A 55,542-nucleotide genomic window follows, 5' to 3' on the forward strand; every position below is an offset into this window, starting at 1 on the left:
ATCACCTCGCGCGCGCTCGTCGAACGCAACGAGACCACGATGCGGTTGATCCGGCACCACGAGTCGGAGACACCGCGATCCATCCAGCTGTACGGCGTCGATCCGAAGACCATCGCCGAGGCCGTGCGCATCATCGTCGCCGAAGACCACGCCGACCACATCGACCTCAACTTCGGGTGCCCGGTGCCGAAGGTCACGCGCCGGGGCGGGGGAGCTGCCCTTCCCTGGAAGTCGAAGCTGTTCGCCGACATCGTCGACCAGGCTGTCAAGGCCGCGGGCGACGTGCCGCTCACGGTGAAGATGCGCAAGGGCATCGACCGCGACCACCTGACCTTCCTCGAGGCGGGGCGTGCTGCTGAAGACGCCGGTGCGGCTGCCGTCGCCCTGCATGCGCGCACCGCGAGCGAGTTCTACTCCGGGTTCGCCGACTGGAACGCCATCGGTGAGCTCAAGCAGGCGGTCACGAGCATCCCGGTGCTCGGCAACGGCGACATCTGGTCCGCCGACGACGCGGTGCGCATGATGGCCGAGACCGACTGCGACGGCGTCGTGGTCGGACGTGGCTGCCTTGGGCGCCCGTGGTTGTTCGGCGAGCTCGCCACGGCTTTCGGTGGCGAGGGCAAGACGGTCGATGCGACCCTCGGGTTCGTGGCCGACGCATTCCGCCGGCACGCCGAACTCCTCGTCGAATTCTTCGAGGACGAAGACCGTGGCTGCCGCGATGTGCGCAAGCACGTGTCGTGGTACTTCAAGGGCTATCCCGTCGGCGGAGACATTCGCACCGGGCTCGCAACCTCGTCGAGTCTGGCGGAGATCGACGACTTCCTCGGAAGACTGGATCGCACCGCCCCCTATCCCGGTGCGGATGCCGAAGGGCAGCGTGGTCGATCGGGTCACCCCAAACGAACGGCACTGCCCGACAAATGGCTGGAATCGCGGGAGCTCGCATCGTCGGCTTCGGAGATGATGCGTGGAGCGGAGATCGAGAACAGTGGTGGTTGACCCTCAGATCGGACTGCGCGCCGACGGTTACGACGCGCGAGACGCCGAGCGCTTCTTCGCCGAGACCCATCGCTCCGAACGCAACGACTTCGCTCGTGACCGAGCGCGTGTGCTGCATTCCGCGGCGCTTCGGCGGCTCGCAGCGAAGACACAGGTGCTGAGCCCGGCGAGCACGGCAGACTTCGCACGCAACCGGCTCACGCATTCGCTCGAGGTCGCACAGGTCGGGCGCGAGCTCGCCGTCGCGCTCGGCGTCTCTGCCGATGTCGTCGACACCGCCTGCCTCAGCCATGACCTGGGGCATCCGCCGTTCGGCCATAACGGCGAGCGCGCGCTCAACGAATGGGCCGAGCACATCGGCGGCTTCGAGGGGAACGCCCAGTCGCTGCGCATCCTCTCCCGACTCGAGGCGAAGGTGCTCGACGACCATGACCGCTCGGTCGGGCTGAATCTGACCCGTGCCAGCCTCGACGCGACGTGCAAGTACCCGTGGACGGTCGACAGTCCGGTGCCGGATCCCGGTGGGCGTCTGAAGTTCGGGGTGTACCCGGAGGACGAGGCCGTCTTCCGTTGGATGCGCGAGGGTGCTCCAGGGCGCCTGCGCTGCATCGAGGCCGAGATCATGGATCTCTCCGATGACATCGCCTACTCGGTGCACGACTTCGAGGACGCGATCGTCAACGGCTACGTCGATGTCGCGCAACTCGCCGACCCGCACGCGCACGACGCACTCGTCGGACGGATCCAGCAGTGGGTGGGTTACGACTTCACCCGAGACGAACTGGCCGATGCTCTCTACCGCCTGTCGTCGCAGCCGATGTGGCTCGCATCCTTCGACCGTTCGAGGCAGGCTCTCGCCCGGCTCAAGAACCTCACGAGCGACCTGATCGGTCGCTTCGCCCGCGCTGCCGTCTCCGCCACCACCGACGCATACGGGACGACGGCGCTGGTGCGCTACAACGCCCATGTCGTCGTGCCGCGCGTGATCGAGGTCGAGATCGCCGTGCTCAAGGGGATCATGGGTCAGGCGATCGTGACGATCGAGGCGCGCAAGGGCGTGTACAAAGAGCAGCGGCGAGTGCTGAAGAGGCTAGGCGATGCCCTCTGGTCGACCGATGCCCTGTGGTCGGCGGGATCCGATGTGCTCGAGCCCGCATTCGCAGCGGACTTCATCGCAGCCGAAGACGACGCCGAGCGGGCCAGGGTCGTCGTCGACCAGATCGCGAGCCTCACGGATCAGAGCGCGATCGACTGGCACAACCGGCTGGTGGGGGAGATCGATCCCGCCGAGGTCGGCATCTGGACGCCCCGTCATGCCCGTCCCGGCGCCGGCGCGCACGCCGAAAGGCGGCCTGTCGCCGAAGGGGCGCGCTGATGCCGAGGATCCTGCAGGCCGACGTCGACGAGGTCAAGGCGCGCACGAACATCGCCGACATCGTCGGTGAGCGCGTCGCACTCAAGTCGGCGGGCGTCGGATCGCTCAAGGGATTGTGTCCCTTCCACGACGAGAAGAGCCCGAGCTTCCATGTGCGCCAGCAGGTGGGGTATTACCACTGCTTCGGCTGCGGAGAGTCAGGGGACGTCTACTCCTTCCTGCGCGAGATGGACCATGTCAGCTTCACTGAGGCGGTAGAACGTCTCGCCGGTCGCATCGGCTACACGCTGCACTACGAAGACGGGGGAGCGGCGCCCGAGACCAGCGGTCGCAGCCGGCTCTACGCGGCGAACACCGCTGCGGCAGAGTTCTTCCGCGCACAGCTACTCACGGCTGATGCCGAGGCTGGTCGACGCTTCCTCGGTGAACGTGGCTTCGACGCCGGTGCGGCAGCGCATTTCGGTGTCGGCTTCGCGCCGCGGGGCTGGGACGGCATGCTCAAGGCGCTCACCGCGCAGGGGTTCACCCGCGAGGAGCTCAGCAACGCCGGTCTGGTCTCGACCGGGCAGCGCGGTGTCTATGACCGGTTCCGCGGGCGCCTGGTGTGGCCGATCCGCGATGTGTCCGGGCAGACCATCGGCTTCGGTGCGCGCAAGCTCTTCGACGACGACAACGGTCCGAAGTACCTGAACACGCCGGAGACGCCGATCTACAAGAAGGCCCAGGTGCTCTACGGGCTCGACCTCGCCAAGCGCGACATCGCGCGCGGAGACCCTCGCCGGGTCGTCGTCGTCGAGGGGTACACCGACGTGATGGCCTGCCACCTCGCCGGCCTCACCACGGCGATAGCGACCTGTGGCACGGCCTTCGGGACCGAGCACATCAAGGTGCTGCGCCGGGTGATGGGTGATGACAACGCATCGGGCGAGGTCGTCTTCACGTTCGACGGTGACGAGGCGGGCCAGAAGGCGGCGCTGCGTGCCTTCACGGAAGACGACAGGTTCAACGCGCAGACATTCGTCGCGGTCGCCCCCGATGGACTCGATCCGTGCGACATGCGCCTCCAGCGCGGAGATGCGGCCGTGCGTGGGCTGATGGACACCAAGCAGCCGATGTTCGAGTTCGCGATCGACCGCAAGCTCGGGGGCTTCGACCTCTCGACCGTCGAAGGGCGGGTCGGTGCCCTCCGTGCGGCGGCTCCCATCGTGGCGGAGATCCGCGACCAGCTTCTGCGGCCGGGGTACGAGCGCGTCCTGGCACGCCGGCTCGGGATGGACCCGACCGAGGTGCGCAGCGAGGTCGAGCGTGCGGCCCGTGGCGGATACGCGCCGCAGCCCGTGCGTCGAGAGGCCCCGCAGATCGACCCGGAGACGGGGGCGCCGGTGGTCGCGCCTGTCACGCTGGCAAGCCTCCCGCGCACCCCTGATGTGGCTGTCGAGCGCGATGCGCTGATGGGCGCTCTGCAATACGGGCATCAGGTGGATCAGCCGCTCCTGAATCGTGCGTTGGGCACCCCCTTCCGGACCCCGGGTCTGGACGCTGTGCGTGAAGCGATCGCAGCGGCCCCCGATCGCACGAGGGCCGGGTGGGTGACAGAAGCTGTGAACAGCGTCCGTGAGCCGTATCGCTCGCTCGCAGGGGAGTTGCTGATGACGCCGTTCCCTGCACGCGACGAAGAGCGAGCGGTCGCCACCGTGGCAGACCTCACCCGCCGACTCGTCCTGCGCCAGCTCGAGCACGAGAAGCAAGAGCTCCTCGGTGCCGTGCAGCGCGTGCCGGCAGACTCCGACGGCGGTCGTGCCCTGCGGATGCGTCTGCGCGATATCGACGCGGAACGCCAACGCTTCGCCGAGTCGTAACCCCGACCGGGATCGTGCAGAGGGCAGGATGGATACATGTCCCGTCGGCCCGAATCCACGAACGCGATCGATTGCTCTGATCTGGTGATCGACCGCATCGGCCATGGGGTACCCAAGCGCGCGGTCGACGGCGTCACCTTCTCGCTCGCACCTGGCGGGCTGATCTGCGTGGCCGGACCAACGGGTTCCGGGAAGTCCACGCTGGTCGCCGCCCTTGCCGGTTCCACGGATCCCTCGGTGAAGGTCGTCGGGGGAAGAGCCCAAGTGTGCGGCGTCGATGTGCGCCGACCGGGACGGAAACACCGGATCCTCACCTACCGCACCGGGTTCGTGCCGCAGGGTGCAGGGGCCGATCTCCCGCCGCGCCTGACCGTGAACGAGGTCATCGCCGAACCGATCCTGATGCGCGAGCGGCGGGTGAACACGAAAGCGCTGTCGATCCGGGTGGCGACGCTGCTCGATGAGCTCCATCTCCCGCTCGGCACGGCCGCGAAGTTCCCCTACGAACTCAGCGCCGGCATGCGCCAGCGGGTGGCGATCGCTCGCTCGTTCATTCTGGAGCCGAAGGTACTCATCGCCGACGAGATACTGGCGAACCTCGACCTGGAGGTTCGGCCCGTGGTCTTCGACGCGATCACCCGTCGTCGCAAGGAGCAGTCGATGGCGGCGCTCCTCGTCACCAACGACGCCGACTTCATCCGCGAGCTGAACGCCGAGACGCTCATGCTCCGAAGCGGACACGTCGTCGCCCGCGGAGTGGGCAAGGACCTGCTGTGGGTGCCCAACGCGGAGTCGGATTCACGCCGCTGACCCCGACACGCCCGGCATCCGCGAAGGGCGCCCCGGTGTCGTGAACACCTCTGGGAGTTTGCTAAGCTTGTCGAGTTGCCCGCTCAGCGGTGCACATTCCTCGGTAGCTCAATTGGCAGAGCAGCCGGCTGTTAACCGGCAGGTTCTTGGTTCGAGTCCAAGCCGGGGAGCCAATAGAAGGCGTCACATCCCAAATGTTTCTCGGGATGTGACGCCTTCTCCCATGTGCGGCCGAATCCGCGTGCGTGGCTCGCGTCGCGCGTCAGACCGCTGACCCGGATGCACGAAGAAGGGCCCCACCGATGTCGGCGAGGCCCTTCTCGGTTCGGCAATCGGTCAGCGTGCGGCACCGGCAAGCGAACCGGTGGTCTGTCCGGCCGGATCCATGATGATGCACTGGATCACGCGGTCGTTGTTCTGCTCCCATGAGTCCTTGGTGGGAACGAGCGTCGTGACTTCGAGCAGCGAGTCCTGGAAGCCGACGCCGACGAACGTGGTGAACGCGTCGCCGACGCACTCCTGGGTTGCGGTGTCGATGTCGGCGTCGGAGAATTCGCCGTCCGGCATCGTGATCTCGTAGTAGATCTCCTGGTCGTGCGGGTCGCTGCACGGGAGGATGTTGGCATCGGTGAGCGTGCCGGAACCGGTGTCGAGCATGCAGTCGCCGAGCTTGACCGAGAAGACACCGACGTTCGCGCTTTCGGTGACCTGGCCACTCTCCTCGTCGCGGTTGGCATCGCCGGAACCGCTGCCGAGAATGCCGTTGATCACGCTGCAGCCGCTCAGCGCGACCGAGAGCGCCACTGCGGAACCTGCGAGCATCAGAGCACGTCGAGTGCGCATCTTCATCATGATTTGTTTCCCCTCCGAAGCGTGGTGCGGAGGCATGCGAAAACCCCCCGCCGCGAATACGCTATCCGTCGGCGAGTCTGTGACGCAACTCGAAGGATGCTATGGAGCTGCTGGGAGTGGCTCAGCCCTCGAAGTCGTCCACGCCAGGCATCCAGCTTGCGCCAGGGCGTCCCCACCCGCGCTTGCGCGTGATCTTCTGCACGGTCTTCCAGTCGCCGTCGGAAAGGCGATCGACATAGAGGATGCCGTCGAGGTGGTCGAACTCATGCTGCATGATGCGCGCGCGCCACCCGTCGACATCGATCGAGACCGGCAGTCCATCCAGATCGGTCGCTGTCACGTGGACACGGTCCGAACGGCGCAGTGCGAAACGTTCGCCGGGGAAGGAGAGGCAGCCCTCCGACTCCAGTTCCGGGTCCGGTTCGCCCGGCTCGAGCGGCACCATCCAGAGCACCGGGTTTATGAGCACGCCGCGCCAAGGCTGATCGTCGTCATCGGTGTACGAGTAGGTGTAGATCCGCAGAGGCACGCCGACCTGAGGAGCGGCGAGTCCGACGCCGGGCGCGGTGTCCATCGTCTCGAACATGTCGGCGACGAGGGTGCGGACATCGTCCGTGATCTCTTCGACGGGAGATGCGGGGGAGTGCAGAACGGGGTCGCCAATGATGCGAATCGGAAGTACAGCCACGTCACAACCCTAGTCGGCGCGGCTCTGCAGGTAGGGTCGTACTGTGACTGCTGGGGTATGGATGAGTGCGGTGGACGATGTCGGCGATCAGCTCGTCGGCGCGTTCCAGAACCCCGGCTTGCTGCTGGGCATTCCGCTCGCTCTCGCAGGTGCGGTCTTCATGTCGCTCGGAGCGCAGTACCAGCATCGCGGTGTCGAGAAGGTCGAGCGTCTCAGCGGTTCCGACGGTGCTTCGGGTCTCACGCTCGACCAGATCAAGCGACTGCTGACCCGTCCGTCCTGGCTCATCGGAACCCTCATGCTCGGGCTCGCCGTGGTCTGTCAGCTCGCCGCGCTCGTGAAGGCACCCCTGATCGTCGTACAGCCGCTCGGAGCGATCGCGCTCGTGATCACGACGCTCCTGAATGCGCGGGTGTCCGGCCACGCACCCACCAAGCAGTCGCTCACGGCGATAGCCTGCTGCGTCGGCGGCATCTTCCTCTTCGTGTTCTTCGCCGCGATCTACGCCACCGAACAGGAAGTGACCGACCGCGAACTGTTCGTGATCCTCGCGCTCCTGCTGGTCGTCATCATCATCCTCGGCGGATGCTGGCTGATTCTGCGGCACCGCATGCGCGCGTTGTTCTATGTGATCGGCGCCGGCGTGCTCTACGGGTTCGTCGCCACCCTCGCGAAGGTCGTCATCAAGCGCATCGAGGCGGGGCAGTTCGAGTGGATCACGGCGATCTGCGTCGTCGCCCTCCTCGCCGCTGCCGCGGTGGGCGGTTACTTCGTCCAGACCGCGTACAGCTCGGGGCCTCCCGACCTCGTGATCGCCGGGCTCACCGTCGTCGACCCGCTCGTCGCCGTCGTGATCGGCATGGTCATCCTCGGTGAGGCCGCGGCCGCTCCGCCGTGGGTCATGGTGATCTTCGCGATCGCCGGAGCCATCGCGGTGTGGGGAGTCGTCGGTCTCGCGAGGTACCATCCGCAGGTACTCAGCGACAGTCAGGACCTGGGGATCGTTCGCGGAAGCGATGCATCGTCGTCTGCCGGCGCCGAGGCCGACGGCTCCGGCGACGGAACCGACAAGCCGACTTCCTGACAGAGGCGCTCGTCTGGACCGGCGCGATGGCGACGGTCGGACTTGCGCGAGCTCAGTACGCCTGATCTATCAGGTCGGCCGACACCTCGGAGGCTGCTGCCTCATCGACGAAGAACACCGTGCGCTTGCGGCCCTTCGCGCCGGCGGCAGGCACACTCGTGTAACTCGCTCCGGCGAGAGCGAGGCCAAGGGCCGAAGCCTTGTCGGCACCCGTCATCACGAGCCAGACCCGCTTCGAAGAATTGAGCACCGGGCGCGTCAGCGTGACACGCTCGGGCGGTGGCTTCGGCGATTCGCGGACCGCGAGGACCGCGGCATCCGTCACCGTGACCTCTTCACGATCCGGGAAGAGGGAAGCGATGTGTCCATCAGGTCCGACGCCGAGGAAGCACACGGCGAACGAAGGCCAGGGGTGCTCCTCGTTTCCGAAACGGGCGAGCTCGGCAGCGTACGCCGAGGCTGATTCGTCGAGCGTCAGCCCGCTGTCGGGGCCGGAGACCTCGTGCACGTTCTCCGCCGGGACCGGGATGTGATCCAGCAGCGCCTGCCGGGACTGCAGCGAGTTGCGGTCCACGTCGTCGCGCGGCACGAATCGCTCGTCGCCCCACCAGAAGTGCACGAGGGCCCAGTCGATCTCGGACGCCCGAGGATGCTCGGCCGCCGCACGCAGCACCGCGCCGCCCATCGAACCGCCGGTGAGGGCGATGTGCGCGATCCGACCGTTGCGAGTACGTGCGCGCACGCGCGTCAGGAAACGGTCAGCCACACGGGCGGCGAGGGCGGCAGGTGTGGCTTCCACCACGACCCGCTTCTCTGCGGACGATGTCGTCATCGACGTCACTCTCCAGTCTCGGGCGGACCCAGCTTCTCCCAGCCCTCGGTGATCACTCGACCGTACAGGACGTCGGGGTCGAGTCGGCGCAGCTCCTCAGCGAGGCACTCGCGAAGAGTGCGCCGGGGCAGGTGCAGGTCGTGGTTCGGCTGGCCGGGCTGGGTGAGCACGGCGACGCCGGGCGTCGGACGCTCCAGCAGGATGTCACCGGACTCACGAGTCAGACGCACCGACTTGATGCCCTCTTCCCAGTGCTCGGGGTCTTCGTACCTCCAGCGCACCGGCACCTCCAGCGCCATCTGCAGCCAGGCCGCCAGCAGCGCGGTGGACGGTGACGCCGCAGCACCGCGCACCTCGACACCGGTGATCGGCTCGTACGGCGGCTGGTCGAGGACGGCGGCGAGCTGCTCCCGCCAGTGCGTCAGACGCGTCCACGCCAGGTCCGTGTCTCCGGGGGCGTGGGTCTCGCCGAGAAGGGCGAGACGATCACGCACATCGGTCGCCGTGGCCGCATCGGTGATGCGCCGCTGGGCGATCTTGCCGAGCGGCGACTGGGCAGGGGCCACGGGAGCGGCTTCGGGCCACCAGGCGACGACCGGAGCATCCGGCAGGAGGAGCCCGGTGATCAGACTCTCCTCGTTGCTGGCGGCATCGCCGAAGGCGCGAAGGACGACGACCTCGCTGGCGCCGGCGTCGCCACCGACGCGGATCTGCGCGTCGAGGCGGGACTCGCCGTCGCCTGTCGTGATCACGATGACGCGCATCGGGTGCTCGCGCGATGCATCATTGGCAGCGTCGATCGCAGCTTCGGCGACGCCGTTGCGTGCCGAGATCACGAGCGTGAGCACGCGGCCGAGTGCGACCGCGCCGCCCTCTTCGCGCACCTTGACGAGCTGCTTGGCGACCTGACTGACCGTCGTGTCGGGAAGGTCGATGATCACGGGCGTCTCCAGACTCGTCCGTCGCGGGCCAAGAGGTCATCGGCGGATGCCGGACCCCACGAACCGGGTGCGTACTGCTCCACTGGACCACCGACGGCCGCCCAGTACTTCTCCACCGGGTCGAGGATCTTCCAGGAGAGCTCGACCTCCTCGTGACGCGGGAACAGCGGCGGGTCGCCGAGGAGCACGTCGAGGATCAGACGCTCGTAGGCCTCAGGGCTCGCCTCGGTGAAGGCGTGACCGTATCCGAAGTCCATCGTGACGTCACGGACGTTGCTGCCGCTGCCCGGCACCTTCGAGCCGAAGCGGATCGTGACGCCCTCGTCCGGCTGGACGCGGATGACGAGTGCATTCTGGCCGAGCTCCGAGGCGTTCCCGCGACCGAAGAGGTGCTGGGGAGCGCGCTTGAAGACCACGGCGATCTCCGTCACGCGGCGTCCGAGACGCTTGCCTGTGCGCAGGTAGAACGGCACGTCCGCCCAGCGGCGCGTGTCGATCTCGAGTTTGATCGCAGCGTAGGTCTCGGTGGTCGACTCGGGGTTCATCCCCTCCTCGTCGAGGAAGCCGGTGACCTTCTCGCCGCCCTGCCATCCACCCGCATACTGACCGCGCGCGGTGGCGAGTGAGAGGTCGTCCGGAACGTGCACCGCCGCGAGGACCTTCTCCTTCTCTGCGCGCAGGTGCTCCGCCGAGAGGCTGATCGGCTCTTCCATCGCGGTGAGTGCGAGCAGTTGCAGCAGGTGGTTCTGGATCACGTCGCGCGCCGCACCGATGCCGTCGTAGTAGCCCGCGCGCCCACCCACACCGATGTCCTCGGCCATGGTGATCTGCACGTGGTCGACGTAGTTGCGGTTCCAGATCGGTTCGTACAGCTCGTTGGCGAAGCGCAGAGCCAGGATGTTCTGGACCGTCTCCTTGCCGAGGTAGTGATCGATGCGGAAGATCGAGTCGGCCGGGAAGGCGACCTCGAGCGCGGCGTTGAGTGCCCGCGCGGATTCGAGGTCGTGCCCGAACGGCTTCTCGATCACGACGCGACGCCAGCGCTCGTCATCGTCGCTGTTCTCGCCGACGAGGCCGGAGTCCTTCAGCTGCTTGGCCACCAGCGGGAAGTCCTTCGGCGGGATCGACAGGTAGAACGCGTGGTTGCCCATGGTGCCGCGTTCGATGTCGAGCTTCTCGATGGTCTCGCGGAGCTTGCGGAACGAGTCGGGATTGTCGAACTCGCCGGAGACGAAGCGGATGCCCTGCAGCAGCTGGGTCCACGTCTCCTCGCGGAACGGCGTACGAGCGTGTTCCTTGACAGCGTCGTAGACCACCTGTGCGAAGTCCTGGTCTTCCCAGTCCCGGCGGGCGAACCCGACCAGGGCGAACCCCGGTGGGAGCAGGCCACGGTTTGCGAGGTCGTAGACCGCGGGCATCAGCTTCTTGCGTGACAGGTCTCCGGTGACGCCGAAGATCACGAGGGCGCTGGGCCCGGCGATCCGGTTGAGACGGCGGTCATCGGGGTCACGCAGCGGGTTGTGCCCGCGCGAGATGGGAACAGACATCAGTGGGGGATTCTCCTGCTGTTACTTCTGTGCGGCTTCGAAGAGAGCGAGCACGTCGTCCGAGGACTCGGTGATCGTCAGCGTGACGACGGGGCGGCCGTGCTCGGCGAGCACAGCGGCGTCACCCGCGGCCTGAGCCTGGATGAGCTGCCCGAAGGTGAAGGGACGGTCCGGGATCTCGAGGTCGACCTCGGTGCGCTCCAGGATCTGCAGGAACACGCCCTGCGCGGGGCCGCCCTTGTGGTACTGGCCGGTCGAGTGCAGGAACCGTGGTCCCCATCCGAACGTGGTCGGACGACCCGAGTCCGCCGCGACGAGTTCGCGCAGGCCCTGGAGCTGCGGCACCTCGAGCCGGTTGACATATGCCTGGATCGACACATAGCCGTCTGCAGGGAGCTGCGCCCAGAGTGCATCGAGCACGCCTTCGACGTTGCCCGAGGCGGCCAGTGCCGGATCCGACACGCGCACCTCGACTCCGTTCTCGACGAAGGCCGGAGCGGTCGGCTCCGGGCGGGCGTCGAGGAGTCCGCGGGCGGCGATCTTCGCCGACTCGACGTCGGGCTGATCGAACGGGTTGATGCGGAGCAGATGACCGGCGATCGCCGTGGCGTACTCCCACACGATGAGCTGGGCGCCGAGCGTGCCGCTGACGAGAATCTCGCCCTCATGACGCTCGTGCAGGTGGAACTCGTTCGCGTCGTCGACCAGACGGACGATCTGCAGGTCGGCCGGCACAGGGTCGAGCTCGGGGGAGACCGGGAGCAGCACGACCGGGAGGATTCCGGTGCCGTCCTTGCCGGTGGATTCGGCGATGAGCTGCTCGATCCAGTCGGGGAGACCCTTGATGTGCGTCCCGTCGGTGATCAGGCCCAGCTTGTCGCGCCGCGGGTTCGTCGCGGCGATGGCCGCACCCAGACGGAGGGCCGGGTTCTCAGCCGAGTCGATGGCGACCTCGAGCGACGAGGCCTCTGCCTCGTTCAGCAGTTCATCGATGTCGACGCCGGCGAGGCCTGAAGGCACCAGACCGAAGGCGGTGAGGGCCGAGTAGCGCCCTCCGACGTTGGGGTCGGCGTTGAAGACGCGGTATCCCGCCTCACGAGCCGAGACGTCGAGCGGGGAGCCCGGGTCGGTGACGACCACGATGCGCTCGACCGGGTCGATTCCGAGGTCACGGAACGCGGCCTCGAACGTGCGGCGCTGGGAGTCGGTTTCGACGGTGGATCCCGACTTCGACGACACGACCAGGACGGTGTCGGTGAGGCCCTCGTCGAGCGCTGCGAGCACCTGGCCGGGAGCGGTCGAGTCGAGGATCGTCAACGGCACCCCGGCGGTCTGTGCGATCACCTCGGGAGCGAGCGAGGAGCCGCCCATTCCCGCGAGCACGACGCGTGTGACGCCCTTGGCGTTCAGATCGGCACGCAGCGCGACGATCTCGGCGACCAGCGGACGGGAAACCGACACGGCTTCGACCCATCCGAGCCGGACGGTGGCCTCAGCCTCGGCTGCGGGACCCCAGAGGGTCGCGTCCCCACCGGTGATACGCGAGGCGATCAGGTCGTGGACGAGACTGGGCACCGTCTCGTCGATCGCGGCGCGGGCCGCTCCGGAGGTGTGGATCGAGAAGGTCATCGCTGCGACTCCAGACCTTCGGCGACCTGGCTCAGCAGGTCGTGCCACGAATCGATGAACTTCGCGACGCCCTCGTCCTCCAGAACCTGGGTGACGTCGGCGAAGTCGATGCCGACCTCGGCGATGCCGGCGAAGACGGCCCGGGCCTCTTCGTAGCCGCCCGTGATGGTGTCGCCGGTGACGACGCCATGGTCGAAGGTCGCCTCGAGGGTCTTCTCGGGCATCGTGTTGACGACGCCCTGGGCCACGAGCTCGGTGACGTACAGGGTGTCGGGGAGCGCGGGGTCCTTGACACCGGTCGAAGCCCACAGCGGGCGCTGGGGGTTCGCTCCGGAGCCGATCAGCGCCTTGGCACGGTCTCCGGCGAACGTCTGCTCGAACAGCTCGTAGGCGAGGCGTGCGTTGGCCAGGCCAGCTTTGCTCTTGAGCGCCTCGGCGACATCCGTGCCGATCGCGGTGAGGCGCTTGTCGGTCTCGGTGTCGACGCGAGAAACGAAGAACGAGGCGACGGAGTGGATGGTCGACAGGTCGATACCCGCGGCCTTCGCCGTCTCGAGACCGGTGAGGTACGCCTCGATGACCTCGGCGTAGCGCTCCAGGCTGAAGATCAGCGTGACGTTGACACTGATGCCGGCCCCGATCGCCTCGGCGATGGCCGGAAGGCCGGCCTTCGTCGCGGGAATCTTCACGAGGAGGTTCGGGCGGTCGACCTTGGCCCACAGCTCCTTGGCCTGAGCCACGGTGCCGGCGGTGTCATGCGCCAGGTCGGGGGAGACCTCGATCGAGACACGACCGTCGACGTGGTTCGAGGCTTCCCAGACGGGACGGAACACGTCGAGTGCTGCGGCGACGTCCTGCGTGGTGGCGGCGAATACCGCTTCCTCGGCGGTCGCACCGGAGGCGGCGAGCTCGGTCACCTGAGCGTCGTACGACGTGTCGTTCTTGTCGGTGATCGCGTTCGCGAAGATCGTCGGGTTGGTCGTGACACCCACGACGTTGCGCGACGAGATCAGGTCGGCGAGGTTGCCGGACGAGATCCGTGTGCGGGAGAGGTCGTCGAGCCAGATGCTGACGCCGGCGGCGGCGAGCTGTTCGGTAGGGGTGCTCATGCGTTCTCCTTGGTGCTGTTGGCCGCGATTGTCTCGCGGGCGGCCGCGATGACGGCCTCGGTGGTGATGCCGAACTTCTCGAAGAGGGTCTTGTAGTCGGCGGAGGCGCCGAAGTGGTCGATGCCGACCGAGCGGCCGCGGTCGCCCACGATGCCACGCCAGGTGAGTACGGAACCGGCCTCGACCGATACGCGGGCGGTGACGGATGCCGGCAGCACGCTCTCGCGGTACGCCGTGTCCTGCTCGTCGAACCACTCCAGCGAAGGGGCAGAGACGACACGGACGTTCACACCCTCGGCGGCCAGCGTCTCGCGGGCGTTGACTGCGAGCTGCACTTCGGAACCGGTGGCGATGATGATGACGTCCGGCGAGCCGCTCGGTGCCTCGGCGAGCACGTACGCACCCTTGGCCGCGTTGTCCGCCGAAGCGAAGACGTCACCAGAGGCTGCACCTTCGCCACGCTCGAACACCGGGATGTTCTGGCGGGTCAGAGCGATACCCGTCGGGCCCTCGTGGCGGCGGAGGATCTCGAGCCAGGTCGCGGCCGTCTCGTTCGCGTCGGCAGGGCGCACGACCGAGAAGTTCGGGATCGCGCGAAGCGTCGCGAGCTGCTCGATCGGCTGGTGGGTCGGGCCGTCCTCGCCGAGGGCGACCGAGTCGTGCGTCCAGACGAAGATGCTCGGCACGTTCATGAGCGCGGCGAGACGCACTGACGGGCGCATGTAGTCGCTGAAGATGAGGAAGGTTCCGCCGAACGCGCGGGTGGGTCCGTGCAGCACGATGCCGTTGATGATCGCGCCCATGGCGTGCTCGCGGATGCCGAAGTGCAGCACCCGGCCGTAGGGGTTGCCCGACCACTCGTGGGTCGACCACTCGGCGGGGATGAACGACGGCGCACCCTTGATGGTGGTGAGGTTCGACTCGGCGAGGTCTGCAGAACCGCCCCACAGTTCCGGCAGTTCCGCAGCGAGGGCGTTGATGACCTGGCCGGATGCGGCACGGGTCGACACCTCCTTGCCGGACTCGAAGACCGGAAGTGCGCTCGTGATGTCGGAGGGGAGCTCCTGCGCCTCGAGGCGGTCGAGCAGAGCCTTCTTCTCGGGGTTCGCTGCGGCCCAGGCGTCGAACGACTTCTGCCAGGTGGCGCGAACCTCGGCGGCGCGTGCGGCGAGGCCGCGGGTGTGCGCGATGACGTCGTCGGCGACCACGAAGCTCTGCTCCGGGTCGAAGCCGAGGACCTTCTTCGTCGCGGCCAGCTCGTCGGCGCCGAGGGCTGAGCCGTGGATCTTGCCGGAGTTCTGCTTGCCAGGCGACGGCCAGCCGATGATGGTCTTGAGGATGATGAGCGACGGCTTAGAGGTCTCGCCCTGAGCTGCCTCGATCGCGGCGTTCAGCTCGGCGACGTCTTCGACGTACTCGCCGGTCTTCTTCCAGTCGACGACCTGTACCTGCCAGCCGTACGACTCGTAGCGCTTCGCGACGTCTTCGGTGAAGGCGACGTTCGTGTCGTCCTCGATCGAGATCTGGTTCGAGTCGTAGATCGCGATCAGGTTTCCGAGCTGCTGGTGGCCGGCAAGCGACGAAGCCTCGCTGGTCACGCCCTCCTGGAGGTCGCCGTCGCCGGCGATCACGTACACGAAGTGGTCGAACGGGCTGGTGCCCGCTGCGGCCTCGGGATCGAAGAGGCCACGCTCGTACCGTGCCGCGTAGGCGAAGCCCACCGCCGACGCGAGACCCTGGCCAAGGGGGCCGGTCGTGATCTCGACGCCCTTGGTGTGGCCGTACTCCGGGTGGCCGGGCGTGAGCGAGCCCCAGGTGCGCAGCGCCTTGAGATCGTCGAGCTCGAGACCGAAGCCGCCGAGGTAGAGCTCGACGTACTGGGTGAGGGAGGAGTGCCCGACCGACAGGATGAATCGGTCCCGTCCGAGCCAGTCGGTGTCGGTGGGGTCGTGCCGCAGCACTCGCTGGTAGAGGACGTACGCGGCAGGAGCGAGGCTCATTGCCGTGCCGGGGTGACCGTTACCGACCTTCTCCACGGCGTCAGCCGCCAGGATTCGAGCGGTGTCCACCGCGCGCCGATCGATCTCATCCCACTGCAATTCCGACACGTTCATGCCCTTTCCGACAGTTTCGAGGGCGCCCGTATTCCCTGGCGCATCCGCATCATCACGGAGAGTGTGCACATCGCCGGGCGCGCGAGTGGTTTCAGCATAGCGGTGACGGGAGTTGCGCTACGCGGGCCCGCGAGCCGGAAGAGGTCATCCCGTGTCATACACTGGAGAGGTTGTCCGGTCACACGTGCGGAGGAGGCGATCGAGATCTCGACGATGTCTGATCAGACCGTGAGGAAGTCGTCCATCGGTCGCACGGTGAAGGCTTACGTCACACTCACCAAGCCGCGCGTGCTCGAGCTGCTGCTCGTCTCCACGGTTCCCGTGATGTTCCTGGCGCAGGGTGGGCTGCCCAACCTCTGGCTGGTGCTCGCGACCGTCATCGGCGGTTCCTTGAGTGCCGGTTCCGCCGCCTCGTTCAACATGTACCTCGATCGCGACATCGACGCGCACATGCACCGCACCGAGAATCGGCCGCTGGTCACCGGCGAGGTCAGCCCCGGCGGTGCGCTGATCTTCTCGTGGACGCTCGCCGTCGTCTCGACGGTCTGGCTGCTGGCCACGACCAACTGGCTCACAGCCGCGCTGTCGGCGGCGGCGATCTTCTTCTACGTCGTGATCTACACGATGATCCTCAAGCGCCGCACCGAGCAGAACATCATCTGGGGCGGCATCGCGGGTTGTTTCCCGGTGCTCATCGGCTGGTCCGCCGTCACCGGGTCGCTCGGCTGGCCGGCCTTCATCCTCTTCCTCCTCGTGTTCCTCTGGACGCCGCCGCACTACTGGCCGCTGTCGATGAAGTACCGGGACGACTACGAAGACGTCGACGTTCCGATGCTGGGCGTCACTCGCAACGCTTCGCAGGTCGGCCTCCAGGTGATCCTCTACGCCTGGGCGACCGTGGCCTGCTCGCTCCTGCTGGTGCCGATCGCGAACATGGGGCTCGTGTACACGGTCTCCGCCGCGGTGTTCGGCGGTTGGTTCATCTACGAGTCGCACCGCCTGTACAACCGGGCGGTGCACGGAACCGAGCCGCGCCCGATGCGTGTGTTCCACGCCTCGATCACCTACCTGACGTTGATCTTCGTCGCGGTCGCGGTCGACCCGCTGCTTCCGTTCTGAAAACGACGGAGCGGCGCCGATTTCTCGACGCCGCTCCGGCTCACGCATTTGTTCAGTTGCGTGTGATCGTGGGTGCCGTCTCGTCCGTTTCGGCGGCGACGCCCTTTGTGTCGGCAGCGGCGTTCGTGACAGCGGTGTTCGTGGCGGCGTCGACGTCGGCGTCGGCGGCAACGTCCGATGCCTGTGCGGTCCCGACCGGCACCTGGTTCTCTTCGGCTTCGACCGTCCAGTCGATCGCCTCGACGACAGCCGGGGCGGGTGTGGGAACGAGGGCGCGTGCAGCGACGAGCGCCAGCGACAACAGAACGCCGATGATTCCGGCAGTGAGCACGCCGGTACCCACGACGATGATCGACGGGCCGACGTACACGTCGACTCCGGTGGCTGTCTGATCGAGGATCTTCGCCGACATCGAGCCGATCTGACCGGAGACGAGCCAGCCGCCGACTGCCGTGGCGGCGAGGGAGACGACGAGGAGGAGCCAGAATCCGATGCTTCGTGAGAGTGACTTGTTCATGTCGCCCACCTTCTCGGACGCTCTGATGAGTCCGCGATGCGCGAGCTATGGATCGACTGTGTGACCTTAGTCGTCTGTGCCGACCGGGCGCTTCAGATGCAGCACCACGACCGTGTACGTGGCCGCCGAGAGCGAGGCCAGAACCATGTGGATGCCGACGAGCAACGGGGGGAGCCCCTCGCGGGCCTGCCAGATGCCGACACCGACCTGCACCAGGATCGCGAGCACCAGGACGAGCAGCCAGCGCCGCGGTTCCAGGCGGAGAACCCAGGCCGAGATCGTCAGGAAGAGGACGAGCGCGGCGAGGATGTAGCCCGGCCAGGAATGCACGTGCGCGAGCACCGTCGCGTCGAAGCCGTGGCGCAGCACGTCGGCGTCGCCGGAGTGCGGTCCTGATCCGGTGGTCAGCACGCCGAACACGATCGTCACTGCGAGCGCGAGTCCGGTCACGTGGGTGACGGCAGCGAACCATGCGGGAACGGCGCGTTCACGCGGTCCGGGCGTTGCTTTCAGCCGCACGAGGAAGGCAGCAGTGATGCAGACGAGCAGCAACGACGATGTGTAGTGGAACCCCACGATGAAGGGGTTCAGGCCGGTCAGCACCGTGATGCCACCGACGAGCGCCTGCGCGACCACACCGATGAGCGTGAGCCAGGCGAGCAGCACCAGGTCGCGCCGGTCCGGCGAGGTTCGAACGGAGTGCACGGCCGCCGCGATGACTGCGATCAGGAGCACGCCGGAGGCGATGGGGAAGGCGGGGACGTGGAAAGGCGCCGCGATCGCATACGCGACGCCGGCTGCGACGATGCCGCCGGCGGCGAACCAGAGCGCGTTGACCAGTCCGCGCTTGCCGCTGAACAGGTGTAGGACCAGGAGCACGACAGCCAGGGCGATGATGCCGACCACGCCCGTCATCAGACGGTTACCGAACTCGATGATCCCGTGGATGCCCTGCACCTCGAGGATCGGCACCAGGGAGTCCGGTGTGCACAGCGGCCAGTCCGAGCATCCGAGTCCGGACCCGGTGAGGCGCACAGCGCCGCCGGTGCCGATGATGATGGTCTCGCTGATGAACGACAACCACGCGAAGATCGTCAACGCGCGCGCCCACACCGCGGAACGAGGGGCAACCGTTCGCGTCGTAGAGGAGGCGGGGATCATCGTCTCGGGCATAAGTCCTCCGGACCGCGCACGACGTGGCGGGCATGGCCCGTCTGTCAGGCGGAACCTGTAGAATCGGATTGTTGCGATGAGCGCTGACAGCGCTGAAGCATCGTCAACAGTTTAGGCGCGATGGAAGCGCCGGTGATGAGGGCCCACCAACGGCACCCGCTCCCGCAGACTCGACGGGGATCAGGTGTGTCGGGGCGGATGACACCGTTTGGGACCTGTGAGGAGAGTGTTGGATGTCGGATGTACTGATCGACCGCCCGGAGCTTGATGGTCTGGGGGTGTACGAGTTCGGCTGGCACGATGAAGATGCCGCTGGTGCCCTCGCGAAACGCGGTATCTCTGAAGAGGTCGTCCGCGGAATCTCGGCGCTCAAGAACGAACCCGAATGGATGCTGAAGACCCGTCTCAAGGGATACCAGCTCTTCGGGCGCAAGCCGATGCCGACCTGGGGTGCAGACCTCAGCGAGATCGACTTCGACAACATCAAATACTTCGTCCGCTCCACCGAGAAGCAGGCGCAGACGTGGGAAGACCTTCCCGCTGAGATCCGCGAGACCTACGAGCGCCTCGGCATCCCCGAGGCAGAGCGTCAGCGGCTCGTGGCCGGCGTCGCGGCTCAGTACGAGTCCGAGGTCGTCTACCACCAGATCCGTGAAGATCTGGAGCAGCAGGGTGTCATCTTCATGGACACCGACACGGCGCTCCGCGAGCACCCCGAGTTCTTCGAGGAGTACTTCGGCTCGGTCATCCCCGCCGGCGACAACAAGTTCGCGGCGCTGAACACGGCCGTATGGTCGGGCGGCTCGTTCGTCTACGTCCCCAAGGGCGTGCACGTCGAGATCCCGCTGCAGGCGTACTTCCGCATCAACACCGAGAACATGGGTCAGTTCGAGCGGACGCTGATCATCGCCGACGAGGACAGCTACGTCCACTACATCGAGGGCTGCACCGCCCCGATCTACAAGTCGGACTCCCTGCACTCGGCAGTCGTCGAGATCATCGTGAAGAAGAACGCCCGCGTTCGGTACACGACGATCCAGAACTGGTCGAACAACGTCTACAACCTGGTCACCAAACGCGCCGTGGCATACGAGGGCGCGACCATGGAGTGGGTCGACGGCAACATCGGCTCCAAGGTGACGATGAAGTACCCGTCCATCTACCTGATGGGCGAGCACGCCAAGGGCGAGACGCTCTCCGTCGCCTTCGCCGGCCCCGGTCAGCACCAGGACGCCGGCGCCAAGATGATCCACATGGCGCCCTACACGCAGTCGTCGATCGTCTCGAAGTCGATCGCTCGCGGTGGCGGACGCGCCGGCTACCGCGGTGAGGTGCGAGTGGACGCCGCGGCGCACCACTCCGCCAACACCGTGCGCTGTGATGCACTGCTGGTCGACACCAAGTCCCGCTCCGACACCTACCCGGCGATCGACATCCGCGTCGACGACGTGCAGCTCGGGCACGAGGCCACGGTCTCGAAGGTGAGCGAGGAGCAGCTGTTCTACCTGCAGTCCCGTGGCATGCCCGAGGACGAGGCGATGGCGATGATCGTGCGCGGCTTCATCGAGCCGATCGCCCGTGAGCTCCCGATGGAATACGCGATGGAACTGAACAAGCTCATCGAGATGGGCATGGAAGGATCGGTCGGCTAGTGACCGCCGCTACGACAGCGCCTGCCGAGGCGCAGAACAGCAACGCGCCCGCGGGCGCACACATCGACCCGGCGGCGCAGGTCGCCGCCGCGGGGTTCGTCCCCGTCCAGACCCGCTCGGAGCGACCGCACTCCTTCGAGCCCGCCGACTTCGGTGCCCCCACGGGGCGCGAGGTCAACTGGAAGCACACGCCGGTCGCTCAGCTCACCTCGCTGTTCGAGGTGGCGTCGCCGAACGACGGCGTCAGCTACACGTACAGCGCGGGGGAGCAGTACATCGCCGAGCCGCTCGCCGTCGGTGCGGCCCCCCGTGGCGAGATCTTCCTCGCGGAAGACGTGACGGCGGCCGTTGCATGGCAGGGAAGCGCCGAGGCGCTCCATGTGCGCATCCCGCGTGAAGAAGAGGTCGCCGAGCCGGTCTTCATCTCCATCGCGGGTCTCGGTGCGGATCGCCGTGCCGACGCCCACATCGTGATCGAAGCTCTCGAGCACAGCTCCGCGACCGTCGTGCTCCAGCACACGGGTTCCGCACAGTACGCGCAGAACGTCGAGATCATCGTGCGTGACGGTGCCAAGCTCACGGTCATCAGCCTGCAGCAGTGGGCGGATGACGCGGTGCATGCGGCCGCTCACCAGGCACGGGTCGGCGCGGACGCGACTCTCAAGCACTTCGTGGTCAGCTTCGGCGGTGGCGTCGTTCGTGTGAACCCGAACGTCGAGCTCGCGGGAGCAGGTTCCGAGGGCTATCTGTACGGGTTGTCCTATGCAGACGCAGGGCAGCACCTCGAGAGTCAGGTCTACCTGCACCACAAGGGACCGCACACCAAGGGCGACGTCCTCTACAAGGGTGCGCTGCAGGGACAGGGCGCGCACAGCGTCTGGATCGGCGACGTGCTCATCGGCGCCGACGCGACCGGCACCGACTCCTACGAGGCGAACCGCAACCTGGTGCTCACTGAAGGCGCACGCGCCGACTCGATCCCGAACCTCGAGATCGAGACCGGCGACATCCTCGGCGCAGGGCACGCGAGTGCCACCGGTCGTTTCGACGACGAGCAGTTGTTCTACCTGCAGGCGCGCGGCATCACCGAGGAAGAGGCTCGACGACTCGTCGTGCTCGGATTCCTCACCGACATCGTGCAGCGCCTCGGCATCCCCGCCCTCGAGACCGAGCTGCTGTCGGCGATCGAGACGGAGCTCGCCGAGGTGAGTGCATGACCGCCGAGCGCGTCTGCGGAGTCGCCGATCTCGAGCAGGACATGCCGTTGCGTGTCGAGCCGAGCGGCGTGCCCATCACGGTGATCAAAGACGGTGAAGGCGTCATCCACGCCATCGGCGACACCTGCACCCACGGCGAAATCTCGCTGTCCGAGGGCTTCGTGGAAGGCGACACGGTGGAGTGCTGGGCACACGGCTCCGCCTTCTCGCTGCTCACCGGCAAGCCCCAGAATCTCCCCGCATATGAGCCCGTCCCTGTCTACGTCGTCCAGATCGACGGCGATGACGTGCTCATTGATCCGACTGTGATTAAGGAAGTCTGAAGAATGTCTGTTCTCGAGATCCGCGACCTGCATGTGACGGTCGAGACCGAGGCGGGGACCACCCCGATCCTCAACGGAATCAACCTCACCATGAACACCGGTGAGACCCACGCCATCATGGGCCCGAACGGGTCGGGCAAGTCGACGCTGGCCTACACGATCGCAGGTCACCCCAAGTACACGGTGGTCTCCGGTTCCATCACGTTCGACGGCCAGGACGTCCTGGCGATGAGCGTCGACGAGCGTGCTCGCGCGGGCCTCTTCCTCGCGATGCAGTACCCGGTCGAGATCCCGGGTGTCACCGTGACGAACTTCCTCCGAACGGCCAAGACGGCACTCGACGGCGAAGCGCCGGCGATCCGCGGCTGGACCAAGGACGTCAAGTCGGCCATGTCGAACCTGCGCATGGACCCGAAGTTCGCGCAGCGCAACGTCAACGAGGGATTCTCCGGCGGCGAGAAGAAGCGCCACGAGATCCTCCAGCTCGAGGTGCTGAAGCCGAAGTTCGCCATCCTCGACGAGACCGACTCCGGTCTCGACGTCGATGCGCTGAAGATCGTCTCCGAGGGTGTCAACCGCGCGAAGGAGTCCACGGGACTCGGTGTGCTGCTGATCACGCACTACACGCGCATCCTCCGCTACATCCGCCCCGACTTCGTCCACGTCGTCGTCGCGGGCAAGATCGTCGAAGAAGGCGGCCCGGAGCTCGCAGACCGGCTGGAGAACGAGGGATACGACCGTTTCCTCGACCCTGCAGCTCCTATCGAGGCGTAGGCTGATCGCATGACAGCGACCCTGACTGACGAGAAGTACGACGCGGTCACTGAGGCTCTCAAAGACGTCATGGACCCCGAGCTCGGGATCAATGTCGTCGACCTCGGCCTCATCTACGACCTCGCGTGGGATGACGAGAACGATGCTCTCGTCATCCACATGACGTTGACCAGTGCCGGCTGCCCGCTCACCGATGTTCTCGAGGACCAGACCGCTCAGGCTCTGGACAGCGTCGTCGATCGATTCCGCATCAACTGGGTCTGGATGCCGCCGTGGGGTCCGGAGAAGATCTCGGACGATGGGCGCGACATGATGCGCGCCCTCGGCTTCGCGATCTGACCCGCACGGAGACCCGCCGCTAGGCGGTTTCGACGCGCGCGTCGAATCAGATGACACGACGATGTCGCGTGTCGGAACCTCGGGAGAACGAATGCTTCAGGTGAAAGCTCTGCCTCTGGCGGAGCTCCGTGAGCGCAGCAGCGAGAAGTGGCGGGAGTACCCTGCAGACGTTCTGCCGCTGTTCGTCGCCGAGACCGATTTTCCGTTGGCGCCGGCCATCTCGACGGCGCTGCAGCGCGCCGTCGAGATCGGTGACACCGGGTACGTCGCGTCGCGGACACCTCTCGCGGAGTCGTTCGCAGCGTTCGCCGTCCGCCGCTACGGGTGGGAACCCGACCCCGCGCGCATGCGCAGCACCGCAGACGTGAGTATGGGGATCGTCGAGATCCTCCGTCGTGTCACGCAGCCGGGCGAACGGGTCGTCGTGACGCCGCCCGTCTATCCGCCCTTCTACGACCTGGTGGCCGAAGCCGGCGCCGAGGTCGAACGAGTGCCTCTTCGCGACACCGGAACCGGATGGCAGCTCGACCTCGACGGTATCCGCGCCGCCTTCGAGGACGGCGCGACCGCGATTCTGCTCTGCAACCCGCACAACCCGACGGGCACGGTGCACGACAGGGAAAGCCTCTCTGCACTCGCGGAGCTGGCTGACGAGTTCGGTGTCGCGGTCGTCTCCGACGAGATCCACGCGCCGCTCGCGCAGCCGGGCACCGGTTTCACCCCGTTCCTCGCAGTGAGCGACGCGGCACAGCGGGTGGGCTATGCGGTGGTCAGCGCCAGCAAGGCGTTCAACCTCGCAGGGCTGAAGTGCGCCCTCATGGTCGCTGCCGACGAGGAGACGAGTGCCGTCCTGCGTGGACTCCCCGTCGAGGTCGAGTGGCGTACCGGACAGTTCGGTCTGCTCGCCGCGGTCGCCGCGTTCTCGGAGGAGAGCGACCTCTGGCTCGACGGGCTGCTGCGTACTCTCGACGAGAACCGCGTGCTCTTGGAAGATCTCCTCGCTGCACGGCTTCCTGGCGCGCGCTATCGCATTCCCGACGCCGGGTACCTCGCGTGGATCGATCTCTCGGCGCTGGAGTGGGGCGAGAATCCGGCCCGACGCATCCTGAAGGACGCAAGAGTCGCCCTCCATTTCGGGCCGGCCTTCGGTGCAGAGGGTGCTGGCCACGTGCGACTGAACTTCGGAACGAGTCCGGAGATCCTCACTGAGGCCATCGAGCGCATCGCGACGCTCGTGGGCCGATGACCGCCCCGGTCGACGCCGCCACCATCTGGGATCGCCAGCGCATCTGGGTGACTCTCGGTGCGGTCGCCCTCATCTTCCTCGCGGCGATCGAAGCGCTGGCGGTCACGACGGTCATGCCCATCGTCAGTGAGGCGCTCAACGGCGAGGCCCTGTTCGCCGTTGCGTTCGCCGGCACCCTCGCGACCAGCGTGATCGGAATGGTGGCGACCGGAGCGTGGTCGGACGCTCGCGGACCTCGAGGCGCACTGTACGTCGCGGTCACACTCTTCATCATCGGTCTGCTGATCTCGGGTTTCGCGGTGACGATGCACCAGTTCCTCATCGGCCGTCTGGTGCAGGGGCTCGGAACAGGTGGGCAGACCGTCGCACTGTACGTGGTCGTCGCGAGGCTGTACCCGCCGCATCTGCACGGGCGGATCTTCGCGGCTTTCGCAGCCGCTTGGGTCGTACCCTCGATGGTCGGGCCGTTCCTCGCCGGAGCGGTGGCGGAGTACCTCGATTGGCGTTGGGCGTTCCTGGGTGTCGCCGTGCTCACTGCTGCGGCGTTCCTGATGATCGCCGTCCGACTCCGCGGTGTCGATCTGGGGAGAGGGGAACCGCAGGATCGGCGAGCGCTCATCGTTCGACTGGTGCTCGCCGTCGTCGTCGCCGTGCTCGCCGTCGTGATCGGCTTCTCGGCGGATATGGACCCCGGTATCGGGTGGCCGGTGGCGCTCGGGGCCGTACTGGCGATCGGATTCGCCGTCCTTCCGTTGCTGCCGCGGCGCACGCTTCGGGCGGGGCCGGGGCTGCCAAGCGTCGTGCTGATGCGAGGCATCGTGGCGGGGGCATTCTTCGCCACAGAGGCCTACATCCCGTATCTGCTGATGAGGAAGTTCGATTTCAGCGCGACCTGGGCCGGGATCGCCCTGATGCTCGCCGCCCTGGCCTGGGCGGGGGCATCGGCCCTGCAGGGGCGATACGGCGAGCGGTTGGGAAATCACCGGATCACGGTGATCAGTCTCGGCTCGCTCTTGATCGCGATGCTGTGCGTGCTCGCCGCCGCGGTGTTCGATGTCTCGGCTGCCGTCGTCGTGCTGGGTTGGGCGTTCGCCGGAGGCGGGATGGGGCTGCTCTACCCGCGCCTGACCGTGCTGACGCTGGCCTACTCGAACGTCACCAACCAGGGTTTCAACTCATCCGCGCTGTCGATCTCCGACGCCACCGGGTCGGCCGTCGCGATCGCATTGGCCGGGCTCGGTGTCGCCTCCCTCGGCGGTGAGGCGGGAGCGTTCGGCGCGGTGTTCGCGTTCTGCATCGCGCTCGTCGTGCTTGCTGTGGTTCCCGGCCTCAGGCTCGGGCATGCGGCGGAGTCACCGGCGCACTGAGTTCTCCGGCGAGGGCCGTGATCCCGAGATCGAACACGCGATCGAGTCCGGCGGTGACGTCGACCTCTCCCGCGTCGGGGAGGGCTCCATAGCTGTCAGCGTGCATGCGCTGCTGAACGAGCGTGGCGTGTCCGAGCACGAAGTGCAGGATCGCCGCGCCTCGGTCTTCAGGGGCGGTAGCACCTTGCGCGCGCAGTGCCTCGGTCAGTGCGCTCTGGGCCTGTGAGGAGCCGAGCTGGAGGGCATAGGTGCTGAGGACCAGCTCTGCGCCGTCGCGGTAGGCGAAGAGCGCGTCGCGAATACCGCGTGCGGTCGCCAGCACGTCAGCGCTGCCGCGGGGGATCGATGCCGTGATCCGATCGGCGAGCTCGGCGAGCAGCTCCTGCTTGCTCGCGAAGTGCCAGTACAACGCGCTCGGCTGTACATCCAATCCTGCGGCGATGCGCCGCATCGAGAGGTCTGCGAGCCCGACTTCGTCGAGCAGGGCGAGTGCGCTCCTGGCGACGCTGTCGCGATCGTGTCGGGCCGGATTGGGCTCTGGGCTCATCCTCCCATTATAGTGAACGACGTTCAGGTGAACACTGTTCAGGTCATGATGCACGAGAGGGAGTCGCGGTGCCGAGTTCCGCAGAGGTCACTCTCACCCCGATCGTCTTGGACGCGGTGTCTGTGCAGTTCGACGGCCGTCCGGTGCTTCATGACGTCTCGGTCGCGATCACGGCGCAGACCATCGCCGTCATCGGCGCGAACGGCTCGGGGAAGTCGACGTTCGCGCGACTCCTGAACGGCCTCGTCGCTCCCAGCAGTGGCACGGTGTCTGTGCACGGACTCGACACCGTGCGTGAACGCGCAGCCGTCCGCAAGCGTGTGGGCTTCGTGTTCACCAACCCTGATGCGCAGATCCTCATGCCGACGCCCGCCGAAGACCTCGCGTTGTCGTTGCGAGGGCAGCCGAAGGCGGAAGTGGCGGCTCGCGTTCGGGAGACCCTCGATCTGCATGGGCTCGACGACCACGCCGACATCCCTGCGTCGAGCCTGTCCGGGGGCCAGAAGCAGATGCTCGCGCTGGCTTCCGTGCTGATCGCCGCACCACGACTGATCGTCGCCGACGAGCCGACGACGCTCCTCGATCTGCGCAACTCCCGCCGGATCGGAGATCTGCTGCTCGCGCAGACCGCCCAGGTCGTGGTGGTGACGCACGACCTCGAACTGGCCGCACGGTGCGAGACGGCAGTGTTGTTCGACGAGGGGCGGATCGCCGCCTGCGGGCCCCCCGCGGCGGTCATCGAGACCTATCGACAGGCGTGCGCATGATCGCGCTGTATCGACCGGGAACCGGAATCCTGCACCGCGCCCCCGCCTGGGCCAAGCTCGCCGCCCTGGCGGTCGCAGCGCTCGTCCTCTCCGTCTACCCGCATGACTCGGTGAGTATCGCCGTATCGCTCCTCGTGGTCCTGGCGCTGTACGCAGTCGCTGGACTGCCCTTCCGGGTGCTGTTCGCGGAGATCTGGCGTCTGCGCTGGATCGTCCTCATCCTTGCCGGAGCCCTCGTGATCTTCGTGTCGCCGGTCGCCGCGTGGATCAGTACGGGGCGAGTCGTGGCGGTGCTCCTGCTGGCCGGACTGCTGACGCTCACGACCCGGATGTCTGACCTCCTCGAGGTGCTGCACTGGCTTCTGCAGCCCATTCGTCGGTTCGGGAAGGATCCGGAAGCGATCGCACTGACGTTGTCGTTGACCCTCACGACCATTCCGGTGATCGCGGGGTTCGCCGAACGCGTGCGGGAAGCGGAGCAGGCTCGAGACGTACGGCTGGGCGTTCGCACCGTGGTGCCGTTGCTGGTGCTCGCCCTGCGGCACGCGGATGAGGTCGGCGATGCGCTGGCGGCGCGTGGCGTCGGCTGAGTCTCAGACGGCGGCGAGCACTCCCGCGCCCTGAAGCGGTCGAGGTGCCGTCCGGGAAGCGAGTCGCAGCGCACCCGCGATCAACGCGATCGCGATGAGTGCGGTGGCGACCGAGGTGCCGGCAGCCAGGAGCAGCACGATGCCGATCAGGCCGCTCAGAGTCCCGATGGCGAGTTGCAGAGCCGATGCCGTCGCCGGTGGCGCGGGCTGCGACTCGAACCGGCTGAACAGGACCGCGACGAGGGCCGTGAGTGCGAGCGCGGTCGCGAGCCAGAGCGGCCGGCCCGCCCACCACTCGGTGCTGTCGAGTGCAGGCAGCATCGTGCCGGTCGCGAGGGCATAGATCGCGGTGGCCCCCGCCATCAGGAGCAGTACAGGCATGTGCCAGAGATAGATCGTCATGGCCCGCACGGTCACGAAACCGGTGAACGCGGCTACCTGAGGCCGGCGACTGAACCGTTCGAGACGGTCGCGATTCAGTGAGATCAGGCTGGTGTGCGCGATGCCGACGAGCAGGAGGGCTGCGGTGGGCGGGTTGATGTTCGCGATGAGGTCGGGGGAGTACATCGCGGCCAGGAAGGTCGTGACGAGGAGGACCAGGGCCCCGATGCCCGCGATCACACGGACGCGGACGCTCAGCGCATCGATGCGTCCGTCGGCGAGGAAGAAGCCGAGCTGCTGCAGCGTCATCCACACGAAGGCGAGGTTCAGGAAGCCGAGTGCTTCGACGCCGGATGCGGCGCGCAGGACATCGACGGCGATCGAGGCGATGGCGAGAGCGCCGATCGTGCGAAACGGTGCGCGCTCGTGGGCGGCGGCGAGGAGGGGGAGCAGCGCCTGGCACAGCAGGAAGACACCCAGGAACCACAGCGGTTGTCCGTACCGGAATCCCGCGGTGGCGATGAGGTCGGCAGGCACTCCGAAGACGGTGAGCAGCGCGAGTGCGAGGCCGATGACGGCGATCGTGTAGATGGCGGGACGCAGCAGTCGGTGCACACGCCCTGCGATGAATCCGACGGACGTACCGCCGCGCTGCCGCATCCGTCGATAGGCCAGTAGCCCCGAGAACCCGCCGATCACGAAGAACAGCGGCATCACCTGCAGGAGCCAGCTGAGTGGGGCGATCCATCCGGTTCCGTCGCTGGCGTTGTCGAATACGGGCGCCGAATCAGTGACCGTGACGCCGACCATGATCGAGTGCAGGAGCACGACGCCGAGCACGCAGAGCGCGCGGACGAAGTCGATCCCGGTGTCGCGGGATGCGCGCGGGGGAGCAGTGGTGATGACGGCGCGCGGTGCCTGGACGATGGCCATGATTCCTCCTCGGGAGCGGTGTCCCAGGAGACTATGGACGCGGTGCCGGTGGGGGCATCACCCTCGGGTGCCGTTACGACCCCCTACGACGGGGTGAGTCAGGAGGATGGCTCCACGAGTCCGGTGTCGTAGGCGAGGATCACGGCGTGCACGCGGTCGCGCAGGTTCAGCTTCGCGAGCACCTTGCCCACGTGCGTCTTGACCGTCTGCTCCGCGATGAAGAGGTCGGCGGCGATCTCAGTATTGGAGCGCCCCTTGCCGATGAGTCCCAGCACCTCGCGTTCGCGATCGGTGAGCTCGGCGAGTGAGGTCGCGGATCGGGGTGAACGTGGCCGCCGCCCGGCGAACTGCTCGATCATGCGTCGCGTCACACTCGGCGCGAGCAGAGCATCTCCGCCGGCGACAACGCGCACTGCGTGCACGAGCTCTTCGGGCAGCGCATCCTTCAGCAGGAATCCGCTGGCACCCGCCTCGAGTGCGTCGTACACGTAGTCGTCGATGTCGAAAGTCGTGAGCATCAGGATCCGTGGCACATGCGCGGCAGGGTAGGAGGGACCGAGGATGCGTCGAGTCGCCTCGATACCGTCGAGCTCGGGCATCCGCACGTCCATCAGGATCACATCGGGATCGAGACGCGCCGCCAAGGTGACGGCTTCGGTGCCGTTCGCGGCTTGCCCGACCACTCGGATGCCGTCGTGGGCATCGAGGAGGGCAGCGAACCCGGCACGGACCATGGCCTGGTCATCGGCGATGAGCACGCTGATCGTCATGGATTCTCCTTGTCGAGCGAAGGGACAGCAGTCGTGGCAGTCGAGTCGCCATCGAGGGGGAGCACGACGATGACATCCCATCCGCCACCCGCTGCAGGTCCTGCGGACAGGCTCCCGCCGAGGATCTCGGCCCGTTCACGCATGCCACGGAGTCCGTAGCCGCCTCCGTGCCCTTCGGGGCTGCGTGGTGGGGCGGCGTTGTGCACCAGGATGCGGATGCTGCGGGCTTCGGCATGCAACCGCACGGCGATCCGTGCACCCGGCGCGTGTCGAACGGCGTTGCTCAAAGCCTCCTGGACGATGCGGAAGGCGGCGATCTGCACGGCGGGGGTGGCAGCGACCGCGGCCTCTCCGCCTTCGAGTGCCAGCCCGACCTCGACTCCGGCGCGGCGGATGCTGTCCACGAGGGTCGGAATGTCGTCGATACCCTGCTGCGGTGCGAGTTCGGCGTTCTGGTCTTCCGTGCGGAGCACGCCGAGCATGCGTCGCATCTCGGTGAGCGAGCTTCGGGCGGTTGCCGCGATGTCGTCGAACTCGGCGGTCGCGGCGTCGTCGAGGTCGGGGATCCGGTACTTCGCGGTCGAGGCCTGCACCTGGATCACCGACATGCTGTGCGCGACGACGTCGTGAAGCTCTCTGGCTATCCTCGTGCGCTCCTCCACGAGCGCGCGTCTGGCCTCTTCAAGCGCACTGTGCTCCTTCTCGCGGGTCAGCTCGGCTGCGACCCGGACCCGGCCGGCGACCAGCGCCGCGATGAGGAACATGGCGGAGGCGACGGCCGTCGTCACGATGAGGTCGGCCGTCGCGCTGGCAGACGACTCCGGCAGCGCGACCATGTCGGGCCGGAGCACGGGGGCGAGAAGTGAGGCGATCACGCCGAGGATCAGGGTGTAGGCGCCCAGCCGTGCACCGTGGAGGAACGTGACGACGCCGACGAAGAGGACGAAGACGAGAAGGGCAGGGACGGCCCAGGGCCACGGCGATCGGATGGCGAGTTCCGACGCGACGGTCAGCGGCATCGTGAGCGCCGCTGCGGTGAAGAGCACGATGGCCCAGCGTGGGCGGGAGATCGCGAGCACCGGCGAGACGCACAGTGCGGCTCCGAGAATGAACGACAGCGGCAGCGGCGTGCCGTACAGCACCGTCTGCAGCGAAACGATGAGAGCGTACAGCGCAACGACCGCCGCGTACAGCGCTACGAGGGCTGCGGTGCGGCGGCTGATCCGTTGGCGGCGCGGTGTGCGCTCTCGGCGGCGGGCCATGACCCTCATCCTGCCAGCTGCGGGGCGGGCTCACGGCGGCGACGGGCCGCGGCGATCCGGTCGATCACGACGCCGATGATGAGCGCTACGACGATTCCGAGCCCGGCGCTGAGCAGGGGCTGGTCCTTGATCCAGGCGCCGGCGAGCAGCCCGATAGCGAGGCTGAACACGCTCCAGCTGAGCCCGGCGATCAGGCTCAGCGGGAGGAACCGGCGCCAGGGGAAGTCGAGCGCGCCGGCTGACATGTTGACGGCGACGCGTCCGACCGGGATGTATCTGGCGCCGAGGATGAGCGTGGCACTGCGCCGATCGAGTGCGCGTTGGGCGTGAGCGAACGCCGCCGCTACTCTCGGCCGACGCATCCACGCGAACCGGGTCGTGCCGAGCCCTCTGCCGATCAGGAAGGCGATGTTGTCTCCGATCGCCGCCCCGATCGCGGCGACGACTCCGAGCAAGACCAGGTTCCCCTCACCGGTGGACGCGGCGACGGCTGCGGCCGCGACGAGGACCGTCTCGCTGGGAACCGGCGGGAAGAAGCCGTCGATGATGGTGACGGCGAACAGGACCAGATACAGCCAGGGCGAGGCGATCGCCTGCATGATGAGCTCGTTGAGGATGTCCACTCCCGCACGCTATGCAAGGGGTGCGGGTGGGGGCATCCCTCTGGGGTATCGGACGCGTCACTCTCCGGACTGATCTTGCTGGAAGCGACTCCCGGCCACGCGGCTTATACTGGGAGGCTGGCCGATCGGCCGAACAACCTCCCTGAAAGAACGGACGTCCGCTGTGCTCGCCGTGCACGACCTCGAGATCCGCGTTGGTGCGCGCCTGCTGATGGAGAACGTCTCGTTCCGCGTCGCCGACGGAGACAAGATCGGACTCGTCGGCCGCAACGGGGCCGGGAAGACCACACTCACGAAGGTGCTCGCGGGCGACGAGCTGCCCTCCGGGGGTAACGTGACCCGTTCGGGTGAGCTCGGCTACCTGCCGCAGGACCCTCGCTCCGGGAACCCGGAAGACCTCGCCCGCACCCGCATCCTCGACGCGCGCGGGCTCGGACAGCTGAACCTCGGGATGACCGAGGCGTCGCTCGCGATGGGATCGGAAGACCCGGCCGTCGCCGAGAAGGCGATGAAGCGCTATGCAGCACTGACCGAGAAGTTCGAGGCTCAGGGTGGTTACGCGGCTGAAGCTCAAGCGGCATCGATCGCGCACAACCTCTCCCTTCCCGACCGGATCCTCGACCAGCCGCTCTCCACGCTCTCGGGTGGCCAGCGTCGCCGTATCGAGCTCGCCCGCATCCTCTTCTCGGACGCACAGACGATGATCCTCGATGAGCCCACCAACCACCTCGATGCGGACAGCGTCGTGTGGCTGCGCGAGTTCCTCAAGGGGTACAAGGGTGGACTGATCGTGATCAGCCACGATGTCGAACTCGTCGGCGAGACGGTCAACCGGGTGTTCTACCTGGACGCGAACCGCCAGGTGATCGACACCTACAACATGAACTGGAAGAACTACCTGCGCCAGCGCGTCGCCGACGAGGAGCGTCGCAAGAAAGAGCGAGCCAACGTCGAGAAGAAGGCGACGACGCTGCAGCTGCAGGCGGCGCGCTTCGGCGCAAAGGCTTCGAAGGCCGCCGCCGCCCACCAGATGGTCGCCCGTGCCGAGAAGATGCTCGCCGGCCTCGATGACGTGCGCCAGGAAGATCGCGTGGCGAAGCTGCGATTCCCGAAGCCGGCCGCGTGCGGCAAGACCCCGCTCATGGCGACGGGCCTGTCGAAGTCCTACGGTTCGCTGGAGATCTTCACCGACGTCGACCTCGCGATCGATCGCGGTTCGAAGGTCGTCATCCTCGGCCTCAACGGTGCCGGAAAGACCACTCTCCTGCGGATGCTCGCCGGCGTCGACAAGCCCGACACCGGACAGCTCGAGCCAGGGCACGGGCTCAAGGTCGGTTACTACGCCCAGGAGCACGAGAACCTCGACGTCAACCGCTCGGTGCTCGAGAACATGGTCTCCGCCGCGCCGCACATCACCGAGACCGAGGCGCGTAAGGTCCTGGGTTCGTTCCTCTTCACGGGAGACGACGTCCTCAAGCCTGCGGGCGTTCTGTCCGGTGGGGAGAAGACGCGACTGTCACTCGCGACGCTCGTCGTCTCGTCGGCGAACCTGCTGCTCCTCGATGAGCCCACCAACAACCTCGACCCCGCGTCGCGCGAGGAGATCCTCGGTGCACTTGCGCACTACGAGGGCGCTGTCGTCCTCGTCTCGCACGACCCCGGTGCCGTGCAGTCGCTCAACCCCGAGCGCGTGCTGATCCTCCCGGACGGGGTCGAGGACATCTGGAGCCAGGAGTACCAGGACCTCATCGAGCTCGCCTGACCTACGGAGACGTCGTTCCGAGTCGTGGTCGGGCGCACATCGGCCGCGCGTACTCTCTCTTCGTCAGAGCGGGGTTCATGATTGTGCGCGACGACGGAGCGTCGATCACGAGCTGAATGATCGATCGTCGACGAACTCAGCGCACGTCGAGCAGCTCGTCCTCGACATCGGCGTCGTGGTCTTTGCGCCGGGACTTCTTCACCGGGGCAGGAATGCCCTCGACCTCTTCGCGGTGCTTCACGATCTCGGTGCGGATGATGTATCCGATGAAGATGAAACCCATCAGGGCGAACAGGATCCACTGGATCGCGTAGGAGAGGTGCGGACCCGGGTCATCGGTGGGGGAGTCGAAGCCGCCCAGCGTGCCTGACCCCGCCGGATCTTCGCTGATGACGCGCCCGTAGGCGCCGGTGATCACATCGCCCTCGACCAGCTTCGCAATCGTGGGCAGGTTGATGGTCGGCACCTGTCCCTCCGGTGCGCCACGACCTGAAGCCGGAACCTGCTCACCGGGACGCAACCGCACGGTGACCTCGACCTCGCCCTTCGGCGGCGCCGGAACCGCGTCCGGGGCATCGCCATCACCGGGCGGAACCCAGCCGCGATCGACGATGAACACGCGTCCATCGACATCGCGGAACGGAACCAGCACCTCGAACGCGCTCGTTCCGCCATGCGGGCGGTTCCTCACCAGGAGCTGCTGGTCGGCCAGATACTCGCCCTGCAGAAGCACCGGGTGCCACTCGTCGCCCGGATCGAGGACGCCGTCATCGCCGATGAGGTCCGCGAGCGGCACGGGGGTGGCATCGTAGTTCTGCTCCACGAGCTCGATCTGCGCCGCGCGGGTCTCGTTCCTCTCGAACTGCCAGTTCGAGAGGAAGACGCACGCGACCGCGAAGCCGATCGCGATGAGCACATAGACAGCCCATCGGGTCCATCGTCGGCTCATGCGGGAACACCGTCGCGCACGCTCACGGGGAAGTCACGAGCCGCGAGATAGTCGTGGAGGAAGTCGACGTGTTCATCGCAGGCCAGCCAGATCTTCTCGCGATCGGCGGCATGGATGCGGGGATTGCGCCACACCACCTGCTTGGTAGCCGCGCTCCGGCAGCCGGCACGCGAGCATTCATGATCTGTCATGCGTCTTTCGGGCCTTCGTGAATCGTGAACACCGGAGGTGTGGTCGTGTCGCTTTCGATCGGAGCCGGCCTCGGGGCGTCGAGTTCCTGCACCGGGGACTCCGCGGTGGTGTCGGTGCTGTCGCTTCCCGCGTTCGCGAAGACGACGGCGATGTACGGCAGCACGGCAGCCGAGATCCCGAAGACCCAGGTGTACCACCCATAAGGCTGCACCAGCACCATGAGCGCGAAGCACACGACGCGGATCGACATCGTCAGGACATAGCGGCGCACACGATGGTCTGCCTCATCCCGCGGAGACCGCGGCAGTGAGGTGACGGCCGGGACTTCACGCGCGTTCTTCACGATGCCTCAAGCCTACGCCGGTGCGGACCTCCCGGCGTGCCCGTTCGGTGGCGGTCAGCTCGAGAAGAGGTACGGAAGACTGAACGCTCCGACGAACAGGAAGCTGATGATGGTGCTGACGAGCACGAAGGCGCCGACCGCGACCACCAGATAGCCGAGGATCAGGCCGGCGATCGCCATGCCCCGGCCGCCGAGCGCCGGGTCGCGCTTGGTCTGGCCGAGCGCCATGTGACCGGTGATGACGGCGGTTATCGATGCCAGCACGGGGATGATCGCCCAGAACAGGACGATTCCGGCGATACCGCACACCAAGGCGGTGATGGCGAGTCCGCTCGTGGGGCGCGGCGTCGTCGAAGGGTAGCCCGGTGCGGCGTATGGCGCGTAGCCGGACTGTGCTGGTGGCGTGCCGTACTGCGCTGGTGGCGTGCCGTAACCCGGGTGCGCCGGCGGCGGGGCATAGCCGGGCTGCGGTGCAGCGGCAGGCGGGAGCCCATAGGCCGGCTGACCTGGCTGAGCGTAGGTGGGCGGTGCACCGGGATAGCTCTGAGTGGGCTGCGGGCCGGGCGGCACCGGGTAGGCCGCAAGCGCGGGTGCGGCAGCCTGCGTTGCAGGAGGTGGCGGCGGTGGCGGCGTGAGCGGCGACGCGTCACCTGAGGGAGGAACCTGGTTTTCGCTCACGATGCAGCCTTTCGTCTCGCTCAGGCTTTCAGCAGCGTTCGAGTCTGTCAAACGCAGGAAGCCAGCCGGCCCGGGCATCGTCGGTAGGATCGATGACGGCTCGGAAACCCCAGGCCACCGGCCCAGATCAGGAGTACCCCCAATGAGTGCTGACCGCGTCGTCCTCGTCACCGGCGGAAACCGCGGCATCGGCCGCGCGATCGCGGAGCGATTCGTACGCGATGGCTACCGAGTGGCGGTCACTGCTCGCAGCGGTGAGGGCCCCGAAGGCACGCTGACGGTTCGCGCGGATGTGACGGATGCCGTGGCGCTCGATGCCGCGTTCACCGAGGTGGAACAGCAGCTCGGACCGGTCGAGATCGTCGTCGCGAACGCCGGGATCACGAAGGACACGCTCCTCATGCGCATGAGTGAAGACGACTTCGACAGCGTGGTCGCCACGAACCTGGGCGGTACGTTCCGCGTCGTCAAGCGCGCATCGAAGGGCATGCTGCGCGCGCGCTTCGGGCGCATCATCCTGATCTCGAGCGTCGTGGGTCTCTACGGCTCCGCGGGCCAGGCGAACTACTCGGCATCCAAGAGCGCTCTCGTGGGATTCGCCCGTTCGATCACCCGTGAGCTCGGAGCCCGTGGGATCACGGCCAACGTCGTGGCTCCAGGATTCATCGAGACCGACATGACGGCGGAGCTCCCCGAGGAGACACAGAAGCAGTACAAGGCGAGCATCCCCGCGGCACGATTCGCCACGCCCGATGAGGTCGCAGGTGTGGTCACCTGGCTCGCAGGCGACGACGCCGGCTACATCTCGGGTGCGGTCATCCCGGTCGACGGTGGCCTCGGGATGGGGCACTGACCCCGGCTCTCGACTTTCAGCGAGCGATCGCGGAGTTGAGGAGCTCGCCCAGTCTTTCCGGGACGGAGAACTGCGGCCAGTGGCCGGAGCCGATTCTGATGACCTCAGCATCGTCGATTGCCCGGTACTCGTCGGCGTAGGACCCCCACTGATCGATCATCGCTTCGAACGCGGGCTGGTCGAGGCCGCCCATCAGCAGGGTTACGGGTACCCGATATCTGGCGGGGTTGTCGAGCACGATGCCGTCGGTCGGCACTCGTGGAGGAACGCTGCGAGTGTGCGGCGCCGTGCGTGCCCGCGTGGCATCGTCGAGATCGCTCACGTCTTCGTTGGGGAAGAAGCCCCAGCCGGGGAAGGGCACGACCCCGTCGATGATCTCGAATTCGCTGATCCCGCTCCCGGGCGGCGGCGGAACGGTATCGACGAAGACGACGCGGTTCACGCGATCGGGGCGTGCGTCGGCGACACCCCACGCGACGTTCCCGCCACCGCTGTGGCCGACCACCACGACGTCGCCCGGCACCGCGTCGACGGTTGTCACCGCGGCAGCGATCCATTGCGCGATGCCGATCTCGGAAGAGGTCGACGCCGGTTCGTCGAGGCCGGGGAGCGTCAGGGCGTGCACGCGATGGCCAGCTTGTTCGAGCGCCGGCGTCACGTCGTCCCAGCTGGAGGCATCGAGCCAGAGTCCCGGTATGAGGATGATGTCCATGAGCCGACGCTAGCGGCCGGCACGGACGTTCTCCATGGGGATACGCCTACGGCAGCAGCGCGACGACCTCAGACAGGTCTTGCGGACCGATCACGAGACTGGCCGCCTCGCGCACCGCGGGCTTCGCATTGAAAGCGAGCCCGAGGCCCGCGACCGCCATCATCTGCAGGTCGTTCGCGCCGTCGCCGATCGCGATGGTCGCGTGGGGTGCGACACGGAGTTCCTCTGCCCATTGCTGGAGCGAAAACGCCTTCGCGGCTCCATCCACGATGTCGCCGTCGACTCGTCCGGAGAGGAACCCGTCAGCAGTCGAGAGACGGTTCGCTCGCCAGCGATCGACACCGAGAGCGGGTGCGACGTCGTCGAGGATCTCGTGGAAGCCGCCGGAGACGACGCCAACCACACCACCGCGGTCGTGGACGGCCGCCGTGAGTTCGCGCACGCCGGGTGTCGGCTCGATCCGCGCACGCACGCGATCGAACGCAGAGACGGGCACGCCTTCGAGGGCGGCGACCCGGGAGCGCAGACTCGTCGCGAAGTCGACCTCACCGCGCATCGCAGCCTCGGTGGCCGCCTGCACCTCGGCGCGGCGACCGGCCTCGTCGGCGAGCAGCTCGATCACCTCGTTGCGGATCAGGGTGGAATCGGCATCGAGGACGACGAGGAATCGCGCGGTGGTCACTCATCGAGCCTAGCGATCGCCCGAGCGGTCGATGCGCTGCGTGACGTCTTCAGCGTTCGATGAAGACGCCCTTGCCGACGACGGTGATACCGGATTCGGTGACGGTGAAACCACGGGCCAGGTCGCGTTCGCGGTCCACGCCGACGGTCGCTCCATCGGCCAGCACCACGTTCTTGTCGAGGATCGCCCGATGGATGCGCGCTCCTTGACCGACATGAACGTGGTCGAACACGACGGAGTCCGTGATGGTCGAGCCGCCACCGGCGAGAGTCCACGGACCCACCACGCTGCGTTCCAGGTGGGTGCCGGACAGCACGGACCCGAGCGAGACGATCGAATCGATCGCGTTGCCGATCCGACCGACCGAGTCGCGGACGAACTTCGCCGGAGGGGAGTTGACCGCCTGCGAGTGGATCGGCCACTCCATGTTGTAGAGGTTGAAGATCGGCAGGGTCGAGATCAGGTCGCGGTGCGCGTCGTAGAACGAGTCGATCGTCCCGACGTCACGCCAGTAGGAGCGGTCGCGAGGAGACGACCCAGGCACCTCGTTCTGCTTCATGTCGTAGTAGCCGGCCTCGCCGCGCTCGACGAAGTAGGGGACGATGTCGCCGCCCATGTCGTGCCCGGACACCGGCGATTCTCCGTCGGCCTCGACCGCGGCGATCAGCGCGTCCGCGTCGAAGATGTAGTTGCCCATCGACGCGAGCACCTCGTGGGGGGAGTCTTCGAGACCTGCGATATCGGTCGGCTTCTCCAGGAACTGCTTGATCCGCCCCGACTCCGCGTCGGCATCGATCACGCCGAACTGCGACGCGAGCGCGAGCGGCTGACGGATGCCAGCGACGGTCGCCTTCGCGCCCGACTCGATGTGCGCCTCGAGCATCTGCCGGAAGTCCATCCGGTACACGTGATCGGCGCCGATGACCACGACGATGTCGGGCTTCTCGTCGTTGATCAGGTTCATGCTCTGCAGGATGGCGTCGGCCGATCCGGAGAACCATCGCTTGCCGAGCCGCTGCTGCGCGGGGACCGAGGTCACGTAGGAGTCGAGGAGGGCCGACATCCGCCAGGTCTGCGAGATGTGCCGGTCGAGGCTGTGGGACTTGTACTGCGTCAGCACCACGATCTGCCGGAGGCCGGAGTTGATGAGGTTGGAGATCGCGAAATCGATGAGTCTGTACTGTCCGCCGAACGGCACTGCGGGTTTCGCTCTGTCGGCCGTGAGAGGCATGAGGCGCTTGCCCTCGCCGCCGGCGAGGATGATCCCGAAGACCTTCTTTGGAGCGGACATGGCTCCACCATAGATGCCTTCCTCCTCGCTGTACTAGCGTTCAGACATGCGAGTTGAAATGATCACGAAGGAGTATCCGCCGGAGGTGTACGGCGGTGCCGGCGTGCACGTCGCCGAGCTCGTCGCAGCCCTCAGGGAGCACATCGAAGTGCGGGTCCGCGCGTTCGGGGCTCCGCGTGAGGAGACGGATACGTTCGCGTACCGCGCGCCCGTGGAACTCGCCGGCGCGAATGCCGCGCTGCAGACGCTGGGCACTGATCTCGAGATCGTGTCGGCGATCGCGGGGGCCGACCTCGCGCACAGCCACACCTGGTACGCGAACTTCGCCGGGCACCTCGCTTCGCAGCTGCATGGGATCCCGCATGTACTGACGGCACACAGCCTCGAGCCCCTCCGACCATGGAAGGCGGAGCAGCTCGGCGGTGGCTACGCCATCTCCAGTGGCATCGAGCGGCTCGCCTACGAGAATGCCGCAGCGGTGATCGCCGTGAGTGCCGGAATGCGTGCCGACATCCTGCGCAGCTACCCCCAGGTCGACCCTGCGAAGGTGCGCGTGATCCACAACGGCATCGATGTCGAGCGGTGGCGTCCTGTAAAGGATGCGGCATTCCTGGAATCGATCGGGCTGGATCCCGCACGACCCTCTGTCGTGTTCGTCGGGCGCATCACGAGGCAGAAGGGCCTGCCGTATCTGCTGCAGGCCGCCCGGCTCCTGCCGCCGGAGGTGCAGCTCGTGCTGTGCGCCGGCGCTCCGGACACGCCGGAGATCATGGCGGAGGTCCAAGAGGGTGTCCGGCTGCTGCAGCAGACGCGCGATGGCGTCATCTGGGTGGAGCGGATGCTGCCGCGCGACGAGCTGTCGGCGATCCTCACGGCGGCGACGACATTCGTCTGCCCGTCCATCTACGAGCCGCTCGGAATCGTGAACCTCGAGGCGATGGCGTGTGGCGCAGCCGTGGTGGGAACGGCCACGGGTGGAATCCCCGAGGTAGTCGCCGACGGTGTCACCGGTCGACTCGTGCCGATCGAGCAGTTGCAGGACGGCACCGGCACGCCCGTGGATCCGGAGCGCTACGTGGCCGACCTCGCGGCCGTGCTCACCGAAGTGGCGATGGATCCAGAGCGGGCACGCGCTTACGGCGAGGCCGGACGCGAGCGGGCGCGCGATGACTTCAGCTGGGCGGCGATCGCAGAGACGACGCGCGCGCTCTACGCGGAGCTCACCGCCTGAGCCGATAGGCTTGATGCATGCCGAGCGCTCTGGAATTCACCGACGTCGTCGTGCGCCGTGAGGGGCGCAACATCATCGATCACGTGACGTGGGAGGTCGACGACGACCAGCGATGGGTGATCCTCGGCCCGAACGGCGCGGGCAAGACCACGCTTCTGCAGCTGGCCGACACGCTCATGCACCCGACAGCGGGAACGGTGACGGTACTGGGGGAGACCCTCGGTCGCACCGACGTGTTCGAGGTGCGTCCGCGCATCGGCTTCGCCTCGTCGGCGATGGCCAAGCGCGTGCCTCGTGATGAGACGGTCCTCAACACCGTGCTCACCGCCGCTTACTCCGTGCTGGGCCGCTGGAACGAGAACTACGAAGACATCGACGAGCGCCGTGCACTTCGGGTGCTCGGTGACTGGCGCCTCGACCACCTGGCTGAGCGCACTTTCGGCACGCTCAGCGACGGCGAGCAGAAGCGCGTGCAGATCGCGCGAGCGGTGATGACCGACCCGGAGCTCCTGCTGCTCGACGAGCCGACGGCCTCGCTCGATCTCGGCTCCCGCGAAGAGCTCCTCGCGCTGCTCAGTGGATACGCATCCTCGCCGACCACCCCCGCCATGCTGATGGTCACGCACCACGTCGAAGAGATCCCCGTGGGATTCACCCACGTCATGCTGATCCGTGACGGTTCCGTCGTCGCGGCGGGCCCGATCGCGGAGACGCTCACAGCCGAGGCGCTCACCGACACGTTCGGCATGCCGATCGTGCTCAGCAGCGAAGACGGCCGCTACGCCGCCCGCGCAGCATCATGATCTGCGTCTGATAGAATTGACCCTTGGTGCTCTCTGCACCGCAGACTTCCCTCGTCCCTGGCACAATCCAGGGCAGCAACTAAGGAATCCCATGAAGACTGACATTCACCCCGAGTACAAGGCTGTCGTGTTCCGCGACCTCGGCTCGGGCGAGACGTTCCTCACCCGCTCGACCGTGACCGGCGACAAGACCATCGAGTTGGACGGCGTCGAGTACCCCGTCATCGACGTCGAGATCTCGTCGGCTTCGCACCCGTTCTACACGGGTAAGCAGCGCATCATGGACTCGGCCGGCCGCGTCGAGAAGTTCAACCAGCGCTTCAAGGGCTTCGGCGGCTCGTCCAAGTAACGACTGCCATGAAGAAGGCCCCATGCTCCTCGGAGCATGGGGTCTTCTTTCATTCTCGGACGTGCGCTTCACATCCGGCCGTGTTCCGATCCCTCAGATGTCGAGTCGGATCCGGCCGTCGTCGATCGCGTCCGGGGGATCGCCCGGCGACGGCGCCGGGGCGGTCCGCTGTGTCTGGCGGTCGCGCTCCATCCCCGCTTCGTGCGCAGTCGGCGACCACACGGCATCGAACGCGCCGCCGAGCCCGCCGCCGCTGGTCTCGTACTTCTTCTCGATGGGTACCTTCGAGAACCCGAAGGCGATCATGACGATCACGGCGGAGACCAGGAGCAGCAGTACTCCGACCGTGATGATCACGCCCACACCCTGTTCCATGGGTACAGCGTAGGCGGCGGGTAGGACGAGGGCATCCTCCTCGAGGCGGAGATGTCAGCGGATGCGACGACCGTGCGCGAGGTCGATCAGATGCGACAGCACCGGTCCCGAGCGCAGACCGTTGTGCTCGTGCTCGCTCGTCTGCCAGAGCTGCACGCCCGGGATCAGCTTCGCGGTCTCGAGAGAGAACTCGTAGGGCACGTAGACGTCGTTGACGTAGACCGCGGCCGCACCGGTCGCCCCCGAAGCGGCGATAGCTGCGGCATCGTAGATCTGAGGCCACTCGAACTCGGCGAGTTCGAGCGCGACATCGCGCCACGGCTGGAACGCGGGCACCGTCTCGGTCCACTCGCGGCGGATGTGCTCGCCCGTGAACAGTGTCGGGTCGTCGCGGAAGTCTGCGGGCTCTGTGCGCTCGGCCGACCACCGGGTGGCGTGGCCGTCGGCGTAGCTCGACTCGTGGAACGCGAAGTACAGCGGGTTGCGGCCGTCGTAGGGCATGGCGTGCATCAGGTCGTATCGGAAGGCGTTCGAGGACGGATCGCGCTCGAGGAGGGACCACACGGCCTGCCAGCCGTCGTTCGTGCCGAGGGCTGAGCCCATCGATCGCAGCCGCGACCGCGAGACGACCTCTCCGTCTGGAAGGACGATGTCTCCGGCATCCGCCAGCTCGACGAGCCGTCGCATGACGTCGCGGTGCTCGGGGAAGCGTCGGTAGTAGCGCTCCGAGGAATCGCGCATCTTGTCGTAGCAGAGCGCGTACACGTCATCAGGGTGGCGTCCGACCGCACTGAGACCGCCGGTGATGAAGACGTCTTCGAGGGAGTCGGCGTCGGTGGAGAGGTACGCCAGGGTCGTGAAGCCGCCGAAGGACTGCCCCAGCACGCTCCAGGTCGTGGCGCCCAGGTGCTCGCGCATGGCCTCGCAGTCACGCACGATCGCATCGGCGCGCAGGTGGGTGAGGTGCTCGGCCACGGCTGCGGCGCCGCGCTCGAGGTCCTGGTCACCGACCGGTGTCGAGCGTCCGGTACCGCGCTGATCGAGGAGCACCAGGCGGTAGTGGGCGAGCGCTTCGTCGAGCCAGGCAGGCGAACTCGACGAGTGGAACGGACGCGGAGCCTCGTGCCCAGGTCCCCCCTGCAGGAACACCAGATAGGGGAGCGCTTCACCGCCCTCGCGGGCGACCACGCGCGCGAAGATGTCGATCGTGCGGCGGTCGGAGGGGTCTCCCCACACCAGGGGGACGGTGAGCGTGTGCTCTTCGACGGTGAGATCCTGCAGTTTGCGGACGACGGTGCTCATGTTCACATCACATTTCCGATGTAGGAGTACTTGACGAAGACCTCCGAGGCGATGCCCGACTCCTCGAGCACACCCTGCACAGCGGTCATCATGTAATTGGAATCCCAGCCCATGTAGAGGAAGTGGCCCTCGCCGAGCTCGTCCCACTGGCCCTTCCAGGCCATGTCCTGGTAGATCGGGCCGCCGTGGGCGGCGCAGTAGGCCAGAGCAGCGGTCCTGTTGTCGGTCCACGCGCGGCGGAATACCCGGTTGAACAGGTACTTGACGTCGGGAACCTCCCAGCGCTCACCGCGGTACTCGACGTAGTCGAACTCCCGCTCCCACCCGGTCGGCCATCCGCGGCGTCGCACCGCATCCAGGATCGGCGTCAGGCCGTCGTCGTCGATCTCCGGCAGGGCGGGCCGCGCCCAGATGCGGATCAGCTCGGCCGTGAGGGCGATCGTGCGCCGTGTGATGGCCGCCGTGTTCCAGGAGTCGACGTCGGTGAGGTCGCGCGTCGCCGGCACCGAGCTGCGTGGGTACGCCTCCGTGCGCTTCACGGGGAACGGGGCGCCGAACACCCGTTCGGTGAGACCCTGCTCGAGCAGAGTCAGGTTGCCGAGAGTCGGGGCAAGGGCACGATGGCTGTTCTGCTCATCCTCGGAGTAATCGATCCAGGTTCGCTCTCCGTCGCCCGACCAAGAATCGCCCGGCACGGTCGGGACAATGTGCTCGATGTCGAAGGAGTCGAGGTCGTCGACGCCCTCCAGCCGTCCCAGGACGTAGGCGGGGTGGGGGAGTTCGCTGTACTTCAGGACCGCGCTCACGCGTTCGTCGGAGGGGGTGATGCGCGCGAACGCGCGTGCGAGCGCATCGCGACCGTCGCGACGTGCACGGCAGAGCCTCGCGACGAGTCTCTCCGCCGGCAGATTCACCAGAGCGCGGCGGAGGAAGAGGGCCTGCAGCCACTCCAGGGTCTCGATGAGCTCGGAACGGTCGATGATGCCGCGGGTGTGATCGCTGTAGGCGCTCATCACGAGCGGATAGGAGGAGCGGCCGAACGTGTTGATGTGGCGGAGCTGCCGAGCGATCTCGGGATCCTGCTCGCGGGACGGGTCGAGGAGGATCCCGTAGATCTCGGCATAGTGCCGCCACTGCGTGGCATCGGCCTGCAGATGGGCGACGTCGACGCGGGGGAATGACTGCCGGAACGCGCTGTAGACGCCGTGTTCGCCGTTGGCCGCGACCTCACGGCCGGTGACGAGCACGAGGTAGTGCCGCCAGAACGCGCCGATGGCCTCGCCGGTGTGATGCTCGATCGGCACCCAGAAACGGGCCTCGACATCGACCTGCTCGGCGTGGCTCAGACCCATCAGGATGTAGTTGTGGATGAGCTCGTGGTCGCGCAGCGGCTCACCCGTCGAGTTCAGGCTCTCGAAGATCTGCTGGGCATTCGCCTGGGCGCCGAGGGTGATCGACACGTGCTCGAGCTTCTGCAGTCCGCGCCAGATGGCCGGTACCTCGTCGACGTGGATCTGGCTGCGGAAGAAGGCGTAGTTGTCGTCGAAACGCGATTCGCGGTCTGCGTCGTCGCGGCGATCGAGCACCACCGATTCGTACAGGTCGGCCCAGGCGTCATGGGGGCGCAGCTTCGTACTGCCCGGCGCGTCGGAGCGCACCAGCACACGTTCGAGGGCTGTGGCCAGAGTCGGATCGGTGTCGCGGACCGCGTGATGCAGCGCGGCGACGAGGAGCATGAGAGTGGTGATGCGCTGCTGGCCATCGATGAGGATCAGATCGGAATCGGCGGATGCGCCGTCTTCCGCGGAGAGGATCGAACCGATGAAGTGGCGGTGGGCGTCGTCTTCGCGCGCCACTGAACGGATGTCGGAGAGAAGCCGTTCGCAGCCCCCGATGTCCCAGCGATACTGCCGTTGGTATACCGGGACGACGATGGTCTTCGTGCCCGCCGCGAGCCACTCGATCGTGTTGACTGCTGTCGCCTCGACGTTGGTCGCGGTGCTCATGCTGGTGTCTGGTCCTCCCGATTCGACGGGTGCCGAGGCCTCGCCGGGGCGCCCCGATCAGTCTATTCGGTTATGCACGGCCGACCTCCGAAGGGCTCGCAGGAGTCGCTGTTAGGCTTGCCTTATCAGGGCCTGTTAAAACGTGCTGGCCCCCGATGAAAGGAACATGACTCGATCATGGGTTACATCAAGTCCGCTGCCCTCGAGGAAAAGGGATTCGTCGTCCTCGACAGCTACAACCAGGAGCTCGACCCCAAGGAATGGCTCGACATCGAGTACAACGACTGGAAGTCGTCGGGTGACACCCGCTTCGCGCCTCTCGCCAGTGCCTTCGGTGACATCGAGTGCAACGGGTTCTGGAACCACAAGCCGCCGCGCACCGACAAGGACGGCGTCTGGATCGACTCGCAGACCGAGAAGGCCCCGAACCTGACGCGTCGTGCGCAGGAGCCGGGTGCCAATGTCGGGCGCTGCCGCGTCATCGAGCTGCAGCCCACCCCTTACGGTGAATGCCTCTACAACCTCCACCAGGACGACAACAACCGTCTGAACCCGGACGGAACCGGTTGGGTCGTCCGCGGCTTCTTCAACCTGACGGACGACAAGGACAGCTACTTCGTCCTGCGCGAGAACCGCACCGACCCGAGCATCGAGTACCGCATCGCTCTTCCGGCCGGCGCCCAGCTCATCGTCGACACCCAGCGCCTGTGGCACGCCGCGACGCACAACGGCACCGAGCCGCGTTACTGCCTCATCACGTCGTGGACCTCGGGCCCGGAGCTCGACGCCTACATCGAGAAGTACAACGGCACCGACGACGTGCCCAACTACGAGGTCGACCAGGAGACGCTCGAGCTCGGCTATGCAGAGCAGGCGCGCAAGGATGCCGCTCGCGCCGCCTACTATGCCGCGAAAGGCCAGCAGGTCAAGCAGGCCATGAGCGAGGCCTGACCTTCGTCAGACTCACGACCGGTTTCCGGTCTGAAGGCCCCGGTCGCCGTGACCGGGGCCTTCGTCATGAATGACATGCTTGTGATTTCCGGGGAACTCGGCGAGAATGGGCGCACAACCGCATATTCTCGCCACTTCGTGGTTCAGGTCGTTGGGGAAGACGCACCTGATGAAACGGAGAGATCATGGCGACGGCTTACGCACGCGGAGTGGTGTTCATCCACTCTGCGCCTCGCGCGCTCTGCCCGCACCTCGAGTGGGCGGTGGGTCGCGCTATCGGGCGTGCAGTGAACTTCGACTGGACCGAGCAGCCCGTACTCAACGGTGCGCGACGCGCGGAGTTCTACTGGGACGGCCCCGTCGGTACCGGCGCTGCCCTCGCGACGTCCATCCGCGGATGGGAGCACCTCCGCTTCGAGGTGACCGAGGACCCGACACCTCGAAGCGACGGCGGTCGCTGGCTGCACACACCCGACCTCGGCATCCACTATGCCCAGACCGACGCTGCCGGCAACATCGTCATCGGCGAGGATCGGATTCGCTACGCCATGGAGATCGCGGCAGGAAGCGCGGTCGAACTGCAGCGCGAACTCGACATCGCGCTCGGCTCCGCCTGGGACGAAGAGCTCGAACCGTTCCGCCACGCCAGCGACGACGCCAGTGTCGTCTGGCTCCACAAGGTCGGCTAGCCCGACATCACAGACCGGGAGCGGGGGAGGCGTGAGTATCGGATGCCGGTGAGTGATCCCGGACGCTGAGAAGACGTATCCCCGCTCCGCACGACGAGGACCCCGCCCCGGAAACGAGGCGGGGTCCTCGTCGTCGAGTCAGATCACCGCGGCGTGCTGGAGGTCCTCGGAGGGGGATGCGCTGCCTCCGCGTACGTCCGCCCAGGCGAGGGAGAGCCGCTGCATCGCCTCTGCCGTGCGGTCGGGCGGGAGAGTGATGGGGATGCGCAGTCGGCGTTCGAGTACGCCGCCCGTCGTGAAGCGGGGACCGGGCGGCAGGATGAGACCCCGCTCGCGTGCGGCGAGCGAGAGTGACGTCGAAAGCGGTGCGCCGATGTCCACCCAGGCGGAGAGCCCACCCGGTGTCTGCGGCATCCGGAAGCCCGGGATCTGCCTGATGCCCTCCTCGACTGCGGTTCGCCCTGCGTGTAGGCGCCGGCCGACATGGGCGGTGAGGGCGGGCATGTCGGCGAGCAGTTCGATGGCGATGCACTGCTCGAGCAGGGCGGTTCCGAGTTCGAACGAAGGCCGGACGGCGAGCAGCCGGGCGATGATCGAACGCTCAGCGCGGATCCAGCCGATACGCATCCCGCCCCACGCGATCTTCGACATCGAGCCGACGGTGATGACGTTCGGTCCGCTCGCGGCCATCGGCGACGGCGACCATCCGCGGTCGATGTCGAGTTCTGCTGTCGTCTCGTCGACGATGAGGTGCGTGCCCACGTTGCGCGCGGTCGTCACGATGCGCGACCGCTCCTCGTCGGGCAGCGTCGCGCCGGTGGGGTTGTGGAAGTCGGGGATCAAGTAGGCCACATGCGGGCGCGCGCCGAGCAGCGTCTCATTGAGATGCCGGCTGTCCCACCCCTCGACATCGACGGGCGTGGGCACCAACCGGTATCCGTGGCGGTGCAGGGCTTCGAGGGCATGCGGGAACGTCGGCTGCTCGACCAGGGCCCGCTCGCCGCGTCGTCCGATCGCGGTGAGGATCAGATTCACCGCGTTCAGCGCCCCCGAGGTGATGATGATCTCGTCGGCGGAGGTGGGCGCGCCGCGCTCGCTGAAGCGCCGGGCGACGGCTTCTCTGAGCTCGGGCAGGCCCTGGAGTGAATAGCCGCTCGTGCCTCGCAGCGCGGCGAGGCGGGGGAGGGAGCGCACCGTCGCGTCGTACAGTCCGGGCGTCGAGTCCATCGAAGCGATGGATAGATCGATCGCGTCGTCGCCGGCGTCTCCTCCCGGGGCCGTGTGTCCGTTCGGAAGGGTCACGCGCGTGCTTCCGCCGTGCAGACGGGAGACGTACCCGTCGGATTCCAGCAGTCCGTAGGCGCGGGTGATGGTCGAGCGGGAGCGGCGCAGTTCGAGGGCGAGGGATCGTTCGCTGGGCAGTCGCTCGCCGACCGTGAGTCTGCCGTCGAGGATCAGCGCCCGGATCTGCTCCGCCAGGGCGGTCGCCGCTGCGCCGGCGACGTTGTGCGCTCCGAGCTGTTCGACGAGTCGTGATCCCATACTTCCAGCATGGCGCAAAGTGGCCTGTTCTGCGCGGGCCACTTTACGCGCAGTGGACTCGCCGTGGAGAGGGTTCCGGCGGCCAGAGTGGAAGAATGCTCCTGCGTGCCATGTTCCTCCCCGTCACCGCCACCAGTCGGCGTGACCTCGTCGAGCGGCTGGGTCAGCTGGTTCTCGGCCTGTTCCTCTACGGCGTCGCACTCGGTTTCATGGTGCGTGGCGGCATCGGCGTAGCCCCGTGGGACGTGCTGGCACTCGGTCTCGCCGCGCAGTCGGGTCTCGGATACGGCGTCATGACGGTGATCATCTCGGTCGTCGTGCTGCTGCTGTGGATTCCGCTGCGTCAGCGTGTGGGTCTTGGCACGGTGCTGAACGCGCTTCTGGTCGGGCCGAGCGCCGATCTCGCACTCCTCTTGATCCCGAATCCCGCTTCAGTCTGGATCGGAGCCCCGATGTTCATCTTCGGGCTCCTGCTGCTGGCCTTCGCGACCGGGCTCTACATCGCGGCCGACTTCGGTCCCGGCCCCCGCGACGGCCTCATGACCGGGCTGGTTCGCCGCACCGGATGGGCCGTGTGGCTCGTCCGCACCCTGATCGAGGGCAGCGTGCTGCTCATCGGCTTCCTGCTGGGCGGCCCGGTGGGTGTGGGTACAGTGCTCTTCGCGTTCGGTGTCGGCCCGCTCATCGGATGGTTCCTGCCGCGAATCACGCGGATGAGAGAAGCGCGCTCACGGCAGCTCGGGTCGCTGCGCACCGCCTGACGCTCCAGCTGATCCCCTTGCGGATACGAAGAGAGGCCCTCGGAATCCCGAGGGCCTCTCTTCGTCGATCGGTGCAGACGTCAGTCTGCGCTGGCGACCACCAGGACGGCGTTGTGCCCGCCGAACCCGAAGGAGTTGCTGATCGCGATCTGCGGACCGTCCCCGAGAGGCGCAGCCTCGCCGGAGAGATTGAACGGCACAGCCGGGTCAGGCTCGGTCATGTTGATCGTCGGTGGAGCGACACGATCGCGGAGCGCGAGGAGCGAGAAGATCGCCTCGAGAGCGCCGGTTCCACCGAGCAGGTGCCCCGTCGATGCCTTCGTCGCGGAAACCGGGATCTCATCGATCCGGTCGCCGAAGACCTTCTTGAGTGCGACGTACTCGTTGGGGTCGCCGACCGGAGTCGACGTCGCATGCGCGTTGATGTGCGTGATCTGATCAGCGGTGACACCGGCTTCGTCGAGCGCCAGAGTGACGGCGCGGGCGGCGCCGTTGCCCTCGGGGTCGTTGCCGGTGATGTGGTACGCGTCGGCCGTGACGCCGCCGCCGAGGACGTACCCGTAGATCTTGGCGCCACGGGCCTTGGCATGCTCCTCAGTCTCGAGGATCAACACGGCAGCGCCCTCGCCCATGACGAATCCGTCCCGGTCGATCGCACCGGGGCGGGAGGCGTGGGCCGGGTCGTCGTTGCGTCGCGACAGCGCCTGCGCGGAGGCGAAGGAAGCCATCGTGATCGGGTGGATCGCCGACTCGGTTCCTCCGGCGATCACGACGTCGGCGAGACCCTCCTGAAGGTGGTGGAAGGCGTGGATGATCGACTCGGTGCTCGAGGCGCACGCGCTGACGACCGTCTGCGCGTAGGCGCGTGCGTGGAACTGCAGCGACAGGTTTCCTGCGGCGGCGTTCGGCATGAGCATCGGGACCGTGAGCGGCATGACCCGGCGAGGGCCCTTCTCACGGAGAGTGTCCCAGGCGTCGAGGAGGGTCCAGAGGCCACCGATGCCGGTGGCGAAGTCGATTCCCAGGCGCTCAGGGGCGACCTCGGGGGACCCTGCGTCAGCCCACGCTTCGCGCGCGGCGATCAACGCGAACTGCGACGAGGGGTCGAGGCGCTTCGCCTCGTGGCGTGGAAGAACCTCTTCGGGACGGACGATCGCCTCAGCGGCAAAGGTGACGGGAAGCTCGTACTGCTTGACCCAGTCGTGTTCGAGGGAGCGGGTACCGGACATGCCGGCCAGCAGGTTCGTCCAGTTCTCGGGGGCCGTGCCGCCGATGGCGGACGTGGCGCCGATGCCGGTGACGACGATGCGCTTGGTCATGGGGTGTGGTTCCTTGTCGAAACGAAGTCGAACGGGTGAGAGGGCAGGTCGGAGGATGCCACTCCCCGCGAGGTGCGGGGGTGGCATCCTGCCGGGATTACTCCTGGCCCGCGACGATGAAGCTGACGGCGTCGCCGACGGTCTTCAGGTTCTTGACCTCGTCATCGGGAATGGTGACGCCGAACTTCTCCTCGGCGTTGACGACGATCGTCATCATCGAGATCGAGTCGATGTCGAGGTCGTCGGTGAACGACTTCTCCAGGGCGACCTCGGAGGCGTTGATGCCGGTCTCGTCGGTGATGAGTTCTGCGAGGCCAGCGAGGACCTCATCGTTGGTGAAAGCCATGTGGTCTTCCTCTTTCTTGCGGGTTGTTTTCGGAACCGTGGAACAGTCTAGGGAAAGTCAGCGCATTCTCAGGGAAGGACGACGACCTGTGCGGCGAACACGAGTCCCGCACCGAACCCGATCTGCAGCGCGAGTCCGCCGGAGAGTTCGGGGTGCTCAGCCATCAGACGGTGGCTGGCGAGCGGGATCGAGGCGGCAGAGGTGTTGCCGGTGGTCTCGATGTCGCGGGCGATCACGGTGGTCTCCGGCAGCTTCAGCTGCTTGGCGAACTCGTCGATGATCCGCATGTTGGCCTGGTGCGGGATGAACGCGGCGATGTCCGTCGGCTCGACGCCCGCCTTGTCGAGTGCCTCGCGTGCGACCTTGGCCATCTCCCAGACCGCCCAGCGGAAGACCGTCTGGCCTTCCTGGCGCAGTGTCGGCCACGGCACGACGCCGTCGCGGAAGTCGGTGAGCGTGCCGTTCATGCCCACTGCATCGGCCTTCGAGCCGTCGGAGCCCCACACGGCCGGAGCGATACCGGGAGTGTCGCTCGGGCCGATCAGCGCGGCGCCAGCACCGTCGCCGAGGAGGAACGAGATGCTGCGGTCGGTCGGGTCGACGACATCGGACAGCTTCTCCGTGCCGATCACGAGGGCGTATCGGGCGGCGCCGGCTTTGATCAGCGCGTCTGCCTGGGCGATCGCGTAGGCGTATCCGGCGCATGCGGCGTTGATGTCGTAGGCCGCTGCGGGGTTCGCGCCGACGCGGTCGGCGACGATGGCCGAGACCGACGGCGTCTGCTTGGGGTTGCTGATGGTCGCGACGATCACCAGGTCGACCTGGTCTGCCGGTACGCCGGACTTCTCGATGGCCTCCGCGGCCGCCGTCGTCGCGAGGTCGATCGCGTCGGTGCCCTTGTCGGCACGGGCACGGGTGATGATGCCGGTGCGCTGACGGATCCACTCATCACTGGAGTCGATCGGTCCGATCAGGTCTTCGTTGGGCACCGCATTCTCGCCACGGGCGGCGCCGTACGAGTAGATGCGCGTGTACGCGGGACCGGTGAGCTGGGCGAGGGTGACGCTCATGCGGCTACTCCGTTCAGCAGCGCGACGGCTGCGTCGAGGTCTTCTGGGGTCTTCACGGCGACTGTAGGCACGCCGCGCAGGCCGCGCTTGGCGAGTCCGACCAGTGCGCCGGCCGGTGCGAGTTCGATCACGCCGGTGACACCCGCGTCAGCGAAGGACTGCATGCAGAGGTCCCAGCGCACGGGGGAGGAGACCTGGTCGACGAGGTAGTTGAGCGCCTGCCCGCCGTCCGTGACGGCAGAGCCGTCGCGGTTGGTCCACAGCGTGATGTCGGGGCTCGTAGGGGCGACATCCGCGACGGCGTCTCGGAGCGCGGCGACAGCTGCGGCCATGTACCGGGTATGGAAGGCACCGGCCACCTGCAGCGGGATGACGCGGGTGCCCTTGACGGGCTCTTCGGCGAGAGCGGCGAGGGCGGGGAGGGCGCCGGCGACGACGATCTGTCCGCCACCGTTGTAGTTGGCGGGGAAGAGGTCGAGCTCGGCGAGACGGGCGAGAAGGGTTTCCTCATCGCCGCCGAGGACGGCGCTCATGCCGGTCTGCTCCTGCGCTGCCGCATCGGCCATCGCACGGCCGCGGATGCCGACCAGGCGCATGCCGGTGTCGGCATCGATCACGCCGCTGCCCACGAGAGCGGCGATCTCGCCGACGGAGTGCCCGGCGATCCCATCCGCACGACGCCCGGCCCGCTCCACCAGAGCATCACCGGCGATCAGGGAAGCGGCGACGATCAGCGGCTGCGCGATGCGCGTGTCGCGGATCGTGTCGGCGTCCGAGACCGTTCCGTGTTCACGAAGATCGACCTCCGCAGCGTCGGAGTAGGCGGCGAGGCGCTCGGCCACACCGTCGAGCTCGAGCCAAGGAGCGAGGAATCCGGGGGTCTGCGAGCCCTGACCTGGGCATACGACGACAATCACCAACCCAGTCTGCCAACGATTCCCGCGAAGTGGTGGATGATCCATCACAAGATTGCGAGAAACCCTTGTGTGTGGCGCACAGACGCAGGGTGAATGTGCTCAGCGCTGCGGGCGTCGGAGTGGCGCGCGCCGACGCGATTGCTCCCCGGCTCCGATGGAACCGAGGATCAGGGCGGTCTGCAGGATGAGCGCCTCGCGGGGCCCGGTGGCATCCCAGCCGATGACCTCGCTCACGCGCTTGAGCCGGTAGCGCACGGTGTTCGGGTGCACGAACAGCTCGCGGGCGGTCGCCTCGAGCGAGCGCCCGTTGTCGAGGTAGCTCCAGAGCGTGGTGACCAGATCGGTGGAATGCGCCTGCAGCGGGCGGAAGATGCGTTCGATCAGCGTGTGCTTCGCGAGCGGGTCTCCGGCGAGTGCCCGCTCCGGGAGCAGATCGTCGGCTTCCACAGGACGAGGGGCTCCGCGCCAGGCGCGGGCGACCGCGAAACCCGCGAGCGCGGCGCGTGCGCTCTGGCTCGCGTCGACGAGGGCGGCGACGGCTGGACCGAGCACGACATATCCCGGGCCGAACGACGGTTCGAGGCGGGTGGCGATCTCCTGGAAGCCGAGTTCTTCTTCTTCGCCCTCCTGGCCTTCGACCCGTGCACGTCCGAGCACGAGCACGAGGCGGGAACCCTGGACGCCGATGAGGACATCGACGGCGAGCTTCCTGGCAGTGCGGCGGACCAGGTCGACGTCGAACTGCGCTGGCGTTGTTCCGACGAGAACGGCGACCTCGCCGTGACCGTGCCAACCGAGCGCGGCGATCCGGCTCGGAAGCTCCTCGTCGGCTTCGCCGGTGAGGATGGAGTCGACGACGAGTGCTTCCAGGCGCGCGTCCCAGAGGCCACGGGCCTCGGCGGCCCTGGCATATACATCGGCCGCTGCGAATGCGACATCGCGCGAGTAGAGCAGGATCGCCTCGCGGAGATCGTTTCCTCGACCCGCGACGCGCTCCTCGGTGACCTCGACGGTGACGCGGATGAGCTGCAGGGTCTGCTGGAGGCTGACGCTGCGCAGCAGTTCACGCGGAGCCGCGGCGAAGATGTCGGCCGCGATCCATGGCGTGGAGGTGGGGTCTTCGTACCACTGGATGAACGACGTGATGCCGGCCTGAGCCACCAGCCCGACCGCAGAGCGGCGGGCTGGTGGCATGTCGGCGTACCACGGGAGGGTGTCCTCCAGGCGCTTGATGGTCACCGAGGCGATGTCACCGGAGATCCGGCGCAGCCAGGTGAGCGTCGCGGCCTTGTCCATGCCGGAAGGAGAAGAACCTGTCACCGAGGGCTCAGCTTTCGCCGCCCGCGTTGCCGCTGGTTCCGGCGTTCACGTCGTGCAGTCGATACTTCTGGATGGCCTGCGCCGCGAGCGAGCGGTCGACGACGCCGTCTTCGGCGAGCGACTGCAGGGTGCGGACGACGATCGACGGTCCGTCGATCTTGAAGAAGCGACGTGCAGCGGCACGTGTGTCGGAGAATCCGAAGCCGTCAGCGCCGAGCGTGGCGAAGCGGTTCGGAACCCATGGACGGATCTGGTCCTGCACGGCGTGCATGAAGTCGCTGACGGCGACGACCGGGCCCTCTGCGCCCTGCAGCTTCTGGGTGAGGTAGGCCGTGTGGGGCTCCTCCTCCGGGTGCAGGAAGTTGTGCTCGTCGGCGGCGAGGCCGTCGCGGCGCAGCTCGGTCCACGAGGTGACCGACCACACGTCGGCGATCACGCCCCAGTCGTTCTTCAGCAGCTCCTGCGCCTCGAGGGCCCAGGGGAGTCCGACACCCGATGCGAAGAGCTGGGCGCGGGGACCCTCGCCCTCGCCGACCGAGATGCGGTGGATGCCGCGCACGATGCCGTCGACGTCCACGTTCTCCGGCTCGGCGGGCATCACGATGGGCTCGTTGTAGAGCGTGATGTAGTACATCACGTTCGGGTCCTCGTGGTTGCCGCCGTACATGCGCTCCAGGCCGGACCGCACGATGTGTGCGATCTCGTAGCCGTAGGCGGGGTCGTACGAGACCGTCGCGGGGTTGGTCGCGGCGAGCAGGTGCGAGTGTCCGTCGGCGTGCTGCAGGCCCTCACCGGTCAACGTCGTGCGACCGGCGGTGGCGCCCATGATGAAGCCGCGCGCCATCTGGTCACCGGCTGCCCACTGGGCGTCACCCGTGCGCTGGAACCCGAACATCGAGTAGAAGAGGTAGATCGGGATGAGCGGTTCGCCGTGCGTGGCGTACGAGGTGCCGGTGGCGGTGAACGCCGCGAGGGCGCCGGCCTCGTTGATGCCGACGTGCATGATCTGGCCCTGCGGGCTCTCCTTGTAGGCGAGGAGGAGTTCGCGGTCGACCGAGGTGTAGTGCTGGCCGTTCGGGTTGTAGATCTTCGCCGTCGGGAAGTACGCGTCCATGCCGAAGGTGCGCGCCTCGTCGGGGATGATCGGCACGATGCGGTGACCGAAGTCCTTCGAGCGGAGCAGGTCCTTCAGCAGTCGGACGAACGCCATCGTGGTGGCGATCTCCTGCGTGCCCGAGCCCTTCTTGGGCAGGGCGTATGCCGTGTCATCCGGCAGCGAGAGTCCGACGTGCGTCGAACGGCGCTCCGGCAGGTGGCCGCCGAGGGCCTGACGGCGCTCGAGCATGTACTGGATCGTCTCGTCCTGGGGTCCCGGGTTGTAGTACGGGGGCAGGTACGGGTTCTCCTCGAGCTGCGCATCCGTGATCGGGATGTGCATGGCGTCGCGGAACGTCTTGAGGTTGTCCAGCGTCATCTTCTTCATCTGGTGGGTCGCGTTGCGGCCCTCGAACTGAGGACCGAGGCCGTAGCCCTTGACGGTCTTCGCCAGGATGACGGTGGGCTTGCCCTTGTGCTCGGTCGCGGCCTTGAACGCGGCGTAGACCTTGCGGTAGTCGTGGCCACCCCGCTTGAGGTTCCAGATGTCGTCGTCGGACAT

55 protein-coding genes and 1 tRNA gene (2 of these 56 only partly in view) are annotated in these 55,542 nt (G+C 67.1%); 24 read left to right on the forward strand and 32 right to left on the reverse strand.

All coding sequences use genetic code 11. The annotated features are described in order from the left end of the window. From dusB to CQ040_RS06690, 5 genes are all read left to right on the forward strand, one after another. On the forward strand, nucleotides 1-1,002 hold the 3' portion of the coding sequence (gene dusB, locus CQ040_RS06670; protein ID WP_105525836.1) for a tRNA dihydrouridine synthase DusB. 153 nt of this gene lie to the left of the window's left edge; the window shows 1,002 of its 1,155 coding nt (coding positions 154-1,155); its start codon lies beyond the left edge, outside the window; its stop codon occupies nucleotides 1,000-1,002. After that, entirely contained in the window at nucleotides 992-2,377 is a 1,386-nt protein-coding gene (locus tag CQ040_RS06675) for a deoxyguanosinetriphosphate triphosphohydrolase (RefSeq protein WP_105525837.1), read from the forward strand. Before dusB ends, CQ040_RS06675 begins: the two co-directional genes overlap by 11 nt. Continuing rightward, on the forward strand, nucleotides 2,377-4,236 hold the full coding sequence (gene dnaG / locus CQ040_RS06680; protein WP_105525838.1) for a DNA primase: 1,860 nt from the start codon (nucleotides 2,377-2,379) through the stop codon (nucleotides 4,234-4,236). The genes CQ040_RS06675 and dnaG overlap by 1 nt, the downstream gene beginning before the upstream one ends. A gap of 36 nt (nucleotides 4,237-4,272) precedes the next feature. Next, nucleotides 4,273-5,046 (forward strand): ATP-binding cassette domain-containing protein, encoded by a 774-nt coding sequence (locus CQ040_RS06685; RefSeq protein WP_028501674.1) that lies wholly within the window; start codon nucleotides 4,273-4,275, stop codon nucleotides 5,044-5,046. Between the two features lie 97 nt (nucleotides 5,047-5,143). Continuing rightward, nucleotides 5,144-5,219: transfer RNA gene (locus tag CQ040_RS06690), tRNA-Asn, on the forward strand. Between the two features lie 163 nt (nucleotides 5,220-5,382). Here CQ040_RS06690 and CQ040_RS06695 read toward each other — a convergent pair. Together CQ040_RS06695 and def are read right to left on the reverse strand one after the other, a co-directional pair. Then, nucleotides 5,383-5,889 carry a septum formation family protein gene (locus CQ040_RS06695; RefSeq protein WP_258131177.1) on the reverse strand — a complete coding sequence of 169 codons (507 nt, stop codon included), beginning with the start codon at nucleotides 5,887-5,889 and terminating at the stop codon, nucleotides 5,383-5,385. 130 nt (nucleotides 5,890-6,019) lie between these two features. Next, the gene (def, locus tag CQ040_RS06700) at nucleotides 6,020-6,586 is read right to left on the reverse strand and encodes a peptide deformylase (protein WP_105525840.1); all 567 of its coding nucleotides are present in this window, start codon (nucleotides 6,584-6,586) and stop codon (nucleotides 6,020-6,022) included. A 61-nt stretch (nucleotides 6,587-6,647) separates the two neighbouring features. Here def and CQ040_RS06705 point away from each other — a divergent pair, with 61 nt between their 5' ends. Then, on the forward strand, nucleotides 6,648-7,670 hold the full coding sequence (locus tag CQ040_RS06705) for a DMT family transporter (protein ID WP_258131178.1): 1,023 nt from the start codon (nucleotides 6,648-6,650) through the stop codon (nucleotides 7,668-7,670). A 52-nt stretch (nucleotides 7,671-7,722) separates the two neighbouring features. Here CQ040_RS06705 and pgl read toward each other — a convergent pair whose 3' ends face one another. Genes pgl through tkt form a run of 6 tightly spaced genes read right to left on the reverse strand, consistent with a single transcriptional unit; the run spans nucleotide 7,723 to nucleotide 15,836 of the window. Beyond that, complete coding sequence (pgl, locus tag CQ040_RS06710; RefSeq protein ID WP_181156705.1) at nucleotides 7,723-8,502, reverse strand: 6-phosphogluconolactonase; 780 nt, start codon at nucleotides 8,500-8,502, stop codon at nucleotides 7,723-7,725. Between the two features lie 5 nt (nucleotides 8,503-8,507). Then, nucleotides 8,508-9,443 (reverse strand): glucose-6-phosphate dehydrogenase assembly protein OpcA, encoded by a 936-nt coding sequence (locus tag CQ040_RS06715; protein ID WP_105525842.1) that lies wholly within the window; start codon nucleotides 9,441-9,443, stop codon nucleotides 8,508-8,510. Then, nucleotides 9,440-10,990, reverse strand: a complete 1,551-nt coding sequence (zwf, locus tag CQ040_RS06720; RefSeq protein ID WP_105525843.1) for a glucose-6-phosphate dehydrogenase — start codon at nucleotides 10,988-10,990, stop codon at nucleotides 9,440-9,442. Before zwf ends, CQ040_RS06715 begins: the two co-directional genes overlap by 4 nt. Before the next feature lie 21 nt (nucleotides 10,991-11,011). Then, on the reverse strand, nucleotides 11,012-12,619 hold the full coding sequence (locus tag CQ040_RS06725) for a glucose-6-phosphate isomerase (RefSeq protein ID WP_105525844.1): 1,608 nt from the start codon (nucleotides 12,617-12,619) through the stop codon (nucleotides 11,012-11,014). Continuing rightward, the gene (tal, locus tag CQ040_RS06730; protein ID WP_105525845.1) at nucleotides 12,616-13,728 is read right to left on the reverse strand and encodes a transaldolase; all 1,113 of its coding nucleotides are present in this window, start codon (nucleotides 13,726-13,728) and stop codon (nucleotides 12,616-12,618) included. Before tal ends, CQ040_RS06725 begins: the two co-directional genes overlap by 4 nt. Next, a complete protein-coding gene (gene tkt / locus CQ040_RS06735) occupies nucleotides 13,725-15,836 on the reverse strand; it encodes a transketolase (protein ID WP_105525929.1) in 2,112 nt (703 codons plus the stop codon). The genes tal and tkt overlap by 4 nt, the downstream gene beginning before the upstream one ends. Nucleotides 15,837-16,055: 219 nt before the next feature. Between tkt and CQ040_RS06740 the strand changes: the two genes are divergently transcribed. After that, complete coding sequence (locus CQ040_RS06740; RefSeq protein ID WP_105525846.1) at nucleotides 16,056-16,961, forward strand: heme o synthase; 906 nt, start codon at nucleotides 16,056-16,058, stop codon at nucleotides 16,959-16,961. Between the two features lie 52 nt (nucleotides 16,962-17,013). Here the strand turns inward: CQ040_RS06740 and CQ040_RS06745 are convergent, their stop codons facing one another. Both CQ040_RS06745 and CQ040_RS06750 read right to left on the reverse strand, forming a co-directional pair. Then, nucleotides 17,014-17,478 carry a hypothetical protein gene (locus tag CQ040_RS06745; RefSeq protein ID WP_258131179.1) on the reverse strand — a complete coding sequence of 155 codons (465 nt, stop codon included), beginning with the start codon at nucleotides 17,476-17,478 and terminating at the stop codon, nucleotides 17,014-17,016. A 66-nt stretch (nucleotides 17,479-17,544) separates the two neighbouring features. Continuing rightward, a complete protein-coding gene (locus CQ040_RS06750) occupies nucleotides 17,545-18,651 on the reverse strand; it encodes a heme A synthase (RefSeq protein WP_105525847.1) in 1,107 nt (368 codons plus the stop codon). Nucleotides 18,652-18,884: 233 nt separating this feature from the next. On the opposite strand from CQ040_RS06750, the gene sufB reads away from it, so the two are divergent. The 7 genes from sufB to CQ040_RS06785 all read left to right on the forward strand — a co-directional run bounded on the left by sufB (nucleotide 18,885) and on the right by CQ040_RS06785 (nucleotide 25,569). Further along, complete coding sequence (sufB, locus tag CQ040_RS06755; protein ID WP_028501686.1) at nucleotides 18,885-20,303, forward strand: Fe-S cluster assembly protein SufB; 1,419 nt, start codon at nucleotides 18,885-18,887, stop codon at nucleotides 20,301-20,303. Further along, complete coding sequence (sufD, locus tag CQ040_RS06760; RefSeq protein WP_105525848.1) at nucleotides 20,303-21,520, forward strand: Fe-S cluster assembly protein SufD; 1,218 nt, start codon at nucleotides 20,303-20,305, stop codon at nucleotides 21,518-21,520. The genes sufB and sufD overlap by 1 nt, the downstream gene beginning before the upstream one ends. After that, nucleotides 21,517-21,843: a non-heme iron oxygenase ferredoxin subunit gene (locus tag CQ040_RS06765; RefSeq protein ID WP_028501688.1), complete on the forward strand. Its 327-nt coding sequence runs from the start codon at nucleotides 21,517-21,519 to the stop codon at nucleotides 21,841-21,843. The genes sufD and CQ040_RS06765 overlap by 4 nt, the downstream gene beginning before the upstream one ends. Before the next feature lie 3 nt (nucleotides 21,844-21,846). Then, nucleotides 21,847-22,617, forward strand: a complete 771-nt coding sequence (sufC, locus tag CQ040_RS06770) for a Fe-S cluster assembly ATPase SufC (RefSeq protein ID WP_028501689.1) — start codon at nucleotides 21,847-21,849, stop codon at nucleotides 22,615-22,617. A gap of 9 nt (nucleotides 22,618-22,626) precedes the next feature. Then, nucleotides 22,627-22,956: a metal-sulfur cluster assembly factor gene (locus CQ040_RS06775; protein WP_028501690.1), complete on the forward strand. Its 330-nt coding sequence runs from the start codon at nucleotides 22,627-22,629 to the stop codon at nucleotides 22,954-22,956. Nucleotides 22,957-23,047: 91 nt separating this feature from the next. Beyond that, entirely contained in the window at nucleotides 23,048-24,202 is a 1,155-nt protein-coding gene (locus CQ040_RS06780) for a MalY/PatB family protein (protein WP_105525849.1), read from the forward strand. Beyond that, nucleotides 24,199-25,569: an MFS transporter gene (locus tag CQ040_RS06785; RefSeq protein WP_105525850.1), complete on the forward strand. Its 1,371-nt coding sequence runs from the start codon at nucleotides 24,199-24,201 to the stop codon at nucleotides 25,567-25,569. Before CQ040_RS06780 ends, CQ040_RS06785 begins: the two co-directional genes overlap by 4 nt. Here CQ040_RS06785 and CQ040_RS06790 read toward each other — a convergent pair. Continuing rightward, entirely contained in the window at nucleotides 25,532-26,116 is a 585-nt protein-coding gene (locus CQ040_RS06790) for a TetR family transcriptional regulator (RefSeq protein WP_105525851.1), read from the reverse strand. The genes CQ040_RS06785 and CQ040_RS06790 overlap by 38 nt on opposite strands. Nucleotides 26,117-26,184: 68 nt before the next feature. Between CQ040_RS06790 and CQ040_RS06795 the strand changes: the two genes are divergently transcribed. Together CQ040_RS06795 and CQ040_RS06800 are read left to right on the forward strand one after the other, a co-directional pair. Beyond that, nucleotides 26,185-26,883, forward strand: coding sequence for an energy-coupling factor ABC transporter ATP-binding protein (locus tag CQ040_RS06795; RefSeq protein ID WP_105525852.1), 699 nt, complete (start codon nucleotides 26,185-26,187; stop codon nucleotides 26,881-26,883). Next, nucleotides 26,880-27,473, forward strand: a complete 594-nt coding sequence (locus CQ040_RS06800) for a CbiQ family ECF transporter T component (RefSeq protein ID WP_105525930.1) — start codon at nucleotides 26,880-26,882, stop codon at nucleotides 27,471-27,473. The genes CQ040_RS06795 and CQ040_RS06800 overlap by 4 nt, the downstream gene beginning before the upstream one ends. Before the next feature lie 3 nt (nucleotides 27,474-27,476). On the opposite strand, the gene CQ040_RS06805 is transcribed toward CQ040_RS06800, so the two are convergent. The 4 genes from CQ040_RS06805 to CQ040_RS06820 form a co-directional block, all read right to left on the reverse strand. After that, entirely contained in the window at nucleotides 27,477-28,787 is a 1,311-nt protein-coding gene (locus tag CQ040_RS06805; RefSeq protein WP_105525853.1) for an acyltransferase, read from the reverse strand. A 98-nt stretch (nucleotides 28,788-28,885) separates the two neighbouring features. Further along, nucleotides 28,886-29,557, reverse strand: a complete 672-nt coding sequence (locus CQ040_RS06810) for a response regulator transcription factor (protein WP_105525854.1) — start codon at nucleotides 29,555-29,557, stop codon at nucleotides 28,886-28,888. Next, complete coding sequence (locus CQ040_RS06815; RefSeq protein ID WP_105525855.1) at nucleotides 29,554-30,819, reverse strand: sensor histidine kinase; 1,266 nt, start codon at nucleotides 30,817-30,819, stop codon at nucleotides 29,554-29,556. The genes CQ040_RS06810 and CQ040_RS06815 overlap by 4 nt, the downstream gene beginning before the upstream one ends. 5 nt (nucleotides 30,820-30,824) lie before the next feature. Beyond that, entirely contained in the window at nucleotides 30,825-31,442 is a 618-nt protein-coding gene (locus tag CQ040_RS06820; protein ID WP_105525856.1) for a DedA family protein, read from the reverse strand. Between the two features lie 163 nt (nucleotides 31,443-31,605). Here CQ040_RS06820 and CQ040_RS06825 point away from each other — a divergent pair, with 163 nt between their 5' ends. After that, nucleotides 31,606-33,204: an ABC-F family ATP-binding cassette domain-containing protein gene (locus CQ040_RS06825; RefSeq protein WP_028501700.1), complete on the forward strand. Its 1,599-nt coding sequence runs from the start codon at nucleotides 31,606-31,608 to the stop codon at nucleotides 33,202-33,204. Nucleotides 33,205-33,340: 136 nt separating this feature from the next. Here the strand turns inward: CQ040_RS06825 and CQ040_RS06830 are convergent, their stop codons facing one another. Genes CQ040_RS06830 through CQ040_RS06845 form a run of 4 tightly spaced genes read right to left on the reverse strand, consistent with a single transcriptional unit; the run spans nucleotide 33,341 to nucleotide 35,366 of the window. Beyond that, entirely contained in the window at nucleotides 33,341-34,153 is an 813-nt protein-coding gene (locus tag CQ040_RS06830) for an SURF1 family protein (protein ID WP_105525857.1), read from the reverse strand. Next, nucleotides 34,150-34,344, reverse strand: a complete 195-nt coding sequence (locus CQ040_RS06835) for a hypothetical protein (RefSeq protein ID WP_028501704.1) — start codon at nucleotides 34,342-34,344, stop codon at nucleotides 34,150-34,152. Before CQ040_RS06835 ends, CQ040_RS06830 begins: the two co-directional genes overlap by 4 nt. After that, nucleotides 34,341-34,688: a DUF3099 domain-containing protein gene (locus CQ040_RS06840; protein ID WP_105525858.1), complete on the reverse strand. Its 348-nt coding sequence runs from the start codon at nucleotides 34,686-34,688 to the stop codon at nucleotides 34,341-34,343. Before CQ040_RS06840 ends, CQ040_RS06835 begins: the two co-directional genes overlap by 4 nt. A 54-nt stretch (nucleotides 34,689-34,742) precedes the next feature. Next, nucleotides 34,743-35,366, reverse strand: coding sequence for a DUF4190 domain-containing protein (locus tag CQ040_RS06845; RefSeq protein WP_181156704.1), 624 nt, complete (start codon nucleotides 35,364-35,366; stop codon nucleotides 34,743-34,745). A 142-nt stretch (nucleotides 35,367-35,508) separates the two neighbouring features. Here CQ040_RS06845 and CQ040_RS06850 point away from each other — a divergent pair, with 142 nt between their 5' ends. Further along, nucleotides 35,509-36,219: a beta-ketoacyl-ACP reductase gene (locus CQ040_RS06850; RefSeq protein ID WP_105525860.1), complete on the forward strand. Its 711-nt coding sequence runs from the start codon at nucleotides 35,509-35,511 to the stop codon at nucleotides 36,217-36,219. Nucleotides 36,220-36,235: 16 nt separating this feature from the next. Here CQ040_RS06850 and CQ040_RS06855 read toward each other — a convergent pair whose 3' ends face one another. The 3 genes from CQ040_RS06855 to glgC are packed head-to-tail and all read right to left on the reverse strand — an operon-like array spanning nucleotide 36,236 to nucleotide 38,904. Then, nucleotides 36,236-36,931: an alpha/beta fold hydrolase gene (locus CQ040_RS06855; protein WP_105525861.1), complete on the reverse strand. Its 696-nt coding sequence runs from the start codon at nucleotides 36,929-36,931 to the stop codon at nucleotides 36,236-36,238. 46 nt (nucleotides 36,932-36,977) lie between these two features. Continuing rightward, complete coding sequence (gene serB / locus CQ040_RS06860; protein WP_105525862.1) at nucleotides 36,978-37,613, reverse strand: phosphoserine phosphatase SerB; 636 nt, start codon at nucleotides 37,611-37,613, stop codon at nucleotides 36,978-36,980. A gap of 49 nt (nucleotides 37,614-37,662) precedes the next feature. Continuing rightward, nucleotides 37,663-38,904, reverse strand: coding sequence for a glucose-1-phosphate adenylyltransferase (gene glgC / locus CQ040_RS06865; RefSeq protein WP_017830423.1), 1,242 nt, complete (start codon nucleotides 38,902-38,904; stop codon nucleotides 37,663-37,665). Nucleotides 38,905-38,950: 46 nt separating this feature from the next. Here glgC and glgA point away from each other — a divergent pair, with 46 nt between their 5' ends. From glgA to CQ040_RS06880, 3 genes are all read left to right on the forward strand, one after another. After that, nucleotides 38,951-40,135 (forward strand): glycogen synthase, encoded by a 1,185-nt coding sequence (gene glgA, locus CQ040_RS06870; RefSeq protein WP_105525863.1) that lies wholly within the window; start codon nucleotides 38,951-38,953, stop codon nucleotides 40,133-40,135. A gap of 17 nt (nucleotides 40,136-40,152) precedes the next feature. Then, nucleotides 40,153-40,938, forward strand: a complete 786-nt coding sequence (locus CQ040_RS06875) for an ABC transporter ATP-binding protein (protein WP_105525864.1) — start codon at nucleotides 40,153-40,155, stop codon at nucleotides 40,936-40,938. Between the two features lie 91 nt (nucleotides 40,939-41,029). Beyond that, the gene (locus CQ040_RS06880; RefSeq protein WP_028501712.1) at nucleotides 41,030-41,287 is read left to right on the forward strand and encodes a type B 50S ribosomal protein L31; all 258 of its coding nucleotides are present in this window, start codon (nucleotides 41,030-41,032) and stop codon (nucleotides 41,285-41,287) included. Nucleotides 41,288-41,380: 93 nt separating this feature from the next. Here CQ040_RS06880 and CQ040_RS06885 read toward each other — a convergent pair whose 3' ends face one another. The 3 genes from CQ040_RS06885 to CQ040_RS06895 are packed head-to-tail and all read right to left on the reverse strand — an operon-like array spanning nucleotide 41,381 to nucleotide 44,970. Beyond that, a complete protein-coding gene (locus tag CQ040_RS06885) occupies nucleotides 41,381-41,662 on the reverse strand; it encodes a hypothetical protein (protein WP_105525865.1) in 282 nt (93 codons plus the stop codon). A gap of 54 nt (nucleotides 41,663-41,716) precedes the next feature. Continuing rightward, nucleotides 41,717-42,970, reverse strand: coding sequence for an alpha/beta fold hydrolase (locus tag CQ040_RS06890; protein ID WP_105525866.1), 1,254 nt, complete (start codon nucleotides 42,968-42,970; stop codon nucleotides 41,717-41,719). Further along, the gene (locus tag CQ040_RS06895; RefSeq protein ID WP_105525867.1) at nucleotides 42,967-44,970 is read right to left on the reverse strand and encodes a DUF262 domain-containing protein; all 2,004 of its coding nucleotides are present in this window, start codon (nucleotides 44,968-44,970) and stop codon (nucleotides 42,967-42,969) included. Before CQ040_RS06895 ends, CQ040_RS06890 begins: the two co-directional genes overlap by 4 nt. A gap of 177 nt (nucleotides 44,971-45,147) precedes the next feature. Here CQ040_RS06895 and CQ040_RS06900 point away from each other — a divergent pair, with 177 nt between their 5' ends. Together CQ040_RS06900 and CQ040_RS06905 are read left to right on the forward strand one after the other, a co-directional pair. Next, nucleotides 45,148-45,921, forward strand: coding sequence for a hypothetical protein (locus CQ040_RS06900; RefSeq protein WP_028501716.1), 774 nt, complete (start codon nucleotides 45,148-45,150; stop codon nucleotides 45,919-45,921). Between the two features lie 185 nt (nucleotides 45,922-46,106). Further along, nucleotides 46,107-46,610 (forward strand): DUF3145 domain-containing protein, encoded by a 504-nt coding sequence (locus CQ040_RS06905; protein WP_105525868.1) that lies wholly within the window; start codon nucleotides 46,107-46,109, stop codon nucleotides 46,608-46,610. A 138-nt stretch (nucleotides 46,611-46,748) separates the two neighbouring features. Here CQ040_RS06905 and CQ040_RS06910 read toward each other — a convergent pair whose 3' ends face one another. After that, on the reverse strand, nucleotides 46,749-48,152 hold the full coding sequence (locus CQ040_RS06910; protein WP_105525869.1) for a PLP-dependent aminotransferase family protein: 1,404 nt from the start codon (nucleotides 48,150-48,152) through the stop codon (nucleotides 46,749-46,751). A gap of 95 nt (nucleotides 48,153-48,247) precedes the next feature. Between CQ040_RS06910 and CQ040_RS06915 the strand changes: the two genes are divergently transcribed. After that, nucleotides 48,248-48,913 carry a YitT family protein gene (locus tag CQ040_RS06915; RefSeq protein WP_105525870.1) on the forward strand — a complete coding sequence of 222 codons (666 nt, stop codon included), beginning with the start codon at nucleotides 48,248-48,250 and terminating at the stop codon, nucleotides 48,911-48,913. A gap of 80 nt (nucleotides 48,914-48,993) precedes the next feature. On the opposite strand, the gene CQ040_RS06920 is transcribed toward CQ040_RS06915, so the two are convergent. From CQ040_RS06920 to aceE, 6 genes are all read right to left on the reverse strand, one after another. Next, nucleotides 48,994-50,232: a beta-ketoacyl synthase gene (locus tag CQ040_RS06920; RefSeq protein ID WP_028501720.1), complete on the reverse strand. Its 1,239-nt coding sequence runs from the start codon at nucleotides 50,230-50,232 to the stop codon at nucleotides 48,994-48,996. Nucleotides 50,233-50,329: 97 nt separating this feature from the next. Then, nucleotides 50,330-50,578, reverse strand: coding sequence for an acyl carrier protein (locus CQ040_RS06925; protein WP_017830435.1), 249 nt, complete (start codon nucleotides 50,576-50,578; stop codon nucleotides 50,330-50,332). 68 nt (nucleotides 50,579-50,646) lie between these two features. Then, the gene (locus CQ040_RS06930; protein WP_028501721.1) at nucleotides 50,647-51,648 is read right to left on the reverse strand and encodes a beta-ketoacyl-ACP synthase III; all 1,002 of its coding nucleotides are present in this window, start codon (nucleotides 51,646-51,648) and stop codon (nucleotides 50,647-50,649) included. Next, on the reverse strand, nucleotides 51,645-52,565 hold the full coding sequence (locus tag CQ040_RS06935) for an ACP S-malonyltransferase (RefSeq protein ID WP_105525871.1): 921 nt from the start codon (nucleotides 52,563-52,565) through the stop codon (nucleotides 51,645-51,647). Before CQ040_RS06935 ends, CQ040_RS06930 begins: the two co-directional genes overlap by 4 nt. Nucleotides 52,566-52,664: 99 nt before the next feature. Then, on the reverse strand, nucleotides 52,665-53,861 hold the full coding sequence (locus CQ040_RS06940; RefSeq protein ID WP_028501723.1) for a CdaR family transcriptional regulator: 1,197 nt from the start codon (nucleotides 53,859-53,861) through the stop codon (nucleotides 52,665-52,667). Nucleotides 53,862-53,892: 31 nt separating this feature from the next. Beyond that, a protein-coding gene (gene aceE, locus CQ040_RS06945) for a pyruvate dehydrogenase (acetyl-transferring), homodimeric type (protein WP_105525872.1) crosses the window boundary here: on the reverse strand, nucleotides 53,893-55,542 show its 3' portion. It continues 1,077 nt past the right edge of the window; the window shows 1,650 of its 2,727 coding nt (coding positions 1,078-2,727); its start codon lies beyond the right edge, outside the window; its stop codon occupies nucleotides 53,893-53,895.

Origin of the sequence: Microbacterium sp. MYb54 (assembly GCF_002979515.1) — a bacterium.
Taxonomy (GTDB): Bacteria; Actinomycetota; Actinomycetes; order Actinomycetales; family Microbacteriaceae; genus Microbacterium.

Bases quoted from the DNA above. Each gene is read 5' to 3' on its own strand.
- CQ040_RS06695 (WP_258131177.1), bottom strand. From the start codon at position 5,889: ATGCGCACTCGACGTGCTCTGATGCTCGCAGGTTCCGCAGTGGCGCTC.
- CQ040_RS06900 (WP_028501716.1), top strand. From the start codon at position 45,148: ATGGGTTACATCAAGTCCGCTGCCCTCGAGGAAAAGGGATTCGTCGTC.
- sufC (WP_028501689.1), top strand. From the start codon at position 21,847: ATGTCTGTTCTCGAGATCCGCGACCTGCATGTGACGGTCGAGACCGAG.
- CQ040_RS06910 (WP_105525869.1), bottom strand. From the start codon at position 48,152: ATGGGATCACGACTCGTCGAACAGCTCGGAGCGCACAACGTCGCCGGC.
- CQ040_RS06905 (WP_105525868.1), top strand. From the start codon at position 46,107: ATGGCGACGGCTTACGCACGCGGAGTGGTGTTCATCCACTCTGCGCCT.
- tal (WP_105525845.1), bottom strand. From the start codon at position 13,728: ATGAGCACCCCTACCGAACAGCTCGCCGCCGCCGGCGTCAGCATCTGG.
- CQ040_RS06705 (WP_258131178.1), top strand. From the start codon at position 6,648: ATGAGTGCGGTGGACGATGTCGGCGATCAGCTCGTCGGCGCGTTCCAG.
- CQ040_RS06685 (WP_028501674.1), top strand. From the start codon at position 4,273: ATGTCCCGTCGGCCCGAATCCACGAACGCGATCGATTGCTCTGATCTG.
- CQ040_RS06815 (WP_105525855.1), bottom strand. From the start codon at position 30,819: ATGGCCCGCCGCCGAGAGCGCACACCGCGCCGCCAACGGATCAGCCGC.
- zwf (WP_105525843.1), bottom strand. From the start codon at position 10,990: ATGTCTGTTCCCATCTCGCGCGGGCACAACCCGCTGCGTGACCCCGAT.
- CQ040_RS06895 (WP_105525867.1), bottom strand. From the start codon at position 44,970: ATGAGCACCGCGACCAACGTCGAGGCGACAGCAGTCAACACGATCGAG.
- sufB (WP_028501686.1), top strand. From the start codon at position 18,885: ATGTCGGATGTACTGATCGACCGCCCGGAGCTTGATGGTCTGGGGGTG.
- CQ040_RS06925 (WP_017830435.1), bottom strand. From the start codon at position 50,578: ATGGCTTTCACCAACGATGAGGTCCTCGCTGGCCTCGCAGAACTCATC.
- CQ040_RS06810 (WP_105525854.1), bottom strand. From the start codon at position 29,557: ATGACGATCAGCGTGCTCATCGCCGATGACCAGGCCATGGTCCGTGCC.
- CQ040_RS06880 (WP_028501712.1), top strand. From the start codon at position 41,030: ATGAAGACTGACATTCACCCCGAGTACAAGGCTGTCGTGTTCCGCGAC.
- CQ040_RS06850 (WP_105525860.1), top strand. From the start codon at position 35,509: ATGAGTGCTGACCGCGTCGTCCTCGTCACCGGCGGAAACCGCGGCATC.
- CQ040_RS06940 (WP_028501723.1), bottom strand. From the start codon at position 53,861: ATGGACAAGGCCGCGACGCTCACCTGGCTGCGCCGGATCTCCGGTGAC.
- CQ040_RS06835 (WP_028501704.1), bottom strand. From the start codon at position 34,344: ATGACAGATCATGAATGCTCGCGTGCCGGCTGCCGGAGCGCGGCTACC.
- glgA (WP_105525863.1), top strand. From the start codon at position 38,951: ATGCGAGTTGAAATGATCACGAAGGAGTATCCGCCGGAGGTGTACGGC.
- CQ040_RS06930 (WP_028501721.1), bottom strand. From the start codon at position 51,648: ATGAGCGTCACCCTCGCCCAGCTCACCGGTCCCGCGTACACGCGCATC.
- CQ040_RS06805 (WP_105525853.1), bottom strand. From the start codon at position 28,787: ATGGCCATCGTCCAGGCACCGCGCGCCGTCATCACCACTGCTCCCCCG.
- CQ040_RS06785 (WP_105525850.1), top strand. From the start codon at position 24,199: ATGACCGCCCCGGTCGACGCCGCCACCATCTGGGATCGCCAGCGCATC.
- CQ040_RS06875 (WP_105525864.1), top strand. From the start codon at position 40,153: ATGCCGAGCGCTCTGGAATTCACCGACGTCGTCGTGCGCCGTGAGGGG.
- CQ040_RS06885 (WP_105525865.1), bottom strand. From the start codon at position 41,662: ATGGAACAGGGTGTGGGCGTGATCATCACGGTCGGAGTACTGCTGCTC.
- CQ040_RS06750 (WP_105525847.1), bottom strand. From the start codon at position 18,651: ATGCCCGAGACGATGATCCCCGCCTCCTCTACGACGCGAACGGTTGCC.
- CQ040_RS06725 (WP_105525844.1), bottom strand. From the start codon at position 12,619: ATGACCTTCTCGATCCACACCTCCGGAGCGGCCCGCGCCGCGATCGAC.
- pgl (WP_181156705.1), bottom strand. From the start codon at position 8,502: ATGACGACATCGTCCGCAGAGAAGCGGGTCGTGGTGGAAGCCACACCT.
- CQ040_RS06775 (WP_028501690.1), top strand. From the start codon at position 22,627: ATGACAGCGACCCTGACTGACGAGAAGTACGACGCGGTCACTGAGGCT.
- glgC (WP_017830423.1), bottom strand. From the start codon at position 38,904: ATGTCCGCTCCAAAGAAGGTCTTCGGGATCATCCTCGCCGGCGGCGAG.
- dnaG (WP_105525838.1), top strand. From the start codon at position 2,377: ATGCCGAGGATCCTGCAGGCCGACGTCGACGAGGTCAAGGCGCGCACG.
- CQ040_RS06740 (WP_105525846.1), top strand. From the start codon at position 16,056: ATGTCTGATCAGACCGTGAGGAAGTCGTCCATCGGTCGCACGGTGAAG.
- CQ040_RS06920 (WP_028501720.1), bottom strand. From the start codon at position 50,232: ATGACCAAGCGCATCGTCGTCACCGGCATCGGCGCCACGTCCGCCATC.
- CQ040_RS06915 (WP_105525870.1), top strand. From the start codon at position 48,248: ATGCTCCTGCGTGCCATGTTCCTCCCCGTCACCGCCACCAGTCGGCGT.
- CQ040_RS06790 (WP_105525851.1), bottom strand. From the start codon at position 26,116: ATGAGCCCAGAGCCCAATCCGGCCCGACACGATCGCGACAGCGTCGCC.
- CQ040_RS06800 (WP_105525930.1), top strand. From the start codon at position 26,880: ATGATCGCGCTGTATCGACCGGGAACCGGAATCCTGCACCGCGCCCCC.
- CQ040_RS06855 (WP_105525861.1), bottom strand. From the start codon at position 36,931: ATGGACATCATCCTCATACCGGGACTCTGGCTCGATGCCTCCAGCTGG.
- CQ040_RS06765 (WP_028501688.1), top strand. From the start codon at position 21,517: ATGACCGCCGAGCGCGTCTGCGGAGTCGCCGATCTCGAGCAGGACATG.
- CQ040_RS06830 (WP_105525857.1), bottom strand. From the start codon at position 34,153: ATGAGCCGACGATGGACCCGATGGGCTGTCTATGTGCTCATCGCGATC.
- CQ040_RS06745 (WP_258131179.1), bottom strand. From the start codon at position 17,478: ATGAACAAGTCACTCTCACGAAGCATCGGATTCTGGCTCCTCCTCGTC.
- CQ040_RS06780 (WP_105525849.1), top strand. From the start codon at position 23,048: ATGCTTCAGGTGAAAGCTCTGCCTCTGGCGGAGCTCCGTGAGCGCAGC.